The sequence below is a fragment of the Photobacterium lipolyticum genome, from assembly GCF_003026475.1.
Classification (GTDB): domain Bacteria; phylum Pseudomonadota; class Gammaproteobacteria; order Enterobacterales; family Vibrionaceae; genus Photobacterium; species Photobacterium lipolyticum.
The window spans coordinates 115,343-173,013 of the sequence record NZ_PYMC01000006.1 but is presented as its reverse complement, the minus strand read 5'-3'; the positions used below and the strand labels follow the sequence as shown (position 1 = coordinate 173,013).

At 42.8% G+C, this 57,671-nt stretch carries 51 protein-coding genes, 1 tRNA gene and 1 pseudogene (1 of these 53 cut by a window edge); 25 read left to right on the top strand and 28 right to left on the bottom strand.

Annotated features, from left to right (window positions below):
- Positions 1-1,344, bottom strand: the 5' portion of a protein-coding gene (locus C9I89_RS10570) for a DEAD/DEAH box helicase (RefSeq protein WP_107283312.1). Its footprint begins 546 nt before the window's first position; only the first 1,344 of its 1,890 coding nucleotides appear in the window; it begins with the start codon at positions 1,342-1,344; its stop codon lies off the left edge, out of view.
- Between the two features lie 213 nt (positions 1,345-1,557).
- Positions 1,558-1,770, bottom strand: coding sequence for a diguanylate cyclase domain-containing protein (locus C9I89_RS10565; RefSeq protein WP_107283311.1), 213 nt, complete (start codon positions 1,768-1,770; stop codon positions 1,558-1,560).
- A gap of 163 nt (positions 1,771-1,933) precedes the next feature.
- Between C9I89_RS10565 and C9I89_RS10560 the strand changes: the two genes are divergently transcribed.
- From C9I89_RS10560 to C9I89_RS10550, 3 genes and pseudogenes are all read left to right on the top strand, one after another.
- Positions 1,934-3,952, top strand: coding sequence for an exoribonuclease II (locus C9I89_RS10560; protein ID WP_107283310.1), 2,019 nt, complete (start codon positions 1,934-1,936; stop codon positions 3,950-3,952).
- A gap of 130 nt (positions 3,953-4,082) precedes the next feature.
- A pseudogene (locus tag C9I89_RS10555) lies at positions 4,083-4,625 on the top strand (DUF1415 domain-containing protein).
- 304 nt (positions 4,626-4,929) lie between these two features.
- Complete coding sequence (locus C9I89_RS10550) at positions 4,930-6,096, top strand: GGDEF domain-containing protein (RefSeq protein ID WP_342750164.1); 1,167 nt, start codon at positions 4,930-4,932, stop codon at positions 6,094-6,096.
- Between the two features lie 719 nt (positions 6,097-6,815).
- Here C9I89_RS10550 and malG read toward each other — a convergent pair.
- From malG to malE, 3 genes are all read right to left on the bottom strand, one after another.
- The gene (malG, locus tag C9I89_RS10545) at positions 6,816-7,706 is read right to left on the bottom strand and encodes a maltose ABC transporter permease MalG (protein WP_107283308.1); all 891 of its coding nucleotides are present in this window, start codon (positions 7,704-7,706) and stop codon (positions 6,816-6,818) included.
- An 11-nt stretch (positions 7,707-7,717) separates the two neighbouring features.
- Complete coding sequence (gene malF / locus C9I89_RS10540; RefSeq protein ID WP_107283379.1) at positions 7,718-9,265, bottom strand: maltose ABC transporter permease MalF; 1,548 nt, start codon at positions 9,263-9,265, stop codon at positions 7,718-7,720.
- Between the two features lie 110 nt (positions 9,266-9,375).
- Positions 9,376-10,557, bottom strand: a complete 1,182-nt coding sequence (malE, locus tag C9I89_RS10535) for a maltose/maltodextrin ABC transporter substrate-binding protein MalE (protein WP_107283307.1) — start codon at positions 10,555-10,557, stop codon at positions 9,376-9,378.
- Positions 10,558-11,183: 626 nt separating this feature from the next.
- Between malE and malK the strand changes: the two genes are divergently transcribed.
- The 6 genes from malK to glgX all read left to right on the top strand — a co-directional run bounded on the left by malK (position 11,184) and on the right by glgX (position 18,402).
- Positions 11,184-12,293, top strand: a complete 1,110-nt coding sequence (gene malK / locus C9I89_RS10530) for a maltose/maltodextrin ABC transporter ATP-binding protein MalK (RefSeq protein ID WP_107283306.1) — start codon at positions 11,184-11,186, stop codon at positions 12,291-12,293.
- A 317-nt stretch (positions 12,294-12,610) separates the two neighbouring features.
- A complete protein-coding gene (locus C9I89_RS10525; RefSeq protein ID WP_107283305.1) occupies positions 12,611-12,793 on the top strand; it encodes a hypothetical protein in 183 nt (60 codons plus the stop codon).
- A gap of 306 nt (positions 12,794-13,099) precedes the next feature.
- Positions 13,100-13,462, top strand: a complete 363-nt coding sequence (locus C9I89_RS10520) for a hypothetical protein (protein WP_107283304.1) — start codon at positions 13,100-13,102, stop codon at positions 13,460-13,462.
- Positions 13,463-14,267: 805 nt separating this feature from the next.
- The gene (locus tag C9I89_RS10515; protein WP_281258260.1) at positions 14,268-15,464 is read left to right on the top strand and encodes a maltoporin; all 1,197 of its coding nucleotides are present in this window, start codon (positions 14,268-14,270) and stop codon (positions 15,462-15,464) included.
- 117 nt (positions 15,465-15,581) lie between these two features.
- Positions 15,582-16,412, top strand: coding sequence for a MalM family protein (locus tag C9I89_RS10510; RefSeq protein WP_107283302.1), 831 nt, complete (start codon positions 15,582-15,584; stop codon positions 16,410-16,412).
- A 64-nt stretch (positions 16,413-16,476) separates the two neighbouring features.
- Positions 16,477-18,402, top strand: a complete 1,926-nt coding sequence (gene glgX, locus C9I89_RS10505) for a glycogen debranching protein GlgX (RefSeq protein ID WP_107283378.1) — start codon at positions 16,477-16,479, stop codon at positions 18,400-18,402.
- A gap of 52 nt (positions 18,403-18,454) precedes the next feature.
- Here the strand turns inward: glgX and glgA are convergent, their stop codons facing one another.
- Together glgA and glgC are read right to left on the bottom strand one after the other, a co-directional pair.
- Positions 18,455-19,960: a glycogen synthase GlgA gene (gene glgA / locus C9I89_RS10500; protein ID WP_107283377.1), complete on the bottom strand. Its 1,506-nt coding sequence runs from the start codon at positions 19,958-19,960 to the stop codon at positions 18,455-18,457.
- 10 nt (positions 19,961-19,970) lie between these two features.
- Positions 19,971-21,188 carry a glucose-1-phosphate adenylyltransferase gene (gene glgC, locus C9I89_RS10495; RefSeq protein WP_107283301.1) on the bottom strand — a complete coding sequence of 406 codons (1,218 nt, stop codon included), beginning with the start codon at positions 21,186-21,188 and terminating at the stop codon, positions 19,971-19,973.
- Between the two features lie 383 nt (positions 21,189-21,571).
- On the opposite strand from glgC, the gene C9I89_RS10490 reads away from it, so the two are divergent.
- On the top strand, positions 21,572-23,011 hold the full coding sequence (locus C9I89_RS10490) for an alpha-amylase family glycosyl hydrolase (protein WP_107283376.1): 1,440 nt from the start codon (positions 21,572-21,574) through the stop codon (positions 23,009-23,011).
- Here C9I89_RS10490 and C9I89_RS10485 read toward each other — a convergent pair.
- Positions 23,008-23,280 (bottom strand): PepSY domain-containing protein, encoded by a 273-nt coding sequence (locus C9I89_RS10485; RefSeq protein ID WP_107283300.1) that lies wholly within the window; start codon positions 23,278-23,280, stop codon positions 23,008-23,010. The two genes, C9I89_RS10490 and C9I89_RS10485, sit on opposite strands and share 4 nt — an antisense overlap.
- A gap of 170 nt (positions 23,281-23,450) precedes the next feature.
- Between C9I89_RS10485 and C9I89_RS10480 the strand changes: the two genes are divergently transcribed.
- Complete coding sequence (locus C9I89_RS10480) at positions 23,451-24,590, top strand: amidohydrolase (protein ID WP_107283299.1); 1,140 nt, start codon at positions 23,451-23,453, stop codon at positions 24,588-24,590.
- 47 nt (positions 24,591-24,637) lie between these two features.
- Complete coding sequence (locus tag C9I89_RS10475; RefSeq protein ID WP_107283298.1) at positions 24,638-26,023, top strand: class II fumarate hydratase; 1,386 nt, start codon at positions 24,638-24,640, stop codon at positions 26,021-26,023.
- Positions 26,024-26,065: 42 nt separating this feature from the next.
- Here the strand turns inward: C9I89_RS10475 and C9I89_RS10470 are convergent, their stop codons facing one another.
- Together C9I89_RS10470 and C9I89_RS10465 are read right to left on the bottom strand one after the other, a co-directional pair.
- Positions 26,066-26,782, bottom strand: coding sequence for an EAL domain-containing protein (locus C9I89_RS10470; RefSeq protein ID WP_170107682.1), 717 nt, complete (start codon positions 26,780-26,782; stop codon positions 26,066-26,068).
- A gap of 476 nt (positions 26,783-27,258) precedes the next feature.
- Positions 27,259-28,689: an NAD-dependent succinate-semialdehyde dehydrogenase gene (locus C9I89_RS10465; RefSeq protein WP_107283296.1), complete on the bottom strand. Its 1,431-nt coding sequence runs from the start codon at positions 28,687-28,689 to the stop codon at positions 27,259-27,261.
- Between the two features lie 231 nt (positions 28,690-28,920).
- Here C9I89_RS10465 and C9I89_RS10460 point away from each other — a divergent pair, with 231 nt between their 5' ends.
- Both C9I89_RS10460 and C9I89_RS10455 read left to right on the top strand, forming a co-directional pair.
- Complete coding sequence (locus tag C9I89_RS10460) at positions 28,921-29,457, top strand: cytochrome b (protein WP_107283375.1); 537 nt, start codon at positions 28,921-28,923, stop codon at positions 29,455-29,457.
- Between the two features lie 2 nt (positions 29,458-29,459).
- Positions 29,460-30,029, top strand: a complete 570-nt coding sequence (locus C9I89_RS10455) for a YceI family protein (RefSeq protein WP_107283295.1) — start codon at positions 29,460-29,462, stop codon at positions 30,027-30,029.
- A 136-nt stretch (positions 30,030-30,165) separates the two neighbouring features.
- Here the strand turns inward: C9I89_RS10455 and C9I89_RS10450 are convergent, their stop codons facing one another.
- The 4 genes from C9I89_RS10450 to C9I89_RS10440 form a co-directional block, all read right to left on the bottom strand.
- Entirely contained in the window at positions 30,166-30,615 is a 450-nt protein-coding gene (locus C9I89_RS10450; protein ID WP_107283294.1) for a dCMP deaminase family protein, read from the bottom strand.
- Between the two features lie 257 nt (positions 30,616-30,872).
- Positions 30,873-30,947 (bottom strand) — tRNA-Gly (locus C9I89_RS10445).
- A gap of 290 nt (positions 30,948-31,237) precedes the next feature.
- Positions 31,238-31,414, bottom strand: coding sequence for a hypothetical protein (locus C9I89_RS22515; protein WP_170107681.1), 177 nt, complete (start codon positions 31,412-31,414; stop codon positions 31,238-31,240).
- A 171-nt stretch (positions 31,415-31,585) separates the two neighbouring features.
- Entirely contained in the window at positions 31,586-33,787 is a 2,202-nt protein-coding gene (locus tag C9I89_RS10440) for a glycosyl hydrolase family 18 protein (RefSeq protein ID WP_107283293.1), read from the bottom strand.
- 522 nt (positions 33,788-34,309) lie between these two features.
- On the opposite strand from C9I89_RS10440, the gene C9I89_RS10435 reads away from it, so the two are divergent.
- From C9I89_RS10435 to yjjG, 3 genes are all read left to right on the top strand, one after another.
- The gene (locus tag C9I89_RS10435) at positions 34,310-35,209 is read left to right on the top strand and encodes a chemotaxis protein (RefSeq protein WP_107283292.1); all 900 of its coding nucleotides are present in this window, start codon (positions 34,310-34,312) and stop codon (positions 35,207-35,209) included.
- 137 nt (positions 35,210-35,346) lie between these two features.
- A complete protein-coding gene (locus C9I89_RS10430) occupies positions 35,347-36,828 on the top strand; it encodes an FMN-binding glutamate synthase family protein (RefSeq protein WP_107283291.1) in 1,482 nt (493 codons plus the stop codon).
- A 456-nt stretch (positions 36,829-37,284) separates the two neighbouring features.
- Positions 37,285-37,965 (top strand): pyrimidine 5'-nucleotidase, encoded by a 681-nt coding sequence (gene yjjG / locus C9I89_RS10425; protein ID WP_107283290.1) that lies wholly within the window; start codon positions 37,285-37,287, stop codon positions 37,963-37,965.
- 128 nt (positions 37,966-38,093) lie between these two features.
- On the opposite strand, the gene C9I89_RS10420 is transcribed toward yjjG, so the two are convergent.
- From C9I89_RS10420 to C9I89_RS10410, 3 genes are all read right to left on the bottom strand, one after another.
- Entirely contained in the window at positions 38,094-38,267 is a 174-nt protein-coding gene (locus tag C9I89_RS10420; protein ID WP_107283289.1) for a restriction endonuclease subunit S domain-containing protein, read from the bottom strand.
- 177 nt (positions 38,268-38,444) lie between these two features.
- A complete protein-coding gene (locus C9I89_RS10415; protein ID WP_107283288.1) occupies positions 38,445-38,963 on the bottom strand; it encodes an aminoacyl-tRNA deacylase in 519 nt (172 codons plus the stop codon).
- A gap of 215 nt (positions 38,964-39,178) precedes the next feature.
- Positions 39,179-39,721, bottom strand: coding sequence for an NlpC/P60 family protein (locus C9I89_RS10410; protein WP_107283287.1), 543 nt, complete (start codon positions 39,719-39,721; stop codon positions 39,179-39,181).
- Positions 39,722-39,886: 165 nt separating this feature from the next.
- Between C9I89_RS10410 and C9I89_RS10405 the strand changes: the two genes are divergently transcribed.
- On the top strand, positions 39,887-40,375 hold the full coding sequence (locus C9I89_RS10405; RefSeq protein WP_107283286.1) for a GNAT family N-acetyltransferase: 489 nt from the start codon (positions 39,887-39,889) through the stop codon (positions 40,373-40,375).
- A 549-nt stretch (positions 40,376-40,924) separates the two neighbouring features.
- A complete protein-coding gene (locus C9I89_RS10400; RefSeq protein WP_107283285.1) occupies positions 40,925-41,692 on the top strand; it encodes a 1-acylglycerol-3-phosphate O-acyltransferase in 768 nt (255 codons plus the stop codon).
- Positions 41,693-41,842: 150 nt separating this feature from the next.
- Here the strand turns inward: C9I89_RS10400 and C9I89_RS10395 are convergent, their stop codons facing one another.
- Together C9I89_RS10395 and C9I89_RS10390 are read right to left on the bottom strand one after the other, a co-directional pair.
- The gene (locus C9I89_RS10395) at positions 41,843-42,091 is read right to left on the bottom strand and encodes a hypothetical protein (RefSeq protein ID WP_107283284.1); all 249 of its coding nucleotides are present in this window, start codon (positions 42,089-42,091) and stop codon (positions 41,843-41,845) included.
- Between the two features lie 195 nt (positions 42,092-42,286).
- Complete coding sequence (locus C9I89_RS10390) at positions 42,287-42,640, bottom strand: DUF2750 domain-containing protein (protein ID WP_107283283.1); 354 nt, start codon at positions 42,638-42,640, stop codon at positions 42,287-42,289.
- 474 nt (positions 42,641-43,114) lie between these two features.
- On the opposite strand from C9I89_RS10390, the gene rarD reads away from it, so the two are divergent.
- Both rarD and C9I89_RS10375 read left to right on the top strand, forming a co-directional pair.
- Positions 43,115-44,026 carry an EamA family transporter RarD gene (rarD, locus tag C9I89_RS10385; RefSeq protein WP_107283282.1) on the top strand — a complete coding sequence of 304 codons (912 nt, stop codon included), beginning with the start codon at positions 43,115-43,117 and terminating at the stop codon, positions 44,024-44,026.
- Positions 44,027-44,383: 357 nt separating this feature from the next.
- A complete protein-coding gene (locus C9I89_RS10375) occupies positions 44,384-45,160 on the top strand; it encodes a hypothetical protein (RefSeq protein ID WP_107283280.1) in 777 nt (258 codons plus the stop codon).
- Positions 45,161-45,255: 95 nt separating this feature from the next.
- Here the strand turns inward: C9I89_RS10375 and C9I89_RS10370 are convergent, their stop codons facing one another.
- From C9I89_RS10370 to nrdD, 3 genes are all read right to left on the bottom strand, one after another.
- On the bottom strand, positions 45,256-45,519 hold the full coding sequence (locus tag C9I89_RS10370; RefSeq protein WP_107283279.1) for a DUF2960 family protein: 264 nt from the start codon (positions 45,517-45,519) through the stop codon (positions 45,256-45,258).
- A 483-nt stretch (positions 45,520-46,002) separates the two neighbouring features.
- Positions 46,003-46,473 carry an anaerobic ribonucleoside-triphosphate reductase-activating protein gene (gene nrdG, locus C9I89_RS10365; protein WP_107283278.1) on the bottom strand — a complete coding sequence of 157 codons (471 nt, stop codon included), beginning with the start codon at positions 46,471-46,473 and terminating at the stop codon, positions 46,003-46,005.
- A 90-nt stretch (positions 46,474-46,563) separates the two neighbouring features.
- Entirely contained in the window at positions 46,564-48,690 is a 2,127-nt protein-coding gene (nrdD, locus tag C9I89_RS10360) for an anaerobic ribonucleoside-triphosphate reductase (protein ID WP_107283277.1), read from the bottom strand.
- 454 nt (positions 48,691-49,144) lie between these two features.
- Here nrdD and C9I89_RS10350 point away from each other — a divergent pair, with 454 nt between their 5' ends.
- Complete coding sequence (locus C9I89_RS10350; RefSeq protein ID WP_107283275.1) at positions 49,145-50,095, top strand: endonuclease/exonuclease/phosphatase family protein; 951 nt, start codon at positions 49,145-49,147, stop codon at positions 50,093-50,095.
- A gap of 218 nt (positions 50,096-50,313) precedes the next feature.
- On the top strand, positions 50,314-50,448 hold the full coding sequence (locus C9I89_RS22965; RefSeq protein WP_281258259.1) for a hypothetical protein: 135 nt from the start codon (positions 50,314-50,316) through the stop codon (positions 50,446-50,448).
- A 109-nt stretch (positions 50,449-50,557) separates the two neighbouring features.
- On the opposite strand, the gene C9I89_RS10345 is transcribed toward C9I89_RS22965, so the two are convergent.
- The 6 genes from C9I89_RS10345 to C9I89_RS10320 form a co-directional block, all read right to left on the bottom strand.
- Positions 50,558-51,907, bottom strand: coding sequence for a sigma-54-dependent transcriptional regulator (locus C9I89_RS10345; protein WP_107283274.1), 1,350 nt, complete (start codon positions 51,905-51,907; stop codon positions 50,558-50,560).
- A 312-nt stretch (positions 51,908-52,219) separates the two neighbouring features.
- Positions 52,220-52,744 carry a hypothetical protein gene (locus C9I89_RS10340; RefSeq protein WP_107283273.1) on the bottom strand — a complete coding sequence of 175 codons (525 nt, stop codon included), beginning with the start codon at positions 52,742-52,744 and terminating at the stop codon, positions 52,220-52,222.
- Between the two features lie 8 nt (positions 52,745-52,752).
- Positions 52,753-53,427 carry a C39 family peptidase gene (locus tag C9I89_RS10335; protein ID WP_107283374.1) on the bottom strand — a complete coding sequence of 225 codons (675 nt, stop codon included), beginning with the start codon at positions 53,425-53,427 and terminating at the stop codon, positions 52,753-52,755.
- Positions 53,428-53,624: 197 nt separating this feature from the next.
- Positions 53,625-54,224, bottom strand: coding sequence for a hypothetical protein (locus C9I89_RS10330; RefSeq protein WP_107283272.1), 600 nt, complete (start codon positions 54,222-54,224; stop codon positions 53,625-53,627).
- A 267-nt stretch (positions 54,225-54,491) separates the two neighbouring features.
- The gene (locus C9I89_RS10325; protein WP_107283271.1) at positions 54,492-54,824 is read right to left on the bottom strand and encodes a carbon storage regulator; all 333 of its coding nucleotides are present in this window, start codon (positions 54,822-54,824) and stop codon (positions 54,492-54,494) included.
- Positions 54,825-54,868: 44 nt separating this feature from the next.
- Positions 54,869-55,501 (bottom strand): hypothetical protein, encoded by a 633-nt coding sequence (locus C9I89_RS10320; RefSeq protein WP_107283270.1) that lies wholly within the window; start codon positions 55,499-55,501, stop codon positions 54,869-54,871.
- A gap of 401 nt (positions 55,502-55,902) precedes the next feature.
- Between C9I89_RS10320 and C9I89_RS10315 the strand changes: the two genes are divergently transcribed.
- Both C9I89_RS10315 and C9I89_RS10310 read left to right on the top strand, forming a co-directional pair.
- On the top strand, positions 55,903-56,937 hold the full coding sequence (locus tag C9I89_RS10315; protein ID WP_107283373.1) for a transporter: 1,035 nt from the start codon (positions 55,903-55,905) through the stop codon (positions 56,935-56,937).
- 191 nt (positions 56,938-57,128) lie between these two features.
- The gene (locus tag C9I89_RS10310) at positions 57,129-57,521 is read left to right on the top strand and encodes a DUF2750 domain-containing protein (protein ID WP_107283269.1); all 393 of its coding nucleotides are present in this window, start codon (positions 57,129-57,131) and stop codon (positions 57,519-57,521) included.
- Positions 57,522-57,671: the final 150 nt, after the last annotated feature.

Here is a 57,671-nt window from a genome sequence, read left to right as displayed (position 1 = left end):
GATAGCAGCGATCATTGGGTCCGGACCTTTGTAGAACAGAGGACGGTTACCCTGCTGGCGCTGAAGAAGCATAGCAGCAAGTGTTGCAGCATCAACATCAATCGTTTCTTGTAGCTTGCCAACTAGCTCAACGAAAGCTTCAAGCGTTGCTTGTTCTTTCTGAGTTTCTAGCTCTTGACCAAGACGAGCCAAGCGAGCTGCAGCCACGGCATCACGGTTAGGAAGTTGGATTTCTTCCATGCGAGACTTAGTGACACGCTCGATAGTGCGAAGCATACGGATCTGGTTGGTACGAACCAACAGGATCGCTTTACCAGAACGGCCAGCACGACCAGTACGACCGATACGGTGGATGTAAGATTCTACATCGAACGGGATATCGTAGTTGAATACGTGTGTAATACGAGCCACATCAAGACCACGAGCAACAACGTCAGTTGCAACTAGTACGTCGATAACGCCACGTTTGATGTGATCAACAGTACGCTCACGTAGAGACTGAGGAATATCACCGTGTAGTGCTGCAGCTTTGCAACCACGAGAAGATAACCAGTCAGCCAGACGCTCAGTGTCCTGACGAGTACGAACGAATACGATTGACGCATCGATGTCCTTTTCAGTCTCGAGCATACGAATCATTGCTTCGTCTTTCTCTACACCTTTAACAACCCAGAACTGCTGCTCAACTTGAGAAACAGTGCGGTTTTCGCCAGCAACGTCAATACGCTCTGGGTTACGTAGGAAACGGTCAACGATTTGCTTAACGATTGGAGGCATAGTTGCCGAGAACAATACGCGCTGCGCAGATGCTGGTGCTTGTTCCATGATCCAAGTAACGTCGTCAACGAAGCCCATTTTCAACATTTCGTCTGCTTCATCCAGTACAAACGTACTAACTTCATCAAGGTGCAGACGATCACGTGAAATAAGGTCTTTAACACGACCCGGAGTACCAACAACAATGTGAGCACCATTTTTCAGTGCACGCATTTGATCAACGATAGAAGCACCACCGTAGATCTCTAAAACTTTAAGTCCCTTGATATTTTGACCAAGAACTTTGATTTCTGCAGCAACCTGAATCGCCAACTCACGTGTCGGAGCCATAACGATAGCCTGAGGCTTATGCTGAGAAAGGTCTACTTTATTCAGAACAGGTAGTGAAAACGCAGCCGTTTTACCTGTACCAGTCTGTGCCTTGCCTAGTGCATCTGCACCAGTAAGTAGTAGAGGAATAGACGCCGCCTGAATAGGGGTAGGCGCAACGAAGCCCATTGAGTCAAGTGCGGAAAGTAGTGTGTCGGCCAGATCTAACTGGCGAAATTCTGTAACAGATTCTAGCATTGGGATCCCAATAAATAATCTAACGTAAAACGGGGCCCCTTCTGCTTTAAGAGTTCTGCAACAGCAACCACAAGCATGGGCCTCGACGATTAAGAGGCGCGCATTGTGCGCCATTACTCGATAAAATGCCAGAAAAAATTGAAGGCGGTCACAAAAAAACATTCAAGCTACTACTTCTTGAACAATCAGCGTGTACGTTAAGCACTTTATGCCCTAAACCTTGACCATATTGCTACTATCCCATTGAATAAACTGCCCTCTCCCACTTTCTTTAGCCAAATATAGCGCTTTATCAGCCACCGTAATTAATTTATTTGGATGGTTATCACCATCAGGCATCAATGTCTGGCTTCCTATACTAATTGTCACCATCTTTAGTAGTGAGGCTCGATGCTCCAGCGCCAACCCGGAAAAAACCGACAACATTTCCTCGGCAATATACGCCGCTCATACTGATTGAATCGCAGGTAACAAATAGCCAAAATCGACTCGGTAATAGCAGCAATCCGAAAATATCCCCCCCCCAAATCTTGGTTTTACGGCCCCAAATCCGTATAGTGTCTGGGTTCACAATCTGAGACCAGGCATAATGTTTCAAGATAATCCGCTGCTAGCACAGCTTAAAAAACAAATTCAAGAGACGCTTCCGAAGAAGGAAGGTAACGTCAAGGCAACTGACCGTGGTTTTGGCTTTCTAGAGACCGACAATAAAGAAAGCTTTTTCATCCCGCCTATCTATATGAAGAATGTCATGCACGGTGACCGTGTTATTGCTGTTATTCGTACAGAAAAAGAGCGAGAAGTTGCAGAGCCTCAGGAACTGGTAGAACAAAACCTGACCCGTTTTATCGGCCGAGTTAAATTGATCCGTGATCGTTTGCACGTCGTACCTGATCATCCTCAGCTAAATGATGCCATTAAAGCGCGTCCGGTAAAGGGGCTTAACCCTGAGAGCCTTAAAGAAAGTGACTGGGTTGTCGCTAACCTGAATAGCCATCCACTTGGTAACGATAAGCTCTCTAACAAAAACAAAACGTTCTTCTGTGATATCAAAGAAAAAATCACTGACAGCAACGATAAAATTGCACCGTGGTGGGTAACGCTTGCCCGTCATGAACTGCCTAACACCGAACCTGCGCCACAAGAAAGCTGGAGCATGTTGGAAGAAGGCTTAGAACGTCAGGACTTAACCGAGCTTCCATTCATTACTATCGATGGTGAATCTACCAAAGATATGGATGACGCCCTTTACACGGTTAAAAAAGACGATGGCAGCTTTGAGATCACCATCGCGATTGCTGATCCAACCTCTTACATTGCTGTTGGCGATAAGATGGACGATGAAGCCCGTCAACGTGGTTTTACTATCTACTTGCCAGGTCGCAACATCCCAATGTTGCCACGAGAGTTAAGTGATGAGCTTTGTTCATTGATCGAGAACGAAAAACGTCCTGTTATTTGTTGTCGAGTGAGCATTGATAAAGACGGTGTAATTCAAGATGATATCGCGTTTTTTGCTGCATGGATTAGATCACAGGCACGATTGGCCTATGACAACGTTTCTGACCTGATTGAAAACGGTCAATGCGATAACTGGATACCAAACGACGTTATCGCAGCACAAATCGATGCGCTGCATGGCTTTGCCAATGCGCGTAGCGAGTGGCGCACTAACACTGCCGTTGTCTTCCCGGATCGTCCCGATTACCGTTTTGAGCTAAGTGAAGATAACGATGTTGTCGCGATCCATACGGATCTTCGTCGTACGGCCAACCGTATGATTGAAGAAGCGATGATCACGGCCAATATCTGTGCTGGGCGTGTGCTTAAAGAAAAATTCGGTACCGGTGTATTCAACTACCACAACGGTTTTCATCCAGAGAAACTGGATACCGCGATGAATTTCTTAACCGAAGCCGAAGCGCCATTTGAAAAAGAGCAGCTGACTACGCTGGAAGGCTTCAGTGCCCTGCGTCGCTGGTTAAATGATCTGGACTCAACCTACCTGGACAACCGTCTACGTAAATTCCAGGCCTATAGTGAAGTTGGTAACCAACCTTCCCCGCACTATGCAATGGGCCTTGATGTCTACGCAACCTGGACGTCACCAATCCGTAAGTACGGCGATATGATCAACCACCGCCTGCTTAAAGCGGTGATTTCAGGTTATGAACCTACGCAAAAGCCAGATGATACGGTTGGTGAAGAAATCGCCAATCACCGCCGTAGCCATCGTATGGCAGAGCGGGATGTCGCTGATTGGTTATATGTTCGTCTGCTGAAAAATTCAGTAAAAGACGAAACCATCTTCAACGCTGAAATCTTCGATATAAACCGTGCAGGTATACGCATTCGCTTACTTGAGATTGGTGCTTCGGCATTTATCCCAGCATCGCTTATTGTAGATAACAAGCAGCGCATCGTGTGTAATAGTGAATTAGGTACTGTCACTATCGACACGGTAAAAGAATACCAGCTTGGTGATACGTTGGAAGTTAAATTAGCGGAGGTTCGTGCCGCGACTCGTCAGCTTGTTGCTAAGCCGATTCAACAGTTCCCGGCTCCAGCTGAAGCTGCAGAAAAAAGTACTGAACAAGAAAACGCATAAGCTGCAGTTTCTATAATTCGGTACAAAGGGTCAGTCAGGTACTGGCCCTTTTTATATCCCAAATACAGTGCACAGCACGTATCTGGAAGTTACTTGGGTATAATAATTAATATAAAGATAAGAGTCAGTCATGTCGCAAGTCAAAAAAGATGTTCAACAATGGTTAGAAGATGTCGTTATTGGGCTTAACTTATGCCCTTTTGCATAAAAGCCTAACCGTAACAAGCAGATCAAGATTCAGGTGTGTGAAGAAACCTCAGAGGAGGTACTGCTTGAAGCTATCTATCAAGAGCTGATACTGCTCTATCAAACCCCTGCGGTAGAATTGGAAACCACACTAGTTGTTGCACCCAACTCGTTTGAGAAATTTGATGACTACAACCAATTCCTTGATTTGGTTGAAGGGCTGCTGATCCAAATACGAAAAGAAGGGGTTTATCAGATTGCCAGCTTCCACCCAGACTATTGTTTCTACGGCGCTGAACCTGACGATGCCGAAAACCTGACCAACCGCTCGCCATATCCTATTTTCCATCTAATCCGTGAAGAAAGTATGGAAAAAGTATTAAGGCACTATCCGGCCCCGGAAGAGATCCCTGAGCGCAATATCGAGTGTGTTCAGAACCTGACGGCAGATCAAAAACGAAAATTGTTCCCCTATCTTATTAAGTAATTCCATATACTGACGATATATATATGCCCAAGTGACCTCAAGACGCGAGAACCCTGCATTTTGATCTGATTTGGGTATACAATAAGAGAAGGTGTTAGTAACGCCTTTTATTGCTTTAAAAAAACTAAAAAATAGTCGTTTATCAGACTATTGGTCTGTATTTACTGTTTAACTAAGGGTATTACCGCTGTTTCGTTATACTATGGCCCTGAATAAGGGAATTATTTGAATGCCATCACTTTCATTTGCCGTTTTTAGAAGCGCTGGATTTCGATTTGGGTCGCCATTGCTGATCTCAATTCTGATGATACTTGCATTAGAAGGGCTCACTGCCGTCTTAGCCTCATACCAAGACTTGTTACTGACCCTGCCTTATATTTTATTTTCTTTAGTTGTCCTTCTAAGCCAACCGTTTAATCAGGGCAGAACAGGGTTAGTCGCGCTTCTCATGATGGTAGCCTACTACATCATACAAACCTATTTACAAGAACCATTGTCGAATGACTCGACCAAACTCATATATACCTTGCTGGCTAGCTTACTGCCACTGAATTTGCTACAGATCCACATCATGCCAGATAAGCGGCTTTGGTCACGATTCGGCATTTATTTTATGCTATTTATCGCATTACAAATCGCATGGTCAGCTCTGGTTGTAGACCACTTTTCCCAGACAACACTCTCATGGTTATGGGATACATACCTTTACACCATACCCACGTTGTCACCCTTGCCTATAATTCTCATTTTATTGGCTTTTGCACTGACCTGCAGCAGTGCGGCAACCATACTGAAACGTAACTTCGGTTCTGATCAAACCGTTTATATCAGTTTACTCTTTTCAAGTTTGGCTTTTGTTCTGTTTCAGTACGCTTTTATTTCCAGTACCGCTTTTTCACTAGCCGCAACGCTACTGCTACTTAACATTATTACCTGTAGCCACGAATTAGCTTTTGTTGATCAGTTAACAAACATTCCCGGTCGGCGTGCATTAGAAACCGAACTCAAAAACCTAGGAAGAACCTATACCCTGGCAATGCTTGATATTGATCATTTCAAACAGTTCAATGATAACCACGGCCATAAAGTTGGTGATAACGTATTGAAACTTGTGGCTAAAATCATGCAGCAAACAAAAGGTGGGGCCCAGATCTTCCGCTACGGCGGTGAAGAATTTACTATCTTGTTTAAAGGTAAAGAAGCCAGCCAGTGTCAAGATTACCTTGAACAATTGCGTATTGCTATTGCAAAGTATGACCTTATCATCCGCGGTCAGGATGATCGCCCGCAAAGTGATGAGAAAGGAACTGAGTTACGACAAGAAGACAAGAAGAGCCAATCAGTGCATGTCACGGTTAGTATTGGATTAGCAGATAGTTTTCCCGACCATAACCCTCAAAACGTCCTGAAAGCTGCGGATGAAGCACTTTATAAAGCAAAAAAATCAGGACGAAACCGAGTTGCCCGATAATACGTCTAGCGCTTGACTATAGTATGCCTCTACAGTGTTAGAGGTATAGTCCCTCCTTGCCATATATTGTCACCCCCTTGCAGATACAAAAAACCCGGCGATATCGCCGGGTTTCGGTTACCAATAAAACTTATCCTGCGAAGGGTAAGTCCAGCTATGCAGCAACGCCAATATTAAGTTAAGTATAGGGTTCTTAACAGATCGGCGACCAAACCATTGTTAAGATCTATGCTCGGGAGTGACTCCCCCTAAGTGAGAAGGTGAGTCTTATCATTATTATTGTTCATTCAACTAATCGTAATCTGGCAACGTTTAACGCTTCAATTACCATTAGTTATCTATCTTCAAATTATAGTGGCTAAAGATCGTAGCGACTAAATACATCAAACAGGATGATAGCCATACAGGCCGCTGTAACAACCCATCGCATCATTCTTGCTGGGAATAATAATATCAGGCAGGGGAATATTTTCAAACCAAAACAGCTAAGTATTAGAAATGACCAGTAAAATCATCGACATCCAAAAGCGTTCTTTCTGTGTATGGCTTTAACTTTTCACATCATTAAGCAATATCTTTGGCATTGTTCTAAGTGATTATGCGTAATGACATTTTTACTATAAGAAAATATGACGTTCATATGTAAAGGGTGAAAAAGCCCGTCTTATTTGAATAAGACGAGCTTTTCTGTTTTGACTTCAGATAGAGATTAAAGTGCCTTAGCCTTTAACACCACCCGCAGTTAAACCACCGACCAGGAACTTCTGAGCAAGCAAGAACACGACAGTAATTGGCAGTGCTGCGAGCACAGCCGCGGCTGCAAAATCACCCCATAAATATTTCTGCGGATGCAGGTATTGTTGCATCCCTACCGCTAGAGTATAAGTGTCAATATCACGCAGCAACAATGAAGCGACGGGAACTTCGGTTACAGCAGCAACAAATGACAGAATAAATACTACAGCAAGAATTGGCACCGATAGTGGCAGCAGTACCAGACGGAATGCCTGCCATGGTGTTGCTCCATCCAATGCAGCGGCTTCTTCAAGTGAACCATCAATTGATTCGAAGTAACCTTTAATTGTCCACACATGCAGAGCGATGCCGCCCATGTAAGCGAATACCACACCGCCATGAGTGTTCATTCCAAGGAATGGAACATAAGTGCCCAGACGGTCAAACAACGCATACAATGCCACCAAAGCAAGTACTGCCGGGAACATCTGGAAAATCAGCATCGATCTCAGAATTGTCGCTTTACCAGCAAACTTCATACGGGCAAAAGCATAAGCACAGGTTGTCGAAAGTGTAACGATACCAATCGCAGTCATACCAGATATTTTAACCGTGTTCCATAACCAGGTCATCACCGGGAATGGGGGTAGTGTTACCGTACCATCTGCATTTTCAACTGCAATACCAAGGGCTAACTTCCAGTGCTCTAGAGATGGATTAGTCGGGATTAATTCTCCTGATCCATAGTTACCTTCCCGGAACGAGATAGCAATAACCATCAATAGCGGGAACATCATCAGACCAAGGAAACACCACATTGCAATATGAGTCGCCCACACTCTGTATTTTAACGATTTAGGTTGAACCATTGCCATTTTCGTGCTCCTTACTCTGATTCCAGCTTAGTAAATTTCATATTCAGTAGTGATAGGCCACCAACCAATAGGAAAATCATTGTTGCAATTGCACCAGCCAGAGCAAAGTCCTGACCACCCGAACCTTCAAAAGCGATACGGTATGTATAGCTCACCAATAAGTCAGTATGACCCGCTGGAACACTGGTACCAATCATATCTGGCGCACCATTAGTCAACAGCTGAATCAGTACAAAGTTATTGAAGTTAAAAGCAAAACTTGCAATCAACAAAGGAATCATCGGTTTAACAAGTAATGGCAGTGTAATATTGAAGAAGTTATCAATTGGGCCTGCGCCATCCATTGCAGATGCTTCATAAAGATCTTCAGGAATCGCTTTTAGCAAACCCATAGCTAAGATCATCATGTATGGGTAACCCAGCCATGTATTAACAATTAAAATCATTGTTTTAGCCAGGAATGGTTCGGTAAACCATGCAGGGCTAAGGCCAAACAGCCCTTCAAGAACCAGGTTGATTTCACCAAAGCTCTGGTTAAACAAACCTTTAAACACAAGAATCGAAATGAAGGCAGGTACCGCATAAGGAAGAATCAGCATTACGCGATATACACCGCGGCCTTTAAGCGATTCCCAAGAGATGACCTGTGCCAGAACTACGCCTACCGCTAGTGTAAACACAACGGTTAACACTGAAAATAATACCGTCCAGACAAAGATTTTAAAGAAGGGACCTTGGATTCCTGGATCTGTAAAGATTCTCGTAAAGTTGTCAAAACCGACGTTTACAATAAAACCTGGAGATAAAGGTTCACCAACGAATTCACCATCAACATTTACTTCCTGGTAAAAACCGGTTTCCCAATTTGGTTTATAGGTAATGTTTTTTATATAATTAACTAACGTCTCACCGTCATCCTGCAAAACATACATAGGCTGAATTTCAGCAAACGTACGTAGTCCTGACATCTTCAGCTCGTCGCCTGCCGTTGTAGACAATAGCAGATCACTGAGCAGTTTCCGGTTTGAGATAACCGTTTTAAGAGGTGCTTTATTGCCAACGGGCTCATCCACGGCTTTCAGCTGGATCTTATCTGTCGGCAATGCTGTCAATTCATAACGATCCGTCGCTAGCCATTGTTCGCCATCTTTAAGAGCAATACTGTAGGTTCCATCTTGCTCATACAGTGAGAAATTATAGCTATCACCACTTTGGGAGGTCTGCTGCAGAAGAACAGACTGGGTACGCTCAAGGCTTAGCTGGTTACTACCGCTATAGTTTGTAAAGGCAAGACCGATGGTATAGACCAAAGGGAAAATGATGAACAGGATCATACCTGCTACACCAGGGTAAATATAACGATGCGCATAGGTGCGCTTACGAGCAAAAACGTATACACCAAGAGAGGCGACGATAAGGGTCAATAATGCAAAAGCATATTCACCTCGTGAATACATTAAAATAACTGCGTAGCCATTAATTAAACTGACTAGTCCTAACGAGGCCCATTTCAGCCATTTACGATAATCAAGGCTTGTTGTCATAGAATTAGATGCCATATCAACGTTTCCACCTGCCATACTGGCAGCTTGATGAGACTGCATTAGAGGTCCTCACTGTACTTCTGATAGGGGGAGAAAACAACACTCCCCCTTTAGGTTTAACTGCGTTACTTAGTCATACGTTCCGCAACAGTATTCAGCGCGTCATCTACAGATTGACGGTCAGTTACAACGTTACCGATTGCCGCTTTTTCTGCATACCAGAATGCTGACATTTGAGGAATGTTTGGCATAATCTCACCATTCATCGCATTGTCCATAGTCGCGCCAATACGTGAATCTGAGCTTAGTTCTGCCTGGAATGAGTTCAATGCAACTGCACCTAGTGGCGTGTCATTGTTCACTTGACGAAGACCTTCGTTGGTCAGCAGGTAGTTCTCCATAAACTCTACCGCCAGATCTTGATTAGGTGACGCCGTGCTGATACCCGCAGTTAAAACACCAACGAAAGGCTTAGATGGGTTACCGTTCAGTTTAGGTAGCAACGTTACACCATAATTAATACCCGCTTTATCAATGTTACCCCATGACCATGGGCCATTGATTGTCATTGCGACTTCACCTTTATTGAAGCCAGACTCAGCAACAGAGTAATCGACATCAGCTGAAATCACACCGGTATCAACAAGGTTCTTAACAAATTTCATCGCGCGCTTAGCGCCGTCATTGTTAACACCAACGTCTTTCGCGTCATAGCCATTAGCCGTGTATTTGAATGCATAACCACCATCGGCAGCTAGAACAGGCCATGTAAAGAACGGTTCTTGTAGGTTCCACATGATGGCGCGTTTGCCGTCTTTCTGCAGTTTCTTATCAAGCGCAGCAATGTCTTCCCAGTTTTTAGGTGGGTTAGCGACTAAATCTTTGTTGTAGATTAGAGACAATGCTTCTACAGCAACCGGGTAACCAACGTACTTACCTTCGTAAGAAACCGCATCCCATGTAAAATCAGCAAACTTAGCTTTGAATTCTGCAGATGGCTTAACTTCAGCAAGAAGTCCTGCTTGTGCATACCCACCAAAACGGTCATGTGCCCAGAAAACAATATCAGGACCGTCACCTGTAGAAGCTAACTGAGGAAATTTCTCTTCCAGTGAATCAGGGTGAGAAACCGTTACCTTGATACCAGTATCAGCCTCAAACTTCTTACCTACTTCGGCAAGGCCGTTATAACCTTTGTCACCGTTAATCCAAATGGTTAATTGACCTTCTTCAATCGCAGCATGTGCATTAACAGAGCTAAGTGCGGCAAGGGTACAAAGTGCGACTGTGCTGAGGACTTTCTTCATTTTTAACATCCTTCATGATTGTTATTGTTTCGTCATCATCAGATTTTATTGCTCACGACAACGCAATTTCAGGCTTATCATCCTTAACTTAGTGTCAGGTGACATCATCCCACTAACTACGCCCCCGGAGCCAAATAATTAAAAGCGTGATCTGCATCGGTATCACCTGTGACGCAGCTCAAAAAATGACACGTTTATGTGACAGAGCGCACATGGTACTTTGATTAATCCGTATCTTCAGCTAGCGGTCTCTCAAAATGTGATCTAAACACTCCTCCCCCTATATCCCCCCTTTTTAATTCACAACAAGGATGATGCTCACTTACTAATACTAGGTAAAGATGTATGCATACCCATTTGGGTAGATGAAGAAGCTTTTAACTGTTATTGCATCGCTAATTTTTTTGCACCGCAGGATTCTCGTTTTAACCGGAATCATTGATGCCGCTTTATTTCTTGGGGAAGTAAATAAAGCTGCTTTTGGTAGGGTAGCTGCCGTTTCAACTGTTTAATGAAATACAAGCTGCCCGTTTTTTTCTTCACTACACCAAGAAATTCTTTACCAGTAAGCCTATGGATGAATACTATGTGCTTGCTGCTAACAACAAACTAGAGGAATAGGCTCGATGGCGAGTGTCACTTTACGAAACGTGTGTAAAGCGTATGGAGATAACCTGATTTCCAAGAATGTTGATCTCGATATCGCAGACGGGGAATTTGTTGTATTTGTTGGGCCATCAGGCTGTGGTAAATCAACCCTCCTTCGCTGTATTGCTGGCTTGGAAGATATTACTTCTGGTGATCTCTATATTGGCGATCAGCGTATGAACGAGGTTGCCCCTTCCGAACGCGGTGTGGGAATGGTATTCCAATCTTATGCTCTATACCCGCACCTTAACCTGTTCGACAATATGTCTTTTGGTATGAAATTAGCTAAGGCAGACAAAGGGGAAATCAAAAAGCGTGTTGATCATGTCTCAGATATTCTTCAGCTTGGTCACTTGCTTGAACGTAAACCTAAAGCACTGTCCGGTGGTCAGCGACAACGTGTAGCGATCGGCCGTACGCTTGTATCACAGCCTGAGGTCTTCCTACTTGATGAGCCACTGTCGAATCTTGATGCTGCGCTACGAGTTCAGATGCGAATTGAACTTGCCAAACTTCATAAGCAGCTTGGCGCAACCATGATCTACGTAACTCACGATCAGATTGAAGCCATGACCATGGCCAATAAGATTGTTGTACTTGACGGCGGTTATGTTTCTCAGGTTGGTAAGCCTTTAGAGCTATATCACTACCCTCAAAACCGTTTTGTGGCGGGCTTTATCGGCTCACCAAAAATGAACTTCATGAGTGTGTCTATTGAACAAGTTGAAAACGAACGCGTAATGGTTCAGCTTGCAAATGGTCAATCATTCTGGATCCCAGTCGATGGTTCTACCGTGAATAAAGGGGATCGTATGTCTCTAGGTATTCGCCCTGAACACCTCGTGCCTTGCGACGAGGGTGATGCCTGTATCGACGGCACTATTCTGGTGGTAGAAAAACTTGGGCATGAAACCCAAGTTTACCTGAACCTTGATCATGTTGATGCAGATTTCATCTATCGTCAGTCAGATACACTTGATGTGGAAGCGGGTCAGAAATTCGACATTGGCATTCCAGCGCATCGTTGCCACTTGTTCCACAGTAATGGCGCAGCATGCCGTCGCCTATTCAAGGAACAAGGCGTATAACACGCGGCTGAACCGTTAATCCCCCAGGATGAAAGCGTGACGCAATATTTTGTGTCACGCTTATTCTGCTGCCTCAAGATAATCCCGATCTGAAAATCCAACTTCTTCAAACGCCTATCCGCAACCCGACACTCTAAAACAGAAAAGTATCTCTTAATATCAATAGCATAGCGAATCACTCGCAACAAACTACCAATAACACCAATTTATCTTAAGCTTTAAATAGACATCATCTGATGTCAGTACAACCGTTAAGGACGTTTACATAGACGTATATCCACTTTTATCTATCAGCACCTTTGCTGGAGGCACCTCAAATGAACTTCAGAGATAGGATTGAAGATATCGAAGAACGCATTGCACTGGCTTATGAAGAAGGGAATTACCTGGAGGCTAAATCACTCGAAAATGAACTCAAAAAAAACCTTGGACAGAAAAACCTTTTCGATGAAAAAGAGCCCTACTCTCTAGAAGGGCGCACTTTCATTGATGATGAATAGCGCCAACCTGATGGGCCTGAGAGGATAGAGAATGTCTTTATCCTCTCCCACTAGCACTACATTACAGAAGTTTTGACCAATTCAGTAACAAAACGTCGTCATTCCGTAAAGTGAGGAACGAACTTATACGGAATCTAAAAGTGCATATGGTTAGAACTGGATCCCGGATATCTCGTTCCTCAATTCCGGGATGACGGATTTTAACTATTCATAATTTATGTGAAATAGTACTAATCAACTAAAGTTGAAAGATGTTTGTTAGATCTCGGTCTTCTTAACTGTATACCTCCAATAAGGATACCTGTTATGAAGATCAAACTAATGGTGCTTCCATTATTAGCTAGCAGTTTGCTTATTAGTCTTCCTGCCTTTGCCGATTTGAAAGACATTGGCCGTCAAGACGCCAATGGGCTTTATGAACCCGGCTACGTTAATTATCAGCATGCTAGAGAACGCAGTTCAACGCCAAACCAAGGCTCTAACCTGTTCGAGATTGGTTATAAGAATGCGTCTAGTCATTACGAGCCTAGCTACGTAAATTATCGTGCACCCGAGCGAAAACCAGCTGACAGCAAAACCAAGTTAGAGCAACTTTCTGACATTGGGCATTTCAACAACCAAGGAATTTATGAGCCTGGCTATGTAAATTACGACCACACCAGAAAATAAAGTGATATGGGCTGAATACCAGCCCATATTTCTCAATCTCATGTGTTGGGCTAGTTTCAAAGGCTTTGATACCACCTTACCCCCCTCTTTTCAAAAACCTCTATTTGTCCACCTTGACGCCTCGCATAAACGTCCCTGAATTCTCAATGAACCACTTCAAAATGACGGGGTTTGGGTATATCTGAATCCGCTCAGTCATTATGCTCATACCGTGGGAGCAAATTTTAAATATGATGAAGATCATATTTTCAAAGTTCAATTAGCCATCAAAATAATTGACCTGTATCACAAAAACAGCCTACTACACCCCGATATCGTTCTGATTTAACACGACTCATCCCCTTTCCCCGGCTAAAGACTTGTGATGAATGTCATGAATATTTCGCCTCCGCATTCACTATAACGATGAATATGTGATCAATGGCACATAAATATAACTGACTGTCACAGTTTTCTCTTACGTTCATACAAAACGTGATCTACACACTCCTCCCCCCTACTCCTCCTTGCCAATAGATTCCTGAGGAGGATGTTGAGTCATATGGAGAGGAGCAAAATAAATCCATCAAGTAGACATCGAGAGAGTTTTACTGCCGAGTTCACTCTTAGCTCATGTGATTTGAGAATTAGACCCATAACAGGTCATGGCGGGATGCCATGCTTTTAAGCAATAAGTCCTCCCGCCTCTTTTTTACAAAGAATTTCCACTGGTTGGTGGTTCCACTGCCTCACCGGCCACAAATAAAAAAAGTACGGAAATAACAACAAAAACATATTGTTCCATCAAGGAGTTACACCAATGAAATTGAACAAAATCTGTCTTACCGCTGCGGCAGTTTCTGCTGCTCTGATATCTGCGTCTTCCATGGCAGCCAGCGACGTTGATTTCCACGGCTACATGCGTGCTGGTGTGGGTATGAGTGGTGAAAACGGTGCTGATTTAGCTTATGAAAAGGCTAAAGTGGGTCGTTTGGGTAATGAAAATGATGTCTACGGTGAAATTGGCCTAGGTAAAGAAGTTTACAACCAAGATGGCGCTACTTTTTATGTTGACTCCATGCTTGCTGTTGCAACTAACGGTTCAAATGACTGGGAAGGCCTGGGTGGCGATTTAGAAGCCATTGCCCTACGCCAGTTCAATGTTCAGGCGAAAGGTCTGATTGCAAGTGATACAGACGCAACAATTTGGGCCGGTAAGCGTTACTACCAGCGTCACGACATTCATATTTCTGACTTCTACTACTGGGATACTTCTGGTAATGGTGCTGGTATCGAAAACCTATCAGCGGGTGCAGGTAAGCTATCTGTAGCATGGTTACGTGATGATGCTGGCGACGTGAACGTCAACAACTTTGACGTGCGTTATGCTGGTCTTGGTCTGTGGAGCGATGCAAGCTTAGAGCTGGGTCTGAACTACGCGATGACCAATGAAACTGACGCGCAGAAAGAAGGCAAGACATTCAACGATGGTGTTATGCTGACGGCTGAAATGACTCAGGGTCTGTCTACTGGCTTCAACAAAACTGTACTTCAATACGGAACAGATGGCTTCGGTGAGCAGATGGCTAACCTAGGTGCTGGACACTACTTCAACGCTACATCTGACGATGGTGTTGATGGCTTCCGTATCATCAACTGGGGTGTAGTTGCACCTTCAGAGAGCTGGGAAATCGGTCACCAGGTAGTATACGCAAGCACTAGCTACGACAGCCGTGATGACCACACAATCCTGAACGCAGTTGTTCGCCCGATGTATAAGTGGAATGATACAATGCGCACTATCTTCGAAGGTGGCCACTTCATCGAAGAAGACAACAATGTAGACAAATCTGGTAGCAAGCTGACTGTTGCTCAAGCATGGTCTGCTGGTTCAAGCTTCTGGGCTCGTCCTGAAATCCGTGTATACGCAAGCTACTTGATGGATCACGAAAACGACGATGCATTTGGTGCTGGTAACGACACTGAATACAGCGTAGGCATTCAAGCTGAAGCATGGTGGTAATCCCATCGCTTAAGCGATAACGTTTGTAACAGCCAGTCTCGATGAGACTGGCTGTATTTGGTTTAATTGGTTATAAAAAAATTAGGCCAAATACAGCCAAAATATAGGTGAATAATAATGAATAAATTGCTTCCCCTCTGTCTTTCTGCAGCCCTGCTTACAGGTTGTGTGTCTACAGCAGAAAACATAGACACTAGCCCGACAAACCAAGCGACGGGAGAGGTTCACACTGCATCTTCTTTATCCTCAATAGAATGGAAGTCTCTGTCTATACCATCCAGTGTCAAATTCAAACTCAATACACAAAGCCAGGTTTTACAGTCAACGTTAAGTGCCGGACCTGTTGCAGCATTCAGTGTTCCTGCCAATCGTGGCGCAATCACAATACAGTTGAAAAGTTTTGCTAGCAGCACCATATATGCGCCTACTATTGCTATTTTAAATGAGAATAACGAGATTATTGAGCAGTTTGACACTAGCTCGTTTGTCTATAAGCCCGCTTCAATGCTGGATGACGACATGCTGGAAGGTAAGTTTACTTTTATCCCGCAGATCACCGATAAAGAAGTCCGTATTCTTATCCTCACGAAACCGGATGATCTTCAGCAATCAACTGAACTTCTTCACCCGGCGAAAGCTTATGCCATAGCACGACATACTGTGCCACCAGAAATCCCGAATCCAATCGCTCAACATAGCCCATACGGCAGTTTTTACTTACACGTATCATCACCGCAAATTGACAATGCGGCAGTCAACTTTAGCAAACCTGTGGTCGATCAAGCACCAACAACTGTAGAAACCCAAGGTTATTACTTGAATTCTATTCAGACTGCAGTAAATAATGGTGATATAAGTAAAGCAATGAAACTGCTTGATGAAGCTGAACGTCTTGGTATCAAAGATGCGAAAGAGACATTCATTCAAGCAGTAGAAGCCAAAAAGTAAGCTAGACTATTTTAACAATTTAAAAAGGCTGCTTATGCAGCCTTTAGTCGTATCAGAGGATTCAATGGACTGGCAAAAAAAAACAGGTACCCCCTTCCCACTGGGCACAACACTGTCAATCGATGGCTGCAATTTTGCAATCCACGCCCCTCAGGGAAATGGTTTACATCTTGTTTTGTTCGCTCAAGACGCGCCCCCGGCCTATCTTCCCCTGAATAAAAATGTTAATAACATTTACACTCTTTTCCTCTCAGGAGTTCAATCGGGTACGCGTTATGCCTACTGTATTATTAACTCTCAGGGAACTCATTGGATCCTTGATCCATACGCCAAGCGATTAACAACCAACCCTGAAACAGCCTCTATTCCTGCGGCCGTTATACAAAACCATGAGTTCGATTGGGAGCAAAGTGATCTTCCCGGTATTGAACGAGAAAAAGCGGTTTTATATGAGCTTCATGTAAAAGGTTTTACTCAACAGCACCCAGGCATTCCCGAAGCATTAAGAGGCAAATTTTTAGGTTTATGCCAGCCAACAGTCATCGAACACTTTAAACATTTGGGTGTAACGACTCTGCAGCTTATGCCGATTGCGACAAGTTTCGACGAGGCTCATTTAGCAGATAAAAAACTTACCAACTACTGGGGCTATAACCCGCTGTGCTGGTTTGCCCCCGATGAAAAATTCGCAGTCAATGATCCAGTGACCGAATTAAAAACCATGGTGAAAATTCTGCATGAGCATGACATCGAAGTTATCCTTGATGTGGTTTATAACCATACCGCAGAAAGCGGTAAAGATGGCCCAACCCATAACTTTAAGTTAATTGCGCCCAAAACCTACCTAAAGAATGATAAGGAAGGGTTTGAAAATCACTCCGGTTGTGGCAACACCGTAGATCTAAGCTATTCGCCAGCACTGAGAACGGTGATGGATTCATTGCGCTATTGGGTCGAGGAGTTCCACATTGATGGATTTCGATTTGATTTGGCTGCAACATTGGGGCGCCGAGGTGACGATTTCGATCGCCAGTCAGGTTTCTTCCAAGTAATCCAACAAGATCCCGTATTACAAAAAGTAAAACTCATTGCCGAACCATGGGATATTGGCCCCAATGGTTACCAATTAGGTGCCTTCCCTTCGGGCTGGAATGAGTGTAATGATAGGTTCCGCGACACTATTCGCAGCTTCTGGAATCATACTGCTCAACTTGGTGAGTTTGCGACGCGTTTAATGGGATCACGAGACCTGTTCAGTGCAGCAAAATGGCCGGACAAACTCTGTGTTAACTATATCTGTTATCACGATGGCTTTACTCTTCAGGACTTAGTGTCTTATAACGAGAAGCACAATGTCGATAACAAGGAAAATAATCGAGACGGACATGGTGATAACCGATCCTTTAATCATGGTATTGAAGGAAAAACGGTTAATACTGGCATCATAGAACTGCGTAGAAAACAGAAGAAAAATATGATGATGACTTTGCTGTTCAGCTTCGGTATTCCTCATATTTTGGCGGTTGATAGTTTTTCTCATAGTCAGCAGGGAAATAACAATGCCTACTGCCAGGACACTCCGATAAGCTGGACTAATTGGAACCTGAGCCGCGAAGAATCCGATTTTATGGATTGGTTTAGCGAAATGATAGAAGCGCGTAACCAATATATGCTGCCATTTATCAACGCCTTTTCTGGAGAAAATCGTGGTCACCACCGCATTCACTGGATGCAATCCGATGGCCATATTTTACAAATGAATGACTGGCATGATCATGCCGCTATCGCTCTTCATCTTGGTTTATACAAAGATGAAAGTGAGCTTCTTTATTTGATCAACCCGACCAAAATACCGACACGGTTCAAACTGCCAGCAGGCAGTGCATGGACCATAATTAGTGACACTTCGGAACATACGATTTCACGCCATGAAGTGCAAACCACTTATATGCAGTCCGCTAAATCAATGACGATTCTTCGCCGGGATTAATTACCGAAAAGCCCTCGTGAGAGGGCTTTAGAATATGCCGCAAGATGTTAAATCAAGCGTGTATTTCTAAATGAGGTATTCCAACAGGCTGAGACAGTTCACTACCTAAGTACATAGCCAGATATTGTTCAGCCGAGTCTTTCCAGTTGAATTTGCATACCATTGCATTTAACTGCAATCGCTTAAACTCTTTAGGTTGCTGACAATAAAGTAACAGACTTCTCTGCAGCTTGATTAGCAATGCTTCTGGCGTAGGCTTCTCAAAAGAAAAGCCCGTTGCCACTTGCGGAGTCTGATCATAATCGATCACGGTATCTTTCAATCCACCCACCGCTCGTACAATCGGTAACGTACCGTAAGCTAAGCTGTACATCTGATTTAAACCACAAGGCTCAAACTCTGAAGGCATCATAAAGAAGTCTGCTGCGGCTTCAACGCAATGTGCTAGCGGATTACTGTAGATTTCAACAAAAGCAAATTTCTCTTTATATGCGTCACTGATTTCTCGCAATGCACTGGCAAGTTTCGGATCACCGGTTCCGACAAGCACAATTTGGACATCATTGGCGAGGAAATCTCTCAAGATAGGGATCAGATAATGAATACCTTTTTGCTCTGTCAGACGACAAACCATACCGTAAAGAGGCAAATCAACGACAGGCAAATTAACCTGTTGCTGTAAATCACGCTTACACGCTTTTTTACCGCGAGCCAGACTTACCTTATTCGCTTTAAAGTTTTGCTTTATATATGGATCAGCTTCAGGGTTCCAATCGCCATAATCGCAGCCATTCACAATGCCATACAAATCACCGGCTCTGCTCTGAAAGTCGGCTTCCATACCATGAGAACCTAAGTGAGACAGCAATTCTGACGCATAAGTAGGGCTAACCGCATTCACTTTATCAGCATAAGCAACACCCGCTTTAAGCATACTGATATGAGAAGGATCGACTTCAGCATTAGTGTAACGGCGTTGGATCAGCTCAGGGATCAAACTGTACTGTTCGTAATTAAAAACACCTTTAAATACCGCATTATGAATAGTAATCACACTTTTTGTTTGCGCAAAAAATGAACTCTGGGCATAACGGGTTTTAAGCAAGAAAGGCACCAATCCGGTATGCCAGTCGTTACAGTGAATAACGTCTGGCTGGAAATCGACTTTTTCACACATGTCCAATGAGGCTGCACTCAAGAAAGCAAAACGCTCGCCATTATCAGCATAGGCTTGGTTATTTTCAGCATACAGTTCAGAACGCTCAAAGTACTGCGGAGCATCAAGCGCATAAACTGGCACATCGCCACTTGCTAACTGCATGATCTGATAACCCACAGCAGCAGGCTGTGGATCAACATATAGCTTGGTTGTCAGTAGCGAAACGGCCTGTTCACGACCTGCTACGGTCTTATAAAATGGCATGACAATTCGAACATCATGTCCCATTTCTTTCAAAGCAGCCGGCAAAGACTTGGCTACATCTGCCAATCCGCCGGTTTTGACTAAACCGTCAACCTCAGAGGATACAAATAAAATCTTAAGCGGTGCTGTTGGCACCGGATTCTTGTTAGAAGCCAATTTTTGCTCCTTTAGGGATCACGACAATGCCGTCATCAGACACGTGATATTTCTTTCTGTCTTCTTCAAGATTTTCACCAATCACCGTACCTGGGGCAATCTGTGCGCCTTTATCGATAATCGTACGACGAATTGAACAGTTTGCACCGATCTTCACATCACCCAGAATAACCGATTCAGAAATCATGCTGCAATGATCAACATTGGTACGGAAACCAAGTACAGATTTATGTATTTGAGCACCACGAATATAACTACCCGCAGAAATCATACAGTTATTAATATCTACTTTGCAGTTATCACTATCTAAAATAGTCGCGGGTGGTAGCGGTGGGTAATGCGTATGTAACTGCCATTGACGGTTATACAATGAGAACTGGGCATCTTCTGAAAGCAGATCCATATGGGCTTGCCAATACGCTTCAATCGTACCTACATCACGCCAGTATCCTTTATTTTTCTCGCCCGGAATAATGTTTGTATTAAAATCATAAACAAACACTTTACCCTGCGGGAAAAGCTTAGGAATGATGTCTTTGCCAAAGTCGTGACTGGAATTTTCGTTAACTGCATCTTCTTCCAATTCTGCACATAATGTGTCAGCTTCAAAAATGTAGTTACCCATCGAAACCAATGCGTGATCAGGATCGCCAGGAATCGCTTTTGGTTGAGCCGGTTTTTCTTCAAAACCCACCATGCAGCCCTTTTCATCCACTTCAATAACACCGAATGCGCAGGCTTCACTCAATGGCATGCGCAGTGCTGAAACCGTCAGCTCCGCTTCTTTTTCTTTATGGAAATCCAGCATCTGCTTCACATCCATTTTATAGATGTGATCACTACCAAAGACACATACTTGGTCAGGTTCCGCCAGTTCAATAAAACGAATGTTCTGATAAATAGCATCCGCTGTACCGTCATACCAGCGCTTGCCCATACGCATCTGAGCAGGAACAGGATCAATAAAACGGTCAGTAATACCTGAAATATTCCAGCCTTTCTTCATATGGACATATAAAGACTGAGACTTGAACTGAGTAAGAACATAAATCCTCAGAAAATCAGCATTTACAAAATTGTTCAATGCAAAGTCAATCAGGCGGTAACTACCACCAAATGGAACCGCAGGCTTGGTCCGTGTATCTGTTAAAGGGCGCAAACGAGAGCCCTCACCGCCTGCCAAAATCATTCCTAAAACGCCAGCCATGGTGTTACTCCTTGTATTTACTTAAGCACTCAAACACATATATACCACATCGCCATACCAATTGAGAATGGCGTTGCACTGAAATATGGTGAATACTTACAAAAAATTGATTTCTTTTAGAGCAGAACAATGAAACGATCGTTGCTGGTTTTCAAAGCAATGAGCTCACGGATGTAACTATAGTAAAATCAGGCTGCAAGCTTACGGATAAAATATTATAAAAAATTCATTTTCTGACATTGACTAGAAAAAATCAGCTAAGCAAGGCTACTCCCCCAGATCTCATACCAGTAAAATCGGCGTTGAGATGAGTTCAAATGATGGCAATCAGAATATTATTTATTCAGTTGACTATTAGTTTAAAAAGCGTGGTTGTAATAAAAATGACTTCAATATTAACAGCAAAGCACTCATCTGGTTCAGTATCTTCACATGCAACTAATGTCATTTTGCATGCCTTCGACTGGCCATATAGCAAAGTGACACGGAGCGCCAAAGCTATAGCTAATGCAGGTTACAAAGCTGTTCTTGTATCTCCTCCCTATAAATCATACCGTTCAGACGACGGTACACCATGGTGGCAGCGGTACCAACCTCAAGACTATCGTGTGATTGATAATCAATTGGGTAATACGGATGATTTCAAAGCAATGGTGAATGCATTAAATAATCATGAAATACATACTTATGCAGATATTGTATTCAATCACATGGCTAACGAATCAGCACAAAGAACAGATCTGAATTACCCGAGTAAAAAGACACTTTCGGAATATAGGGATAGCGAAGAATATTTTGAATCTATCAAGATATTTGGTGATTTATCACAACCACTTTTTACTGAATGTGATTTTGTAAACGCATTTCCCATTAAAAACTGGAAAGATCCATGGCAAGTTCAGCATGGAAGGATCAGCAATGGGATCAAAGATGCCGGTCTGCCGACACTAAAAAATAATAAAAATGTAATTAAACAACAAAAATCTTACCTTAGAGCGTTAAAACAATTAGGTATAAAAGGCTTCAGAATTGATGCCGCCAAGCACATGACATTGGAGCATATTCGGCAAATCTGGGATGACGATATCAGTGAAGGTGTGCACATCTTTGGCGAGATAATTACCGATGGCGGTGCCACAAAGCAGGAGTATGAACTTTTCCTTAAACCCTACCTGGCTAACACCCAATTAGGCGCCTATGATTTTCCGCTGTTCCACACCGTATCAGATGTCTTCAATCACAATGCATCGATGGCAAGTCTTATTAACCCATACTCGGTTGGCTATGCCCTTGCTAACCACAGAGCAATTACCTTTGCCATCACCCATGACATCCCGAACAACGATGTTTTTCTTGATCAGGTAATGTCAGAAGAAGATGAACGTCTGGCCTATTGTTATATCATGGGGCGGGATGGTGGCGTGCCATTGATCTACACCGATCTTGATACCAGCGGGATAAAAAACAGTGCAGGTCAGCCTCGCTGGTATGATAGCTGGCGTGATCCGATACTGGTCAATATGATTCACTTTCATAACCTGATGCACGGGTTACCCATGGACATCGTCCAGCACAGCGATGACCTTCTGGTATTTACACGAGGCCTGAAAGGGGTCGTTGTGATCAACAAAGGCGATAAGCAAGTCAGCATTGACTTGCCAGAGGGGCACTATAGCGACCTAGTTGGTATGCAAAACGTATTACTCACGCCGCATGTCTCTAGCGAACAAGGAACGCTTGATGATGACAACAATGAGGGAGATAAACAGAGCCTGAAAATACCCGCTAAATCGTGTGCAATGCTGATCAATAACGATACTTAGTCGAGTTCAACATCCAGAATTTTGCCCGTATAAAGGTCCATTTCCAGCTCCACTTTTTGGCCACTTTCATTACGGGCTTCGACTTTAATTTCATGTTCATCGTGTTCAACTTTGATTTTTCTAAAATCATAGTAACCTTCACTCTGCAACAATTTCATCGCCTTAGGCACAGTCAACGCCAGTGTATCTACAGGATCGGCCACGGCTGGAGCGACTACCATCAAATTCACCAACGCAATAAACGGCATGCTCGCCCTTAACACTTTCATACTACTTCCTAACGCGTTTATGACATCATCTCGGACTCTGAGCTGTTACTTCTAGCTGATAAGCCAGATGATTATGCCAATTGATATTACACATCATCGTGAAACCGATCACATAATAATCTACGGGGGCCGAGTAAAGTGAAGCAATCCAATGACGACTGAACAATGATATGACTGCGAATAGAGATACTCATTTCGATCCAATACGCTTCAGGCATCATCTCCATCGTTACCCTGAACTATCACTCAACGAACAGAAAACCGCTTCTGAAATTACGGATCAGCTCCTTAAATTCGGATTAACCCCTAAAACAAATATAGGCGGTCACGGCCTTTTGGTTGAAATCAAAAGTAGGAATCCAGGACCAACTACCCTGCTTCGTGCTGATTTTGACGCCTTGCCGATTAGCGAAACAGCCCAACATGATCACGCCTCTCGTCATCATGGCTGTATGCATGCTTGTGGTCATGACGGTCACACCGTCAGCCTGCTTACAGTAGCTAATCGACTGAGCCAGCACCCACCCGCATCTGGCCGAGTTATTCTGTTATTCCAGCCCGCCGAAGAAATTGGTCAGGGGGCTAAAATGATGTTGAAAGATCCTCGAATGCAAGATCTGCAACCCGATTATGTTTTTGCCTACCATAACCTTCCGGGCCATCCGTTAGGCTCTGTCGTTATCAAAAGCGGTGTTTTTGCCTGTGCATCGATCGGTGTGAAAATCACCCTCACCGGTAAAACCTCACATGCGGCGAAACCTGAAAAAGGCAGGAGTCCGGCCCCTGCTGTTGCCAGAATAATGGATTACCTCCACCAGATGCCAGAAGCATTTGAGGAAGCATTCAGCCTAGTCACCCTTGTTCACGTAAAGGTTGGTAATGAGGGCTTTGGTACTGCGCCGGGCCGTGCTGATGTTATGGCAACGATCCGTAGTGACGACAACTACGCCTTAGAACACATGAAAAAAAGCCTACAGAATTTTGCGAAAAAACAAGCTGAGAGCTATCAATTAGGAATGAACATTGACTGGATCGAACCTTTCAGTGCGACGGTGAATGATCCCATCGCTACCGATATGGTGATAAAAACAGCGAATAGCTTAAACTACCCCGTTATCACACCAACAGAACCTATGCGATGGTCAGAAGATATGGGTGAATTCTTACAGCAAGCTCCTGGTGCATTATTTTGTTTAGGCAGTGGTGTCGATCACCCCGAGCTGCATAACCCAGACTATGACTTTCCTGATGCGCTCATTGGACGGGCATCGAGGCTGTTCTTAACGCTGATCAAACAGCTTCATGGCTAATACCCAAACCAGCTGCAGCACACCTCCTGACAAAAAGGAACGACATCATGTCTTCACATTACCGCATTGAAAAAGACAGTATGGGTGAAGTCCGTGTGCCTGAAGATGCACTCTATCAAGCCCAGACACAGCGTGCAGTTGATAACTTCCCAATCAGCGGCATAACCATGCCAGAACAATTTATCAAAGCGCTGGCCTATATTAAGCAAGCAGCGGCTCGCAGTAACCTGGAGTTGAAATTATTAAATAAAAGTACTGCCCATGCAATTATCGATAGCTGTCAGGAAATTATAGATGGAAAGCATGTAGAACAATTCCCCATTGATATTTTTCAAACCGGCTCAGGCACCAGCTCCAACATGAATGCCAATGAAGTCATTGCAACTTTGGCATCAAAAAAATCAGGTCAAACCATCAGCCCCAATGATCATGTGAACATGGGGCAAAGCAGTAACGATGTTATTCCTACCGCAATTCAAGTGAGTGCCGCCCTAGCCTGCCATTTCAAGCTATTCCCTGCTTTAGCACAGCTTATTGAGGCATTAGACGCCAAAACAAACGAGGTCGGTCATATGGTTAAAACCGGCCGCACCCATTTAATGGATGCTATGCCTGTGACCCTCGGCCAAGAACTGCAAGGTTGGAAGACTCAGCTCGAAAAAGCACAATCAGGCATTATTCACGCTTTAGATAATGCCTGTGCACTGGCACAAGGTGGAACCGCAGTAGGCACTGGTATTAACGCCGAACCTGAATTTTCCGCCATCTTTGTCAACAATATTTCAATTTCCACCGAAATCCCCTTTTGCCCCAGCGACAACTTCTTTTATAACCTCGGCAGTCAAGATGCCATCGTTGCCCTGTCTGGTCAGCTGAAAACGGCGGCGGTGGCGTTCATGAAAATTGCCAATGATTTACGTTGGATGAACTCCGGCCCACTTGCCGGTTTAGGTGAAATTGAACTGGAAGCATTGCAACCCGGTTCGTCAATTATGCCCGGTAAAGTGAACCCGGTGATCCCGGAGGCTGCAGCTATGGTCGCCGCACAAGTTATTGGCAACGACGCAACAATCACTATCGCTGGCCAATCAGGCAACTTTCAGCTGAATGTTATGTTACCGGTTATTGCACACAACTTAATTCAGAGTATTGAGTTACTGGCAAATGTATCTGTTCTTCTGGCAGAAAAAGCCATCAGCAGTTTCACCGTACGTGAAGACAATCTACAGCGTGCTCTTGCCAGAAACCCCATTCTGGTCACGGCGCTGAACCCTATTATCGGCTATCTGGAAGCGGCGAAAATTGCGAAGAAAGCATACAGCGAGCACCGGGCGATTATTGATGTCGCAGAGGAAGAAACGGAGTTAAGCCGGGCCGAGCTAGAAGCATTGCTCGATCCTGAAAACCTGACGCAGGGTGGCGTTGCTCACTAATATTTACGACCCTGACGGTTCAAGGCCGAAGTGTACAATTACTTAATCGGTATAAGCCCACTCTTGCTCACGCGACAAACATTGCACCAGTTCAGGGCGACCAATGTAATATCCTTGCATATAATCGGCACCTAACGCTTGTGCGGCTTGGTAACAACGGGGGTCTTCGACCCCTTCGAGCAATACTTTTGCATCAAGTTCACAGGCCAATTCCATCGCCTTGAGCAATTTACCCGGCTCTCCATTGATGTATTCAGCTAACAAGCTTTTATCCATTTTAATAATCTCCGGTTTTACCTCACGAACGCGTAATTCAGATGAGGCACCGACTCCGTAATCATCAATGGCAATTCGTAATCCCTGTTGACGCATAGATTGTAGTGATTGAACTAACCGAACATCATCGGAACAAAAGTGCTCTAGTACTTCAAAATAAATTTGATCTATAGACAAACCTAAATCTATAACACGAGGGATCAAAGCATTTTTGGTCAGAATATGCGTATCGGCATCAATCACTGCCGCCGGGATCATGTTAAGAAATAAGGTGCCGCGAGAAAGAAAACGAGAAAAATTACGTAAATGAATAACTTTTGCAAGCCGATCTATATTGATGCGATCGCGCTCAGTCAAAAGCTCAGAGGTGAAAAAGGGTTCAGTCAGTAATTGATCTCCCGTCTCATCAAAAACCCGTAATAATGCCTCATAGCCAAATAACTTGCCCGACAAAGATACAATCGGCTGAAAGGCACTTTTCATTACATACCTGTCATAAACAACACTATAACTATCATCATCTGATAGCATTAAATGTTGTTCCAGTTCACTCCTTGCTCTTAGTATTTTTCCCACAAAGTTGCTCTTCAATCATGTATCAGTTTAAGTACGCGATGTTTAACATCATAACCAACATTTGTTACCACAATAAATTTTAATGTAGGTCGGTATCTTATCGAAAAAGTGCATTAAATCAGATAGTACCTCTCGATAACGTTGATATGTTACCAATTTTCCCCACGAAAACACGTCTCATAATTGCGACATTTTTAATGTTATAAGGCGTTTTTCCCATAATCAGCAAATGAGTTAATTCATTACATATTGATATACCCACTCACGATGCAGGATTCAGCGCGATGCCAGCCAGTTCAATTCAAGGAAAACGAACAAAAGAATGACGGGGGCCTTTCAAGTGCATTTGACATAGAATTGGGCCGACTGGCTATACCATACAGTTAATTAATATTTCCAAAGCAGAGGTATTTCACGACCATATATTCATCAATTCCCTGCTTACCTCCTTCACGTCCGATGCCTGACTGCTTCACTCCGCCGAAAGGCGCCACCTCGGTTGAGATAATGCCCTCGTTAATGCCAACCATACCGAATTCCAATGCTTCAGCCACAGTCCATATACGGTTAATATCGTTACTGTACAAATATGATGCCAGACCATAAATAGTATCGTTGGCCATTGCGATCAGCTCCTCATCATGACGAAAGCGGATCAGCGGTGCCACAGGACCAAAAATTTCCTGTTGGACAATATCCATATCTTGGCTGACATCTATCAATACCGTCGGCTCAATGAAAAGTTCATCTAACGGCGTGCCGCCAGCTGCGATTTTTGCACCTTGATCAACAGCGCGCCGGATCAAGTCGTTGATGTTATTTTTGGCATTCTGATCAATGATCGGGCCGATGTTGACGCCAGCATCAAGTCCATTGCCAATTTTGAGTACCTTTACCCCGGCAATAAATTTTTCTACAAATTCATCATACACTGCGTCATGAATGTAAAAACGATTAGCACAAACACAGGTCTGCCCTGCATTACGGAACTTCGAAGCTATTGCACCTTGCACGGCTCTATCAACATCGGCATCGTCAAAGACAATAAAAGGAGCATTGCCACCAAGCTCCATCGAAGTCCGCTTCACTGTATCAGCACACTGCATCATCAACTGCCGGCCGACGACAGTAGAACCTGTAAACGAGAGCTTTCGGATCAACGGATTACGACAAAATTCATCACCAACCATTTTTGATGAGTGATTCACCACAACTTGCAGCAAACCTTCGGGTAAACCTGCTTGTTTAGCCAATTCGGCTAGCGCATAAGCAGATAGAGGAGTCTGGTTGGCAGGTTTAACAATAAAGCTACAGCCAGCAGCCAGTGCCGGAGCCGCTTTTCGGGTGATCATAGCAATCGGAAAGTTCCATGGCGTAATGGCCGCCGCCACCCCGATAGGTTGCTTGATAGTAAGCAAACGCCGATCTCCTGCCGGGGCAGGTATCACATCGCCATATGTGCGCTTGCCTTCTTCTGCAAACCATTCAATAAAGGAAGCACCGTAGGCGACTTCACCTGCGGATTCGACCAATGGTTTACCTTGCTCCTGAGTCATAATACTCGCTAAATCGGCTTGATTATCCATCACCAGTTGATACCAGCGCAGGAGGATCTTACTCTTTTCTTTCGCGGTCGTTTTCGCCCAGCTTTGTTGTGCCGTGTGAGATTTTTCAATAGCCGATTTAATTTCAGCTTCAGACTGCGTCGGAATATGACCGATGACTTCACCTGTTGCCGGGTTAGAGATTTCTAAGGAGATCTCTGATGGTTTGCAGAAAAAAGAAACCAATGATTTATTCGTAATCTCACGCATGCTTTAGCCTTTTAAATATAGTTTATTATGAATTATGTAGTATTAGGGATTAAAAGCCACCCCACCAATCCAAAGTAACCTCAAGCAACTTAGATCAGCCTGCGCTAATCAGCGCTGGAACAAGTTCATTCAGATTATTTGATGAACTTGTTCGGCTTCTCCCGGTTTTGTCTGCCAGAATTTAAACTAGAATATTTGTTATTCGGGCTTGATAAAGACATAACGATAACAATGAAAAACACACCAAATAATTACGACTGGCTGTCTATCACTATCCACTGGCTATCAGCCATTGTGGTTATCGGCATGTTTGCTGCTGGGTTATGGATGGTCGACCTTAACTACTATTCACAGTGGTACAAACCCGTACCGCACTGGCATAAGTCGGTTGGCCTGTGTCTGGCTTTTGCGACTCTCTTCCGTCTGGCCTGGAAGCACCTTAAAGGGCATCCACCTATTGAAGGTGCCAACTGGGAGGTCTTGGGCGCGAAACTGGCGCATTGGGTCATTTACCTCATGCTATTTGGGCTCTTTATCTCAGGCTATCTCATCTCTACTGCCGACGGACGTGCAATCGAAGTATTCAACTGGTTCTCGATCCCGGCTCTTGGCAAGCTGTTCCCTGATCAGTCTGATATTGCCGGAGAAATTCATTATTACCTCGCATTCGGCCTTATCGGACTGGCAGCTGTACATGCACTTGCTGCTTTAAAGCATCACTTTATAAACAAAGACAATACATTGAAAAAAATGTTGGGAGTAAAGTAAACATGAAAAAACACCTATTAGCTCTAGGCTTGCTAACCGCAATTTCCGTTCCATCTGTTGCATCAGCGGCAGACTATGCGATTGATACTGAAGGTGCTCACGCCTCTATTAACTTTAAAGTCAACCACTTAGGTTATAGCTGGATCAAAGGACGCTTCAATACCTTTGATGGTACCTTCAGCTATGATCCAATGAATATCTCTGGTTCTAAGGTAAAAGTGAATGTTGACACCAGCAGCTTCGACACCAACCATGCAGAGCGTGACAAACACGTACGCAGCGACGACTTCCTCGATGTTAATAAATACTCGACAGCAACCTTTACCAGCACCGGTGTCACGCCAAAAGGCAACGGTGAAATAACAATCAACGGTGAACTAACACTTCATGGTCAAACCAAACCCATCACTATTGATGCTCAGTTCATTGGTGAAGGCGATGATCCATGGGGCGGCTACCGTGCAGGTTTTACCGGCACCACTCGCATCGAAATGAAAGACTTCGGCATTAAGGTTATGGGGCCTGCGAGCTATGCCGATCTGGAAATTCATGTTGAAGGTGTTCGCCAATAACCTTGCTCTTTTGCACTTCCAGCAATTAACTCTGATAAAATCCGGCTTAATGCCGGTTTTTATTACTGCCTATTCATGTCTCAGACTGATCACAAAACAACAATCAATAAAGACATAAGACTAAATGAAGTCGTATTTACTGTTTTGACAGCTCTTCAAGCGGCAACCAATCAACGGCAACACCTGCCTGAGTAAACATGTCTTGGCTGACCTTGATCTTATCCCCCCAACGAGAAAGAAAATCTTGCGTCTGCTCAGGGCAGTGTACCATCGAAATGCCGGTTTGAATGATTTTCGCCGCGCAGTTAGGACAAGGGAAATGCGTTACCCATATATCACAGCCCGCCAAGTCACGTTTGGCAAACAAAATCGCATTCTCTTCCGCATGAAGGGTTTTTAGTAGTTTCATTTCGCGGTCATCTGTATCCGCGCTATCTGAAATACCATGCGGGTAACCATTGAATCCAACCGAAACGATGCGGTTGCCTTTTGTGATAACGGCACCCACTTGTGTTGATGGATCTTTACTCCAGGAACCTACCAATTCGGCCATTTGAGAAAAACGCACAGCCCACTTAGAAATCATATTCTTACCTTTGTTTATCGATATTCGTTATTTGGTAAAACTTAACATCTTTCCTCAAGTCCATAAAGAGGGCATAAGAGTAAACAGCCACTTATGGGGGGCTTCTGCCCATTGAGCTTCAGGTTGAAGTTTTGGCTCATGATGGTCACTAAACTGATGTTCGGAGGTGACTGGTCGAATTTCACGCTCGTTAAAAATCATAAACGCTCTTAAGCGTTTTAATTCAAAAGGATAGCTTGGAGTGTTTTATAAAAGACTGGAGCGGGCAGCGGGAATCGAACCCGCATTATCAGCTTGGAAGGCTGGAGTAATAGCCATTATACGATGCCCGCATAGATACCGGTAACTTAAACCAGAGAAGTGTTTTGCATCGAACTAGGGTTATAATGGCAGATAACTCATTGAAATAAAGCGTTCATTTTCAAAGCGTGATATTGCGCACAAAAAGCCACCCTGACCGCGCGCTTAACGTTCAACCCGCACACTTAACACCCACAGCTGTAAAATCATATTCTCTGCCGTTTTGCTTTTTATTAAAAAAGCCGACCAAGTCGGCTTTTTTCTCGAAATAACGCTGAGTGCGTCTTAACTTGCCTGCAAAGAAGATCTAGCTAGCTTCACTTCACTTTGATGGGTATTCTTCCTGATCATCCGATTTATGCTTGTTAACTGTCCAGTGTTCATTGGCATCATAACTTTCATCACAAATGTCCACTGAAAAGCCCATATCAACGATCTCTTTTAATGTGAGGTTATCAGCCAATTTGGCGATCTCTCCTGCTTTATTTCGTAATTCCATATCCGTCCACCTCTCTTAACTACTCACCACAACACCTTAACTATAGCGGTGACTGCTCAACTTTTCCTGCCTGTGGCGAACTCATACCATTAACAAAAGTGCATACTTTCAGAAATAATAAAGCCGCCTTCTGAGAAGGCGGCTATTGATTAAAGGAAAAAGTTTAATCAATTAAACTTTTTTCCAAGGTCCCCATGGGCCGCTTTGCTCTGGGTTATCGCCCTTTGTCCAATACTTAGCTTCATAGGTCACGCCATTAACTACAACACGGTCACCTGTGTTATAGACAACATTTGCATCCCACGTACCAGTAACTGCGCCTTTAACCTTCACAGTAACTGTCGCAGAGTCCGTTGCCTGACCATCAGTCACAGTAACAACCACATCAACTGTTGTCTCTGTTTGAATAACTGGCGCCGTAAAGACAATATCAGCCCCTGTTGCGGTAACAGCCACAGTCCCTACTGATGTTTTATAGGTGAGTGAATCTCTATCTGCATCTTGCGCAGATACTGAAATCACTGCATTTTTACCACTATCAACAGTCACTGTTGCTGGTACAGTCAGTACTGGCGCATTATTTTCAACACCTGAACCTTTAACGTGTACAACAATATTTTTAGTGACATTCTTACGACCATCGGTAACGGTTACTTTCACCACATCTTGCTGATCAGTTGCCGTATTGGGCGCCTGATACGTCACTGTCGCACTGCCATCACCGTTATTGACAACCGTTGCGTTGACTGCTGTGAATGAAAGTGGATCGGCATCTGCGTCTGTGCCCGAGACAATAAAGCTGATCACCTGACCGGAGTTCGCCGCTTGAGTACCAGGCACAGTTAACACTGGTGCATTGTTCGGTACTGTACCGCCGCTGAACACACGATCAATGGCTTCTGCAAGTGGAGAGCTCAATTTGGTACATTCTTTTAACATGGGACCACGGTTAATAAAGGTGCCTTCGCACTTAATATCGCCATGCACCTGCCAGACAATTACGCCGCCCAGATTATTGTCAACGATGTACTGCGCCTTTTTCTCGATTGACGGCACATCATCATAGCTCAGGAGGTACTTACCTTTCACTGCATATGGTACTTCGGCTGACGCATCCCACTGATGTGCCCAGCCACTTTGTTGCATTATGTAATTGTAGTTTGGCTGCCCATCAAACGCTTTCCAGTTATCTAGATCAGCAGATGACAACGTTGGACCATCAACCGAAAAATTCACCGTACGTTTGTCCGTTGGGGCACCAAGATATGCAGTCGCTTCTGTTGTTTGAACACCTCGACCATAGAACGCAGCACCAAAGTTAATTTTATTCGACGGGATCCCTTTAACCGCCATCCAGTTACGCAATGTATCAAGGTTGAGATTGTTAAACTCTTCTTCCGGGTAAGGATACAGCGGCGCATTATGACCGGCAACATTAGACCAGCCACCGTTAAGGTCGTAAGTCATCATGTTGAAGAAATCCATCGAGGCAGCAAGGCGTGGCCAATTATAGCCTTCTAATTTTGCTGTCGAGGCAGAAAACGCTGCAGTCAGAAGCTTATTCGGACCAATTTTTTTCCGAATATCTTCCATCAACTGCTCGAAATTCGCATAGTCTTCGGGGTTGCCCGTAAAGTTCATACCGCCGAAGCCGGGGTATTCCCAGTCGATATCGATACCATCAAACCCCAAAGCCATCAATTTATCGAGATCTGCTAAGAAACGGGCCTTTTTAACCGGATCGGCCGCCATTTCTGGGAAGTGCTTAGACATACTCCAGCCCCCCAGAGACGCCATCACTTTTACCCCTTTTTGGTGTGCCAAATCAATCAACCCCGGAGCGCCGCCGACTTTTTTCAAAGGGATCGGATACTGACCGGTAATACCTGTCGGCTGATGCAACCAACCACTGCCATTTTTTACGAAGCCCTGCTCCTGCACTTTACGAAAGTTTTCAGCATCCCAGGGTTCATTAACAGGATACTGGCTAAGGTATTCCAGCTCCCCCCACAAAATATGAAAATCCCAGCTTGAGTAAACATCAGGATGCAATAACGGACCCGGCTCTTGCACCGCGTTCGGTTGATAGATGCTCTTATTACGCAAATCACCACTGTGTAATGAGCCATCTTTGGCAACACCAAAGAAAGAAAAGTTAAGTATGGAATAAAGATCCATGTTTACATTCAGGTGCGTCGCTTCTCCCTTAACGCTGAAACCTTCGTTAGCGCCTTTCCATGCTTCCCACTGAGTAAGGTAGCCAATCACATTTTTATTATGGGCGGGTGCGGCTTGAGCTGTGGAAGCGACGCCTGCCATTAATATTGCGGTAACCACCCCGGCCAGTTTGCTCAGGTTCAATCCTTTTTGCATTTTTGTTCTCCACGTATTGGTTAATAAAAAACATCGAGTGCCTACCTTTACTTACAGTAAGGATCTGCAATTCACATTAGCTCAGGCTCAATATTTGTAAGCTCTGAAGTACATTCACTTTTATAATTTCTCTTAATACAGAACAGCCTTTAATCACAGTCAGTTAAACAAATATCAATTGACTTGCTAATGCTTCACTAGTGTTAACGATGTTTTTTTTCTTCGCGAAGAAAAGTTCAGAATATTTGATATACGCTGAATGAATAATGAAATGTTTCCACAATATTCCATGATTTTTCCGCCTTCATCCCATTTACTGTTGCTGCATACCATGCCAATACGGATGCCCCACAAGGATATTTCACAAAAAAAAACAACCTCCGAAAGAAACCCTGCAAATGATAAATAACCAGAAAATTGATAACCATAATTCCTATACCGGATTTAAAAGGTTACTATGCTTCAAAGTGTTATATTCCACGCATCAAGTATGCTGCTAGCTTGTGATTAAGGGATCGAAAAATGATTAAAAGCGCAACCAATCAGTCTCAGGGCATGTTGCTTTTTCAACTCACTCAAAACCAGTCTTTTGCTATTGGTACCCTCAAGGTTAAAGAGATCGTTCCCTATACAAAACTCACATCAATACCTCATTCTCATCCTACGGTATTAGGAGCTGCCAGCCTGAGGGGAGTCACTCTGCCTGTGATCGATATGGCTAAAGCCGTTGGTTATCCACCACTCAGCAAAAATGAAATTAAAAAGTGCTATATCATCATCACTGACTGTCAACGTAAGCTGGTTGGTTTTCTGGTTCGTGGGATCAATAAAATAACCGAATGTAACTGGCACGATATCGATGCGCCGCCAGCCTCTCTCGGCAATAACGTCTTTGTCACTGGTGTCACCAAAGTCGAGGACAAGCTAGTTCAGTTACTTGATGTTGAACTGCTGATGTCAAAAATCTTCCCTGCAGATCCAGATAGCTTGCATCCGGTATTAACAGATATTGAGCGGGAAATGCTACGACCGTTGAAAATTCTGCTTGTTGATGATTCTGCTGTTGCCAGACGTCAGCTATCACAAGCTTTAGATAGCATCAGCATTCCTTATTTCATTGCCACTAACGGTCTAGATGCTCTGAATATGATGAAACGAGCCGCAGAAGCTGGTGAACCATTTAATATTCTTGTCAGTGACATCGAAATGCCGGGCTTAGATGGCTATGAATTGGCTTTTGAGGTTCAGAATAACGATAAGCTGAACACTATTTACATTATTCTGCATACCTCTCTCTCAAGTGAAATCAGTGTATCGCAGGCACATCAGGTTGGTGCTCATGAAGCATTGACCAAATTCGAAGCGAATGAGTTAATCCATGCCATGCTGCGAGGCGCAGAGCAACACGCAACAACGGTTTAACATCCATATCTAACAACTTCTCCTAAGATCAGCCAGCTCAACCAGAGGGCACTGCCTGTGCCCTTTTTCATTTGAAATTTACTCACCTTCTACTTTTCTAATCTACTATTACGGTATCGACTGATGGAGAGTAGGTTATGAGTGATTTCATAATGTTAAGCGTTCATTTTTTATCAAACCTGTTCATTCTTGTAGTAGGCACTGGTGTGCTCGTGATTATCTATCTTTATATCGTCGATATCAGCCAACACAAGCAAGCCATTCGTCACAATTACCCTGTTATCGGACGTTTTCGCTACTTTTTTGAAAAGCAAGGCGAGTTTTTTCGTCAGTACTTTTTTGCCCTGGATCGTGAAGAGATGCCTTTTAATCGTGCCGAGCGCAGTTGGGTCTACAAGGCCGCAAAAAATGTCGATCGCACCATCGCTTTTGGCTCAACACGCTGTTTGGATCCAACCGGAACGATCATGTTCATGAATTGTGCCTTTCCGACTCTTGCAGAAGATGCTGTCGCACCCGGCCCCGTTACGATAGGTGAAGGTTGCCGCTACCCTTTCACCACCAGCTCCATCTTTAATATTTCTGGCATGAGTTACGGCGCTATTTCTAAACCAGCCATTCAGGCCTTATCACACGGTGCTAAGCTAGCAGGCTGCTGGTTAAATACCGGTGAGGGCGGGCTGAGTCCCTACCATCTCGAAGGTAAGGCCGATATTGTATTTCAAATTGGTACTGCCAAGTACGGTGTTCGTGATGAAGAAGGGAATTTAAGCACAGAGAAACTCCAACAAATCGCGGCTCATCCTGAAGTCAAAATGTTTGAAATAAAAATGAGTCAGGGCGCAAAACCCGGCAAAGGCGGGATACTTCCGGGACGAAAAGTCACCGCCGAAATAGCGCAAATTCGAGGTATTCCCCAAGGTCATGACTCAATCAGCCCTAATGGCCACAAAGAGATACGTAGTGTAGGTGATCTACTCAATATGATTGCGCAAATAAGAGATCTCACTGGTAAGCCAGTAGGATTTAAAGCCGTCATTGGATCACTCAGCTGGTTTGACGATTTACTGACCGAAATCAAGCGTCGTGGTGAGCAAAGTGCGCCTGACTTTATTACGATTGATAGCGCAGATGGCGGTTCAGGTGCCGCTCCTCAGCCTTTGATGGACTATGTTGGCTTGCCATTGAAAGAAAGTTTGCCTTTAGTAATAGAGCGATTAGAGCGCCATCGACTTAAAGACCGAATTAAGGTCATCGCTTCGGGCAAACTTATCACGCCGTCAAAAGTTGCCTGGGCTATTGCATTAGGCGCAGACTTTATCGTTTCAGCTCGTGGACATATGTTTGCATTAGGCTGTATCCAGACGCTGCAATGTAATAAAGACACCTGCCCAACAGGGATCACCACCCACAACAAACGGTTACAACAGGGCTTGAACGTAAAAGACAAAACTCAGCGAGTGGCTAACTATAACAAACACATACTTTACGGGTTGGGATTAATTGCCCACTCATGTGGCGTCACGAATGCCAGAAACCTCAATAAAAGCCACATTCGCATTGTGGCTGAGAATGGCCTATCTGTCGCACTAGAAAAGCTCTATGAAAACCACCAATAGCCGAAGAACGATTAGGAAAAGCATCGCCCTGTTAAAGACACAAGCTTGCCCGTTATTTATTGACTATAAAGTCAATACACATGTTCCAATCTTTCCCTAATCTTACTTGATAGATTGCGATGCCGTCAGATACTTATCCAGCATCTGTGCCAGGGTTTTCTGACAAACCGGTTTTGATACGAAGTCATCCATTCCAACACTTAAAAATTTAGACCCGTAATCGCCAGGGCAAAAACAGAACTAATTAATAAAATGGTAAATAACAGCCGCCAAACCGGAAATCACAATCGCAACGACCATTAAAAGCACTCACAAATCGACACCTTAGCATGCCAACCAATCAAGAGGATGATTTTTACAACAATTTTCATTGATGTATTGCTAGGGAATTAGATTAGAATGTCATTTCATAAAGCACCCTGTCAAAGTACCGCGAATGATTGGAGAAATGGAATAATGAAATACCAATGGATACTGTTTGATGCAGACGAAACCCTGTTTCATTTCGATGCATTTAAAGGGTTGCAACTGATGTTCTCACGCTTTGATATCAATTTTACTGAACACGATTTTACCCTCTATCAAACGGTTAATAAGCCATTATGGATTGATTATCAAGATGGAAAAATCACCGCTCAACAACTGCAAAACATACGTTTTGAGTCCTGGGCTGAGAAACTGAGTGTTACAACTCAAACGCTTAATAGTGCATTTTTAACGGCAATGGCTGACATTTGCACCCTCCTGCCCGGCGCAGAAAAACTGATCACCGCCCTTACAAAAAAGGCCAACCTGGGGATCATTACCAATGGTTTTACCGAACTACAACATGTTCGTTTGGCGCGAACCGGATTGCAAGACCACTTCTCTTCTCTGATCATTTCGGAGCAAGTCGGAGTCGCCAAACCGGATCTAGGCATTTTCGAATATGCTTTTGAACAAATGGGTTACCCGGATAAAGATCAAGTGCTGATGATTGGTGATAACCCACATTCCGACATCCTTGGTGGCCTAAATGCCGGAATAGATACCTGCTGGTTAAATGTTCATGGTCATGATGCACCAGAAGGGATAGAGCCCCACTATCAGGTGGCATCATTAACTGAGTTACATACGCTTTTACTCGATAAGGCTTGATATTGCTGACCTCTTAAGCACTAATCCTGTTGTAAAGCCCAAAACGAAATACCAATCAGCAGAGTTAAAAACGGCCTCGTAATGAGGCCGTTTCGATGAAAAGCTTGTTTAAGCTTAACTGTTTTGGTCTAACTGCGTTTGCCTGTCATGAATTCTTCAAGAATTTCAGGTGTTAGTTCGCCGGTATCTTCAAGGCGCTTCAACTCAGCAACAATACGCTTTTGCTCTTCCATTGAAGGGATTGGCAATTCAGGTTCTTTATTTACTTCGTCTTGATTAATCAGGTTTAAATCATCTTGCATGATAAATCTCTTTCTTACATTCAATGTGTGTCGAATTTCACTGGCACTATTATATACCCAAACCGCGTCAAGATGCAGAGTACAGCGAGAATTCAATGGCTTTTGTCAGGCAGCTATTTGCTATACAGGCTAACTCGCCCGGCAAACAAGCAGGCTTGCCGGGTGCATTCAAGCACATTATTCCCATTCCCAATGCCTGCCATCATGTTGCTGAGAAAACAACATGCGATAGCCACTGATATTTTGATGTTTAACATCTTGCATAATTTTATGGAACTGCTTGCTATCTAAGTGAATCAGGTTTTCATGATCGCCCGATTCAATATAGATATCCTCTTGTTCCAATAACAAGTCATCAATCAACATGCCTACTTTATAGGCTTGGCCTATTGAAGGGACTGCGCCTGGTTCACAATCCTGAAAAACCTGAGCGAGCTCATGTTCAGCGACAAGAAAATACTGTTTTCCCGTCATCCGATTAATCTTATCGATCATCACTCGACGGTTTGACGGAACCACTGCCATCAAATAGTCACCTTGTTGATCTTTTAACAGCACAGATTTAGCCACTTGCGCCGTCGGCACATGAGCCGAAATCGCTGAGCTGAATGATGTATCGGTATGACGATGATGAGTAAGGCTAAAATCAATATTATGACTATTCAGAAATTGCCCTACAGTAATTGCCATGGCCATAATTACCTCCTGAGTAATGTATACCAACTCCATTGCTCATCCGATCGATACACAACCGGTCAACTCGTGAGATTGGTATTCCTTCTACAGCAAAAGTATGGTTGCAGCCGCGCTTTTTTGCGAATTTATTAAGGTAAACTGAAAAAGGTTAGCCGATATAAATAACGATAGGAGGTAAGATTTACCAGTGGTTATGTTTTAGATCTGTAAATTTGTCAGTTAATTCTGCGTACCTGCCAGAATGCTCGACGCCAGTATGGATTATCTAAGCGGGAGATAATGACACCTTGCGATGTCGATGCGTGCAAGAACTCTGAATTGCCTAGGTAAATGCCGACATGCCGTAAGCGATAACCCGTTTTGAAAAAAACCAAATCTCCTTCCTTAGCATTAGTAACCGAAACTGATTGCCCCAACTTCACCAGTTCACTCGTTGTTCGCGGCAACATTTTGTCATACACACTGAAATAACCCACCTGTACAAAAGCAGAGCAATCAATACCTCGTTTACTTGTCCCCCCTAACCGATAGGGTGTGCCTTTCCAAGCATCATAAACATAATCAAATGTACCGGAGGGATCGTAAGCTTCTGCAGAACGGAGCGGACGGTCTTTTTTATCTTGATAAATAGCATTATCAGCGGGTTGAGAAGCTGAATCAGGCGGCTGGATCGAATCAGTGGAAGAACACCCGACGATGATCGAGAGCAAAAATCCAAGCCAGGCTTTATGATAAATATTCTTCACTGAATTCTGCATTTTAAGGTAGTTTGAATATAGTCATCATTATGGTACAACCTGCCTGTAATAGAATAGTCTTACTGACGCACCAACAAGTTAAGTGCTATAAAAGTAATCACCCCCCTTATCATGCTTCATAGACTGGCATGACAAACGCCAATAACTCATTCGACGAGTAACTTTATGACAGCTTTTACTCTCCGTCCATTTGAAGTCGAAGATACACCGGTCCTTGCTCGAATATACACCCGAGCAGCTACAATTTCCGGTAGAGAACATTACAGCCAACCACAGATTGAGATGTGGGCTAATTTCCCTGTACAGCATTTTGATGAATTTCAGGCCATGCTAAAGCAAGGGCACACCTATCTAGCAATAGACCATCAGGGAAAACCGCTTGGATTCGCTCAGCTTCATCCCACTAATCACCTAACATTACTCTATGTTTTACCTGAGTTCTCACGTCAAGGGATCGGACAACAGCTTTATAAGCATCTGGAAGCAATCGCCATCGCCGACAAACAAGCTTTCATCAGTGTAACCGCAAGCATAATATCAAAAGGATTGTTTAAAAAAATGGGCTTTATATCAGTAGAAACAGAAATCTCACTAAGAAACAATATTGCATTTGAACGCTATAACATGACTAAATATTTAGGCGAGAACACATAGAATGTCTATTCTCAGAACAAAAAAAGAGACTATGCTCGCGCTAGCCTCAAACTTCACACAACATCAGATAATAATTGCAAATTAATAAATCATGCACATTAGCTGTGCCGATATGTTAGACATTTAGGGGTTATATAAGGAAGAATATCCAGAAGATTCTTATTCGACGTTGGCTTGTGCGAGTGATGTCATGATAAAAATGAACGATCTACATCAATTCTGATATTTGTCGCCTTTATGACGATACTGATAGTCTCGCCAGTGATTATTAATCCAGCCAAGCCGACCTAAACTGGATATAAAACGTCCGATCGATATCCACGAATGGCTTAAAACCAAGCAAATAGCATCATAATCTAGCTAAAATCAGCAAATGCTTTCATAATGCAGACTGATGATTTACTTACCGACGGTAATCCTATACTGGCTAGTTGTTGTGTTTAGTAAAAACGCCCCTCGTAGGAGACCGATGTAGGTTTGTCTATTTTTCGAGATCCGTTTTGAGTGTCTCGACCTGACGAGATTATAGTTTTTGACAAAGGAGTCCGTGTGCTTTCTTTTATCCGCTTAGTTATTGCGGCGATATTTGTTGTTTTTACAACCATTTTCGCTTTGATTTATTGCTTATTCAGCCCTCGCGATCCTAAACACGTTTATTTTTTCTGCCGTTGGTTTAACCAGTTACACAAAATCGCAGGCTTAAAGCTTATTCAGCGCGGTACTGAAAAGGCCGCCAATATCGACAAGAGTGTTTACATTTCAAATCACCAGAGCGTCTTTGATTTTGTAACTGATCCTGGCATGCTGCAGCCACGAACCGTCACTCTCGGTAAGAAAAGTTTGCAATGGGTGCCGTTTTTTGGGTCATTATACTGGATCACCGGGAACATTCTGATTGATCGCGAAAATAAATCCAAAGCACGCAATACCATTCAGCAGGTCGCTGAAGCCATTCATAAACGCAATTTATCTGTTTGGGTTTACCCCGAAGGAACCCGCAGCAAAGGTCGCGGCTTACTGCCTTTTAAGAGTGGGGCATTTCGTATGGCGATTGAAGCTGGCGTACCGATCATCCCGATGTGTGTCAGCACTACGCATAATAAAATAGATCTAAACCGCCGAGATAATGGTGTGGTTATTGCCGAGATGCTCGCCCCTATTGATATAACCAAATACGATATACAAGACGCACGAGAACTCGCAGACTACTGTCACAAGCTGATGGCAGATAAAATCGCTGAGCTGGATGCGGAAGTCGAATGTATAGAGCTTGAAAAAGAAAAAGCCAAAAAACAGTTTGAAGCAAAATCAAGCTGATTCAATCTTCCCTCCCCCTTCAGAGGCGAGACTCGGCATCTTGAGGGATATATATAATTAAAAGAGCATCCACCGGATGCTCTTTTTTACTTAACATGCGAGAAGCATAATCCACTTAACAATAACTTCCCTATTTCTTTCTTGTTCATTTTAACGTTCAGCGAAACGGAATAAGCTATCCACTGAAATGGGGCAATCCCCAACCTGATGAATAACGCCTTTTGCTTGTTTTAATGTATCATAGCTACAGGGTACACCCGTGATATCAGTTAGCGGATATTCATTTCCTTCATGATCTTTAAAGTTAATGCTCCAGCCCGCACTCAGGAAGTCATGGACGACTCGTGCTTCAACCAAGGTGTGTTCTGCAAATAACTGACGACATTCAGACAAAACCATAACATCATCCCCTTATTAACCACTCATTCTAAATATAGTTGAAATTCTATCGTCCGGTAACACTTAGATTTTTTATGTTATGAAAAAGTTAAGTGTGGTTATCGTAGAAGCAATGGCGGGGGGGAATAGACTAAATATATTGGCGCAAGGGTTAGAGCCACATTACTGATGATGTGGCTCTTCATTTAAGGTGTATTACAGATACAGTTTCGCGACTTCTGATGGTTCAATTTCAGCACCGTCAAGGTTTGCATTCCAATTTAATCCCACGAGTACGCCATCTTCAGACAGTGTGATCATCCAGTCTTCAACAAATACATCTAAAGGCAGTTCCGTCGGGATAAACTCAGCCCATTCCTCAACACAATGAACCTTCGCGTCTGCCTCGCTTGACCAAAATGGCATGACCTCAGATTCTTCAAATTCTGAAGATTCAACAGATAACCAGTCACCTTCTTCGTTACACAGACCCCACACCACGTGAGTTTCTTGTGTTTCAGTAACAAATAGCTCACTGTTCGCTTGAATATCTGCAGTTAACTTAGTCATTCTATTCTCTCTTTTCTAGCGCCTGTTCGGCATGCTGTGGCGTCAGGTTCACAGTTGAAGCCACTTAATAGCGCTATTTTATCATTGAATCTGGCAATGGCGTGATTAATTCTTCATTAAACAACGCCTATACCAGATTTAATTCACGCCAGATAAATCGTCACGCCCCGGATTTCCCACATCTAAACACCCACATTCCAAAAAGTGACTAAATAATACTAAAAACCACCGTTATACTTTTTAATTGGTTGTAAACCTCAACTCCTTGTACGAATTCCCATTATCTAAGGCCCATTGACAAGGGATCAACACTACTGGCAAGTGCATACCATTATTGCGAAGCAAAAATGATACCCAATCTCAAGATGCAGTTAAGCAAATGTCACACAAAAAGCTTTGAGTAAAATTGTTATGATGAGAAAATAGCGTTTTCATACTCAAACACCCTGCCACTTTTATCTTTAGGTTATTGCCATGCAATCTCGCCGTGCAGGAAATGCACTCGCCGCGTTTTCATTTGTTCTATGGGGCTTTTTGCCACTGTATTATCAGTTTCTGCCGCAAGCTGATACCAATGAATTACTAGCATTTAGGATTCTATTCTCCGTACCATTTATGCTGATTGTCATGCGGGTTTTGCGCCGTTCACTACCTTCTCTGGCCATATTACTTTCTGATAAGCGCTCTCTGATCATGTCTGGAGTCGCCGGCCTTGTCAGTTGTATTTCATGGTATGCCTTCACTTGGGCTCTCACCCATGGTCAGGTTCTGGCCGCCAGTTTAGGCTTTTTCATTAATCCTTTATTTGCGATTACCCTTGGTGTTCTCTTCTTGGGTGAACGTCTATCCAAAGCCCAGCAAATAGCCGTTATTCTGGCTATAGTCGGTATTGCTTATCAGGTTTGGCACTATGGTGAACTCCCCTGGCTCGCACTGATCATGGGTAGCTTCTTTGCTCTTTACGGCCTATGCAAAAAATTTATTCGTTACGATGCACTCACCTCTGTGACACTTGAAGCCGCCATTCTGGCTCCTTTTGCCTTTGGTTATCTGCTCTGGCAAAGCATTCATACTAATAGCGTGGCACTGTCATCTGATACTCAAACGCTACTGCTTTATATCGGCTCAGCTCCTGTCACTCTGGGCCCGCTAATTTTCTTTGCCTTAGCTATCAACCGTACCAGTCTGACCATGGTTGGCCTTATGCAATATATCGAACCAAGTATGCATTTTTTTCTGGCCGTGTTCTTATTTGGTGAGGTCTTCGATCAGGTCAAAGCCATCAGTTTTAGCTTCATCTGGTTTGGGTTATTGCTTTGTACCCTGGAAGCACTGCCCAACATACTGGGAAGAAAATCACGAGATGCACAGCAGTCCAGCATTTAGGCTAAAGTCAATCGATTAAAGATACGTAAAGGAGACAGCATGGAGTTTCATGAACGTTATAATGACAGCTATGCTAGATGTATCCGAAACCCAAGGTTTCTTACAATTTTCTATGAAAGATTCTGTAGCCGAAATGATAACTTTCGGCTCATGTTTGCTAATGTTGATATGGACAGACAAATAAAAATGCTTAAAGCCTCGTTAATGATCATTATGCTGGCCAATACATCCCGTGAAGCCCGTGAGTCTGTCAGAAAGTATCACCATCACACGACCTTTACCTACTGAGATTCCATTTTGTCTTCACAAGACCAATGAGTGTAACAAGGTAATCGTCATGGCAAATCAAGGCGATAAATGAAAACATTATCTCCATATCATAAAAAAGTGCTGTTACTTATTAGTATCGCCGTTGTACTGATCCTGCTGGCTTTGATTTATTCTCCTATCAGGCAAAGTCGTCATTTTTACGATTATGCCGATAATCGCACTCTGTTAGGAATTCAAAACTTTTGGAACGTTATCTCGAACCTGCCCTTCTTGTGGGTTGGTTTTAAAGGACTGTCGCTTTTTACTGCTCGTCATTCTGTTGCTCACGAACCGGCTGTTGCCAATCTTTACCCTTTTTTCTTTATCAGCATGATAATGACGTTTTTCGGTTCCAGTTATTATCACCTTACCCCGAATCATTTCACTTTAATGCTGGACCGCATTCCTATCACACTCGCCTTTATAACACTTTACTGCATTGTGCTCAGTGAGTATGTGTCGCGAGATGCTGGTCGATGGCTATTCTTTCCTCTGATAGTCTATGGGCTGCTATCAGTCATCTATTGGTATAGCGGCACCCAGATAACCGGACGTGGTGATATGGCAGCCTATGTACTGGTGCAAGTTATCCCTATTATCCACTTTCCGCTAATTTTATATTTGTTTTCACCTCGCTTCTCACTCCGTCAATACTACCTGTATGCTTTGATTGCTTATGTGATAGCGAAGTGGGCTGAATCGAATGACGACGAGATATATGCTTTCTTGGGAGGAATTAGCGGGCACACCATAAAACACGTTATAGCCGCAATCGGTGGGTATTATGTTTATCTTGGTTTTAAACGACGCACGCAAATACGTTGAGAGTATACCCAAGTTACCTCAAGATGCTCGCATCACTCTGAGTCCTGCATATTGAGGTTACTTGGTTAAAAATCACTTAAGAAACTTCGTGTGTATTACTTTTTACCTACGCCACGATTTTCTTTTTGAGCCAGCGTAATTCTGCCGAACCCTAACTTTCGAAAGTGACTATCACGAAAGTCTCTTGCTGCTTTGCTACTCTTTGTAACAGCTTCTATTTGCTGTTCCATTTTGAGAAATTCTGTTAAATCAATGCCTTCTTCAACAGCAACAGCTTCATGAATGTTACGGTATTGTTCGTATGAGAAGGTTAATTCTTTCTCTTGATTTTTATAGGTATAGATAATTGTACGTGCCATCAGGGCCCCCTACGGATCAGGAAAGGGAGGGAATGTACCCTAGATACGGTTGGGATGAAAGAACAAATGGTCTCATTTAGCTTAAGACTTAAAATGAAGAGCCGATGCCTCTCCAATCCAAAACTCATCGCTGCATAAGCGATTAAAAAACAGACCAATGGGACGAGCAAAAATGGAATGCTCTTCACCGGATTAAAGATAATAGGCATGCTGTACAGCACCGGTTCATTGATATTAAAAATATTGAGTATAACGATTAAGCTGCTGGCTTCAGGCGTACATAAATGCCCGTTTTTTGTGCATAACGACCACATCTAGAGATATCTCAACATTCATGCACTTCCTTTTCCCATGGTTATACACAGAAACAGTGGATAAGTTCACTTTCGTCCCTGTGCAACGACGTAAAATCAAAAACTTGTTTGATATTCATGAATATCAAATGGTTTTCTCCATAGTTATAGAATGTACAAACCTGAATAATTAGACATCCTGAAAATAATGAATGATCTGATTTTCGCTGCCACGCCAGACAAGTGACGGATCCTGCGTCTCTTTTTCAAACTTTCCATCCACAAGCACATCAATGAGCTTTACAATCTCTTGTTGCTGCTCTGTGAGCTCACTAAGCACATATCCCGACCATAACCAGATGTCTTTATCACAACATTCAGCTTTTACCCGTTTAACCAGTTGTAATACTGACGCAAGATTCGCAGGATGCAGAGGATCGCCACCAGACAACGATAACCCTCTTCGCTTGATACGGGGATCATTTAAGTCTTGAATAATTTGATCTTCCATGGCCTGTGTAAACAGATGCCCTGCGTCCAAACGCCATGTACTTTGATTGTAGCAACCTCGACATTGGTGCTCACAACCTGAGACAAACAACGTACAGCGCGTGCCTGGTCCATTGATGACATCAACTGGATAATAGTTATGGTAATTCATTATATATATTCACCAAAAGCAAGAAGTGCCATTAAGGCACTTCTGTATACATTGTTTGATTTGCTATCAATCGGCTATATTCGAGTTAGCTTACATATGCTTCACACGACGCTTAACTTCTTCCTGTTTACCCGCGTTAAATGGTCGGGCGTCAGGAGAGCCTAGATAACCACACACTCGGCGAGTTACAGAAACTTTCTTCGGATCGTGATTACCACATTTCGGACACGTGAAGCCTTTACTTGTACAATCAAACTCACCAGAGAAACCACATTCGTAGCATTCATCAATTGGGGTATTGGTGCCGTAGTAAGGCACACGAGAATACGAGTAATCCCATACGTTCTCTAGTGCTTCAATGTTGTTCTGAATATTTGGATACTCTCCATAACAAATGAAACCACCACTCGCTAATGCAGGATATGGCATTTCAAAGTCAATCTTATCGTATGGGTTAACCGTTTTTTCAACATCGAGATGGAAGCTGTTGGTGTAGTAACCTTTGTCAGTTACGTTATCGATCACACCGTACTCTTTTGTATCTAATGAACAAAAACGAGTACATAAGTTTTCTGAAGGCGTGCTGTATAAACTGTAGCCCCAGCCAGTCTCCCGCGTCCACAAATCCACCGCATTTTTTAAACGCTTAACAATTGCGATGCCTTTTTCACGGAGCTCTTCGCTATCGTAGATGTGTTCTCCTTTATCTGCGTAAAGGGCATTGATAGTTTCATGAATTCCAATGTAACCCATAGAAATGGAAGCGCGGCCATTCTTGAAAATATCTAATACGTCATCATCGGGATTAAGACGAATCCCCAGTGCACCTTCTGTGTATAGAATAGGAGCTACACGAGCTTTCACACCACGAAGGCGATCAATACGTGTATCAAGAGCTTTTCGCACTAGCTGAACTCGCTCATCAAGGAGTTCAAAGAATTTCGCTTCATCACCATCAGCTTCGATAGCAATACGAGGTAAGTTCAAGCTTACTACACCAAGGTTGTTGCGACCTTCATGTACTTCGTTGCCATTCTCATCGATGTATTTACCCAAGAAGCTACGACAACCCATAGGTGCTTTGAACGAACCAGTCACCTCTACAACTTTGTCGTAATTAAGAATATCTGGGTACATACGCTTAGATGCACATTCAAGAGCAAGCTGCTTGATATCGTAGTTAGGATCGCTTGGTTTATGGTTGATGCCGTCTTTAATGGCAAATAACAATTTAGGGAAAACGGCTGTCTTTTTATTCTTACCCAAACCAGCAATACGGTTTTCAAAAATTGCTTTTTGAATCAGCTTAGATTCCCATGAAGTACCAAGGCCAATGCCGATTGATAAGAATGGTGTCTGCCCATTACTTGAGAAAAGCGTATTAATTTCATATTCAAGCGATTGAAAAGCATCAAAAACTTCTTTCTCAGTAAGCTTTTCCGCATAATCTTCTGCACACGGAACGTCCCACTGTTGACCCGTCTTCAAGTGCTTGTTGTAACTCGCTGTCACATAAGGAGCAAGCACTTCATCAAGACGATTCAATGTTGTGCCACCATAAGTATGACTTGCTACCTGTGCAACAATCTGAGCAGTAACAGCAGTTGCCGTCTGAATGGATTTTGGTGTATCAATTTCCGCATTACCCATGCGGAAACCTTTGGTCAGCATATTTTCCAAATCAACGATCATACAGTTGAACATAGGAAAAAATGGCGAATAGTCCAAATCATGGTAGTGGATTTGTCCTGCCTCGTGGGCATGAACAATATCGCGAGGTAGCATGTGATTCTTCGCATAATGCTTAGAAATAATACCTGCCAGCAGGTCACGCTGAGTAGGGATCACTTTAGAATCTTTGTTTGCGTTTTCATTTAGAAGATCAGCATTGCTTTGTTCTACTAAACCAGAGATTTCTGCACTTAGCGTACTTTTCTTTTCACGCTCAACATCACGATCGTGGCGATATTCGATATAAGCACGCGCAACATTTTTATGCGGGCCCACCATCAAGTGATTTTCAACCGCGTCCTGAATAGCGTGAATATCCACTTCCTCAACAGACATAAATTGAGAAAGCACACCGTCAGCTACCGACGCAGCATACGCCTCATCCATAGCTTCAACTGACTCGGCAGCACTAAGTACAGCCTCTTTAATACGCATAGTATTAAACGGCAAACGGCATCCATCACGCTTAATCACAACAGGCTTCACACGGGGCTCCTACGAACATGACACTGTCACTAAAACACAAAATATAGGGCTTAGTGATCTGGGTAATACAATATGTGGTGTATTAGGCGAGAATTCCGGAAAACAAACATTGATCTAAATCATTTTTTATAAAGGACAGTACAGGGAACGAGCGATGATTTTGAGCGGTGCCAGATTTTTGTATGTAACCTCTTTTGCAAACCTTTTTTGTCAACAAATTTATTGTCGATCACTTTATCTTTTTGAAAAAAAAGCTCTTGCATTTTCCATTATCAGCTACTTGGATTTTGATCCAAACAGACAAAACCGTCAGTGGATTTTAGAGACAAGTAACAGCGAGAAATGGCAACACAACAACTTGACCGCACTCCGAGATGATAAACACCGCATATCTGACATTTCTCGCATACAACTTCATCGTCAACGTCGATAGTATAAGCATTACCCTTAACGAATGGCTTACAGCGTGCGTACTCACTTCATCAGTCTCTTGCTGACGCTTAGCATAGCCCCTGCTCTTGCGGCCGACATTGCGTCTGCCAGTGTGAGCCTGGTTAGCTGGAACATGCAATGGCTGAGCTTATCAGAGCAATTCCCAGAGAGTAGACGCAGTGATCTTGATTACCAGAAAATGAGATCGATCTTTACAACTCTCTCGCCTGACATTTTCGCCTTTCAAGAAGTTGATAGTCTCGCAGTATTAAAAAAGATCGTGCCCGAATCTGAATATCACTTTTACTTCTCAGATCGTAGTAACAAAGCCAGTGAATCGTACCTTACCGCTAATCAATACACAGGCTTTGCTGTTCGCTCCCATCTTGATGTATCCGATCCCAGCGATCTTCATCAATTAAACCGTATCGCCAATAACCAAACCGGTAAGTTACGCTACGGCAGCTATCTCATCGTCCAGCTTGATAATGAAACTCAACTACATCTCCTGTCCGTTCATCTGAAATCCGGTTGCTTCAGCAAGAAACAACAAAATTTGAATAAACAGTGTAAACAATTAAAGCGTCAAACGAATGTTTTGGCTGATTGGATCAATCAACGCCAAGAAAAGCAGCAAAGCTATATGATTTTAGGAGATTTCAACCATCGATTAAATGATCCGAACGAATGGTTGCTAACATACCTGAATAGTAGGCTAAAACATCCATTGGTCCACCTCACCGCAAAGACCAAAGCCAACTGCTGGGCTAGAGTCAGCAACACTAGCGGACAAGTACAACTTCGTCTTTATCGCTCGCTGATCGACCACATACTCGTGTCGCAAGATATTGCTGGTAAAATCAATGATCAGGAAAATGTCTATCAACTGTCGTTTGAACAGGAAGATGTCAAGCAATACCAATTGTCTGATCACTGTCCGATTGTTGCCCATATTCCTCTCTTCAAACACTAGTAAAAAGTTTCGATTTTCAAGTTTCTCGCCTCTCAACACTCAACACTCAATACCCACACCGTTGCACATGCAAATCGTTCGAGAAATAACCAGACAGAGGCTGAAGATGAGATCTTAGTCCGTATTTTATATAACTATCATTTTCAAACAGTATGACTAAACCTATAGATAACTATTCCTTCACGCAGCAGCGTGACTTATATCTAAAAGGACTACTGATGGACGCTTTAAACCAATATACGTTTGTTGCGCCGACTGAAGATGAGCTCATGGTTGAGCAACCTGATGCGATTTTCGTCTCTCTAGACAGCACGATATTTGAAGATGAAGTTATTATCTTAAATAGATCCTAAGCGATATCGCTTATTTTACGATCACAAAAAAGCCCGATTAACGGGCTTTTTTATGGTAGAAAAATGAAAATCCATCATGCTAAATGATAATCAGTCTCATCTTTTGTCGTTATTCTTGCATATAACTGTTATTGTAGTGCCTGACATCTGGCACGATATTATGTTTGTTCAATAGACGATACATGGTTGCTCGCGACACACCCAGATCTTTCGCTGCCGATGCAACCTGACCACGATGGGTTTCAAGTACTGCCATTAACACATCTTTTTCAGCTTCATCTTTAATATTACGTAAACTTTGCTTAAGGTTTGCCTTACTTGGCAAATCAAAATGTTCAGCCCTGACTTCATTCCCTTCTGCTAACAGCGCTGCACGCTTAACCTGGTTAATCAATTCACGTACATTACCCGGCCAACTGTAGCGCAACAGTAACTGCTTAGAATCATCCGAAAAACTGGATGCCATTGTACTGTATTCATTAGCAAACTTAGCCAGGAACTTTTCAGCTAACAGGAAAATATCAGAGCCGCGCTCTCTTAATGTCGGTACTTTAATATGGAACACATTCAACCGATAATAAAGCTCTTTACTGAATTCACCATTTGCAACTGCACTTTCAAGATCTGAACTCGAAGAAGCAACAATACGAACATCACAACAGGAATCGTCATTCAAAGAGTCCCCTGAAGATGTTTGCAAATAGGCCAACAACTCATCTTGTAACTCTTTCGACAACTCTTCAACATTATCGAGTAAGATCGTGCCATTAAAGGTTGATTTTTCATCTTCTTGAGACGGAGATGACGCTCTTAAAAATGCCATTTTCTTATCATCATGTGCTAAAGAGCCACAGTTAACCGAAATAAATGGTACATTTTTCCGCTTAGATAGATTATGAACAGACTTAGCAATCAACTCCTTACCTGTACCATTCTCACCAGTTAGAAAGACATTCACTTCCGTTGCTGCCACACGGCGTACCATGTCACGCAATTGCTTAATCGATTTTGACTCACCAAACAATCCCATATCATGTTTAGAAGTGATCTCAACCCATGAGCTAGATTCAATTTCAAGCATACCAAGTTGATGACCAATCGTGTCTAATAGCTGGCTACTTGGAATCGGAACCGTGAAATAGTCAACACAGAAATTATTAATAAACTGGCAGATTGCATCCGTTTGCAACTGCTCTTTTTTAATAATAGCAATCCATTTTACTTGCTTAGTCTTATTTGCCCTTAAAGAAATGCTATTTAAGCTAAAATCATTATTGCTTAAATCAACAATACAGATACAAGGACTGTACTCTTCTAAGATTGAGTCAGCCGTACGAAGATCGTAACAGCAATGGGTTTTCCAACCAGATTGTTCAAGAAGCGCAATCCAAGGTTCGTAATTACAACCAATTGCAATAAGTCGACCACTATTTGTTTTTGTTTGACATTGAGCCACCATCGAAGTCACCTTCACTTTTCAATGTACATATTATTTACTTCTTCTTTATGTATTAAAAATATAGGCAATAAAAGACAGTCTTGTTGTGTCTCAGATCTAAGAATTATCTTGAAACGTCTATTTTTATATCAATCAAAAGCCAACAGGACAATAACCACCCTTTTCAATCAACTACTTAATTAAATATAAAAGTTCCATAAAGTTTAATAAATATTATTAATGTATAAAGTGAATGATAAAAAAATACAACAAAAAAGGCATAGTAAGCACACTATACCTTTAATAAGAATGAAAAGTTAATATGAACCAATTTTAATATCCTATGTTTAGTATCGCACTCTCCATCCGATTTGTCTGAATTTGCTGATGAATGAACCCATCTACATCAGCCTCAATGTCTAATACTGTATCTACTTGAATCGTTACTCCATCGACCGTATTCTGAACAATATTGGCAATACTACCATCCAACAAGCTTGGCCCTTCTATAAAGTTATTGTCGCCATATTGCACGACACAGACACGGCAATCAGTATCACTAGCACCTCCTCCAGAACTGGCCCTAGGCATTAAGACACCATTAAATATCGTAAGATCAGCAATATGGGAACTAAATATTTTTTCACCATTCAATGCCGTTGATATTGATAAACCAATATTTATTATTGTATCTCCGATTGACTGAAACCCACCGCGTACCGATGACATTTCAGCTTCGCTCATTGTAACCAATCCAAAATCAAGATTATCAAGACTCTGAAGACTGATAGTGGCATTGGCCATTAAGGCCGCCCCTCCTAGCGTCGAAGCGATAAATAATTTAGATAATTTATTCATACATGCCTCTAATAATCGTTTGAACCGGGTAGCGTTATGCTGAACGTCGCAAGTGAATCTCTGGCAATCGCCTCTGATACAGGCGACGGAGTATAAATGCTATAATTTTCTGCTGTGATAAAACTGTCTTTTCCTGTTTTAATTTTATTTTTTACCAGCAGAACCATGCCTTTATAGTTCGGTTCAAATTGTTCAATATCCATCACAACAGTACCTCTTGATGGATCGCCTAATATAACCTGCTTGCTATTTAGACCTTTAATAACAACAAAGTGCATGTAACCATCAAAGTTAACAATTGTAATGCCAGGGATGCCTAATTTCTTAAACTTATTCAGAGGGATTTTATAACCGTTTGCTTCTAAGCCTACTGAATCTAAATATTTTTTCATATCTAACAAAGAAAAACCTTGCTTTTCAATTTTTTGCTTATCGCCATTGGTAAACATATATTCAAAAACAGTGTCTTCTGATGTTTCAATACCATAGTGATATGTTATTAACGATGCCACAGCGGCCGATCCACAACTAAAGTCATATTGCTGCCTTTGTACATCACCAAATAACTTCTCCTGATAGCTTTTCACTTCAACATTATAGCTACCTCGATTCGGGAAGTAATCAAGTGCAGATACAGAAAAGCTGGCACACAGGCCTGCAATAATTAATACTGGAATTTTCATAATCATATAATCACAGTCAATTTACCTTGCAGTGTGATGACATTAGCTACAGGTTTATACTACCTGAAATTGATGCGTCACAGCCCAATCAATTGAATTTCAATTCGTTTCGCCTAACTTATTCAGACTCATAACTCGTACATTACAAGTCTGATAAAATTAAGACGAAGGGCCATAACAGCCCTTCTTCTCGTTTCCTATTTGCCAACAAGCGCTGCATTAGTACTTGCAGTCTGCTGAACAAGTGAGTTATTACCCACGTTCTGACCGGCTACATTGATGCCTGACGCCCCACCGAAGGCACCATTCATAGTGTTGGTCTGATAAACATGCACACTACCGCTATCGCCATACTTGCTATCACAACATGCCCCACCATAAGTCACTTCACTGTCAGTTACTTCACCCTCGAGCTCTGATTCAGCAAGGTATTTATCAATATCGATGTCGGTACTGTAAGTTTTCGACTTATTCCAAACACTGTTATCTTCTAAAACAGCTGTATTAAAACTATCTTCTATTTCTACGTCTTTATCTGTATTACCAATATCTTTCATCAGCATAAAATCATCGGAACTTTTGAAGCTATCATCGATTGTTGCATCGTGATTAAAACTGTCTTCCTTGTCAACATATACCTTTGTATTGAACATGTTAGTAGCGGAAACATCTAAATTATCTACATTTGTGTTATTTTCAGTGTCACCGCTTGACCAACCTCCTCCATTATAATTGGCTAAAGCTAAAGGAGAAACCATTATTGCGGCTACTAAAAGTGTGATATTTGTTTTACGCATGACATTACTCCAAATATATTGTGTACAATTTTTATAATTTACTTACATATTTTACTGCTATGATTTATAACGTTTTTGTTTTTTATAATGAGCCACGGCTATCACTCATATTATCAAAAACCATACCTATTACATTAATAACCGTATATCTACGAAGTAATTTGTTAGTCCCTGCTGAAATCGTAAACTCTAATTGATAATAGATACTTATTCAGAGTTATTTGGCCAGCATACATCTCATATGCCAGCATTGGATAAACTAACAGCCTACTTCAATGTCAGGTTAACAACCGTTGCATTTTGTATTAACACATTATTACCTGTGTTTTGTACTACACTAAACACCCCTGAAGAACCACTGAATGATCCTTCGCTGATAATATTATCACCGGTGGTATTATTGTATGCGCGGTTATTTGAAACCTCACCGTCCATGTCTGAATTCGCTTCCATAATGTCAAGATTCAGCTCGTATTGCCCAGCTCGAGACTGACTCATTAAATCATCATTCAGCGCTTCAGAACTTGCTAGCATATCCAACTCATCTGCTACTGCACCGCATGATAAGATAACAGCAACTATCAGTGTTAAATATTTCATAACATCCTCCTGAGAGTTGCTAACCGCAACTCTCAGCTTTTATGTTACTGACCAGAAAGAATCGCATTGGTACTTACACTTTGCTGAACCAAAGCATTATTACCAGCATTCTGACCTGCAATGTTGATACCAGAGGCACTCGCAAAGGCGTTTGACATATCGTTTGACTGAGTAACTTTCAATTCACTTCCCGCAGCTTGCCCATGACCATAATTTTTACCATAGCTATGGCCACCATATTTTCCACCACTACCAGCACCATAGGTCACTTCACTGTGAGTCACTTCACCCTCAAGATCAGATTCTGCAACAAATTCATTTTTCTCCATTGTAAATGTAAAGGTCTCGCTATAAGTATGCTTACTGTTGTCAGTAGCACTTAATGAGTTGTAGCTATCTTCTATCTCTTTATCAATGTCGGTATTATTCATATCAGTCATGATGAGTTTGTCATCATCACTCTTGAAGCTACCGGTGATTTCAAGATCTTTATTAAAGCTGTCAGTGGCCGAGTAATCCAACTTATGGTTAGCAACGTCATCGATGACAATATTGGTATTGTCTACATTTTGGTTAGTTTCGGTTTCAGAGCCACCACCCCAATCACCACCACTAGCAAATGCGATTGGCGAACTGACAACAACTGCTACGAATAGTGCAATATTTGTTTTACGCATGATTTAACTCCAATTAGGTTGTACTTCTATTATGCTGTGCTGCTTTTTTTATAATCACTCGCAGTTATCCGCGAGATAATTTAATAGTAGTTTTCACCAAGAAACCGATTGTATTATTTTTAATAAATCAACTTTTTATTTCAATCTAAACACTCACTTTTAATTCCATTTATTCATATTGATTCAGTTCTAATAAAGACAATAAAATCTCAGGAAATAATAAATTTATTAATAATGAGATCGTTTCATGAGTCCTCAGAAATAAGATCATTATTTGAGACAAATAGTTAACAACCTGACTTTTATTAGGCTACTCTTTTTTTATTGGTCGGGTATCTGTTGCATACTGTCTGGACCGATTACGGGGCACATCTTTGCAAAATGCAAAAAGTGAGGAAATCGTGAGTATTTTAAAATATAAAAGTCTGATTGCGCTTCTTACTGTTTGCTCAGGTATTGCCGTGGCGGCTGAGCCCCCGGCAACTGAAAAAACGAAGCGAGTACAAACTGTTGCTGATATTTTCGAGCAGCCTGGCGTACTTACACCGAGAGGATCATTTGTGCTTGATACCTCTTTCTCTTACACCCAGAACTCCTCTAATAATGTTTCAGTTGTTGGCTATACAGTTCTGCCTTCGCTCATTGTGGGCTTAATTGAAGCCAGTGACATTGATCGGACCACACTGACCTTTGGACTTACTGGCCGTTACGGTATTACCAACCGCTTTGAAGTTGAAGCTCGTATCCCCTGGGTATATCGTTCAGATTCAACCGCAAAACGGCGGATAAACTCTGGCAGCAGTAGTGAAGAGATATTTGATGTTGATGGTAGTGGCCTTGGTGATATTGAAGCAGCGTTCAAATACCAGTTCAATATGACATCTTCACCCTACTGGGTGGGTAGCTTACGTTTCAAAAGCACCACGGGTGATTCGCCATATGATGTTCCGGTAAACGACGTTGGCGACTTCGAAGATCTGCCAACCGGATCCGGTTTTCCCAGCATTGAACCTGGGATCACTATGATCATGCCTATCGATCCTGCTGTGATTTACATGAACCTGGGCTATATCTGGAATATCAAGGACGATGTCAGCGTCGACCTTGATGTTGAAGATGAAGATGGTAATACGGAAAACATTCGTGTCGATACTATAGACCTTGGTGATACCATCTCGTTTGGTGCCGGCATGGGTTTTGCGGTTAACCCAAAATTTTCATTCAGTATTGGCCTCAACCATAAAACGATCCTCAAATCAAAATATAACGGATCATCACAAAATGGCAAAGTATTACAGTTAGATTCTCTCTCTTTTGGTGCAAACTATGCGCTCGACAGAGACACTACGATTAATATCGGTGCATCTGCCGGTCTGACTGCTGATGCACCAGATTTCCAGTTGACAGTAAGGGTGCCATATACACTCAAGCCCTAATGCTTTTAGAGCCGAAGTAACACTTAAAAATACGGCAAAACAAAACAATGATATAAACGGCCAATGACAACAAAAAGCCCCAAAGCAAATATGCATTGGGGCTTTACTTTATGTCACACAGTAAAAGACTCAAGCCTCGTTTTGTTCTATCCTATGGCTCTTAAGCAAAAGCTGTAACAGGAACACAAATCATGTCCACCCCTTTAGAACCAACGATGGTTGAAACTATTCAACGCTATGATGCCGAAAAACGTTTCAAGTACTTGGTTAAAGAAGTCGTCGCCAATCGCCAAATATGGATCCTGATTGATGAGCACGGCTGTGTCATGCTGAACACTGATGACGAAGATTGTGTGCCAGTTTGGCCCAACAAAGAGTTCGCAGAGGCATGGGCAACTGGCGAATGGGATTCGTGCAAAGCTGAAGCGGTTTCCCTCAATAAATGGCATAGTCGTTGGACCCATGGTCTTGAAGACGATGAACTTGCCATAGTGATCTTTCCAAACCAGGATGAAGACGGCTTAGTCGTATACCCTGATGAACTTGACTATGAACTGAAGCAGCAAGCGAAAAAAGGGAAATAATACCGGTTAACCGCCTCGTTAGCAGAGAAGAGTCTACACAGATAATCCTTGTGATTCGAATGTCTGGCTATACTCGCGACCAAACGTTTAATTACGATAAAAGGGCTAAATCTGGCCCTTTTTATTTCTTTAGTGCAATGTGATGCTTAT

Bases quoted from the DNA above. Each gene is read 5' to 3' on its own strand.
- C9I89_RS10565 (WP_107283311.1), bottom strand. From the start codon at position 1,770: ATGTTGTCGGTTTTTTCCGGGTTGGCGCTGGAGCATCGAGCCTCACTA.
- C9I89_RS10560 (WP_107283310.1), top strand. From the start codon at position 1,934: ATGTTTCAAGATAATCCGCTGCTAGCACAGCTTAAAAAACAAATTCAA.
- C9I89_RS10550 (WP_342750164.1), top strand. From the start codon at position 4,930: ATGATACTTGCATTAGAAGGGCTCACTGCCGTCTTAGCCTCATACCAA.
- malG (WP_107283308.1), bottom strand. From the start codon at position 7,706: ATGGCAATGGTTCAACCTAAATCGTTAAAATACAGAGTGTGGGCGACT.
- malF (WP_107283379.1), bottom strand. From the start codon at position 9,265: ATGGCATCTAATTCTATGACAACAAGCCTTGATTATCGTAAATGGCTG.
- malE (WP_107283307.1), bottom strand. From the start codon at position 10,557: ATGAAGAAAGTCCTCAGCACAGTCGCACTTTGTACCCTTGCCGCACTT.
- malK (WP_107283306.1), top strand. From the start codon at position 11,184: ATGGCGAGTGTCACTTTACGAAACGTGTGTAAAGCGTATGGAGATAAC.
- C9I89_RS10525 (WP_107283305.1), top strand. From the start codon at position 12,611: ATGAACTTCAGAGATAGGATTGAAGATATCGAAGAACGCATTGCACTG.
- C9I89_RS10520 (WP_107283304.1), top strand. From the start codon at position 13,100: ATGAAGATCAAACTAATGGTGCTTCCATTATTAGCTAGCAGTTTGCTT.
- C9I89_RS10510 (WP_107283302.1), top strand. From the start codon at position 15,582: ATGAATAAATTGCTTCCCCTCTGTCTTTCTGCAGCCCTGCTTACAGGT.
- glgX (WP_107283378.1), top strand. From the start codon at position 16,477: ATGGACTGGCAAAAAAAAACAGGTACCCCCTTCCCACTGGGCACAACA.
- glgC (WP_107283301.1), bottom strand. From the start codon at position 21,188: ATGGCTGGCGTTTTAGGAATGATTTTGGCAGGCGGTGAGGGCTCTCGT.
- C9I89_RS10490 (WP_107283376.1), top strand. From the start codon at position 21,572: ATGACTTCAATATTAACAGCAAAGCACTCATCTGGTTCAGTATCTTCA.
- C9I89_RS10485 (WP_107283300.1), bottom strand. From the start codon at position 23,280: ATGAAAGTGTTAAGGGCGAGCATGCCGTTTATTGCGTTGGTGAATTTG.
- C9I89_RS10480 (WP_107283299.1), top strand. From the start codon at position 23,451: ATGACTGCGAATAGAGATACTCATTTCGATCCAATACGCTTCAGGCAT.
- C9I89_RS10475 (WP_107283298.1), top strand. From the start codon at position 24,638: ATGTCTTCACATTACCGCATTGAAAAAGACAGTATGGGTGAAGTCCGT.
- C9I89_RS10470 (WP_170107682.1), bottom strand. From the start codon at position 26,782: ATGAAAAGTGCCTTTCAGCCGATTGTATCTTTGTCGGGCAAGTTATTT.
- C9I89_RS10465 (WP_107283296.1), bottom strand. From the start codon at position 28,689: ATGCGTGAGATTACGAATAAATCATTGGTTTCTTTTTTCTGCAAACCA.
- C9I89_RS10460 (WP_107283375.1), top strand. From the start codon at position 28,921: ATGAAAAACACACCAAATAATTACGACTGGCTGTCTATCACTATCCAC.
- C9I89_RS10455 (WP_107283295.1), top strand. From the start codon at position 29,460: ATGAAAAAACACCTATTAGCTCTAGGCTTGCTAACCGCAATTTCCGTT.
- C9I89_RS10450 (WP_107283294.1), bottom strand. From the start codon at position 30,615: ATGATTTCTAAGTGGGCTGTGCGTTTTTCTCAAATGGCCGAATTGGTA.
- C9I89_RS22515 (WP_170107681.1), bottom strand. From the start codon at position 31,414: ATGGAATTACGAAATAAAGCAGGAGAGATCGCCAAATTGGCTGATAAC.
- C9I89_RS10440 (WP_107283293.1), bottom strand. From the start codon at position 33,787: ATGCAAAAAGGATTGAACCTGAGCAAACTGGCCGGGGTGGTTACCGCA.
- C9I89_RS10435 (WP_107283292.1), top strand. From the start codon at position 34,310: ATGATTAAAAGCGCAACCAATCAGTCTCAGGGCATGTTGCTTTTTCAA.
- C9I89_RS10430 (WP_107283291.1), top strand. From the start codon at position 35,347: ATGAGTGATTTCATAATGTTAAGCGTTCATTTTTTATCAAACCTGTTC.
- yjjG (WP_107283290.1), top strand. From the start codon at position 37,285: ATGAAATACCAATGGATACTGTTTGATGCAGACGAAACCCTGTTTCAT.
- C9I89_RS10420 (WP_107283289.1), bottom strand. From the start codon at position 38,267: ATGCAAGATGATTTAAACCTGATTAATCAAGACGAAGTAAATAAAGAA.
- C9I89_RS10415 (WP_107283288.1), bottom strand. From the start codon at position 38,963: ATGGCCATGGCAATTACTGTAGGGCAATTTCTGAATAGTCATAATATT.
- C9I89_RS10410 (WP_107283287.1), bottom strand. From the start codon at position 39,721: ATGCAGAATTCAGTGAAGAATATTTATCATAAAGCCTGGCTTGGATTT.
- C9I89_RS10405 (WP_107283286.1), top strand. From the start codon at position 39,887: ATGACAGCTTTTACTCTCCGTCCATTTGAAGTCGAAGATACACCGGTC.
- C9I89_RS10395 (WP_107283284.1), bottom strand. From the start codon at position 42,091: ATGGTTTTGTCTGAATGTCGTCAGTTATTTGCAGAACACACCTTGGTT.
- C9I89_RS10390 (WP_107283283.1), bottom strand. From the start codon at position 42,640: ATGACTAAGTTAACTGCAGATATTCAAGCGAACAGTGAGCTATTTGTT.
- rarD (WP_107283282.1), top strand. From the start codon at position 43,115: ATGCAATCTCGCCGTGCAGGAAATGCACTCGCCGCGTTTTCATTTGTT.
- C9I89_RS10375 (WP_107283280.1), top strand. From the start codon at position 44,384: ATGAAAACATTATCTCCATATCATAAAAAAGTGCTGTTACTTATTAGT.
- C9I89_RS10370 (WP_107283279.1), bottom strand. From the start codon at position 45,519: ATGGCACGTACAATTATCTATACCTATAAAAATCAAGAGAAAGAATTA.
- nrdG (WP_107283278.1), bottom strand. From the start codon at position 46,473: ATGAATTACCATAACTATTATCCAGTTGATGTCATCAATGGACCAGGC.
- C9I89_RS10350 (WP_107283275.1), top strand. From the start codon at position 49,145: ATGGCTTACAGCGTGCGTACTCACTTCATCAGTCTCTTGCTGACGCTT.
- C9I89_RS22965 (WP_281258259.1), top strand. From the start codon at position 50,314: ATGGACGCTTTAAACCAATATACGTTTGTTGCGCCGACTGAAGATGAG.
- C9I89_RS10345 (WP_107283274.1), bottom strand. From the start codon at position 51,907: ATGGTGGCTCAATGTCAAACAAAAACAAATAGTGGTCGACTTATTGCA.
- C9I89_RS10340 (WP_107283273.1), bottom strand. From the start codon at position 52,744: ATGAATAAATTATCTAAATTATTTATCGCTTCGACGCTAGGAGGGGCG.
- C9I89_RS10335 (WP_107283374.1), bottom strand. From the start codon at position 53,427: ATGAAAATTCCAGTATTAATTATTGCAGGCCTGTGTGCCAGCTTTTCT.
- C9I89_RS10330 (WP_107283272.1), bottom strand. From the start codon at position 54,224: ATGCGTAAAACAAATATCACACTTTTAGTAGCCGCAATAATGGTTTCT.
- C9I89_RS10325 (WP_107283271.1), bottom strand. From the start codon at position 54,824: ATGAAATATTTAACACTGATAGTTGCTGTTATCTTATCATGCGGTGCA.
- C9I89_RS10320 (WP_107283270.1), bottom strand. From the start codon at position 55,501: ATGCGTAAAACAAATATTGCACTATTCGTAGCAGTTGTTGTCAGTTCG.
- C9I89_RS10310 (WP_107283269.1), top strand. From the start codon at position 57,129: ATGTCCACCCCTTTAGAACCAACGATGGTTGAAACTATTCAACGCTAT.